Raw genomic sequence first — 50,579 nt, 5'->3', positions numbered from 1 at the left:
ATGCAAGGGCAAGAGAGGATTCGGCGAGGGGGGCGATGGTGGCTTGGGACATGGTTCGAGCATAGCGAAGGCAGCCGTTGCCGGCAGCAGCCGGGTCATCCGACTCGTGTGGCAGGCGGCTCCGTCCTGCCACAATCGGCCCCATGCCTTCCCGCTTCGCGCCAGAACCTCCATTCCGCCACGACCAACCCCAGCGCACCGCCGTGCTGCTGTGCAACCTTGGAACGCCCGATGCGCCCACGGCCCCGGCCGTGCGCCGCTACCTGGCGCAGTTCCTGGGCGACGACCGCGTGGTCGAGATCCCCAGGATTGCCTGGCTGCCCATCCTGCACGGCATCATCCTGCGCACGCGGCCGGCCAAGTCGGCGGCCAAGTACGCCACCGTCTGGCATGAGAAGGACGGCTCCCCCCTGCAGCACTGGAGCGCGCGCCAGGCCCTGCTGCTGCGCGGCTGGCTGGGCGAGGCCGGGCACAACGTGCTGGTGCGCCATGCCATGCGCTACGGCAACCCCTCCATCCCCAGCGTGCTCGATGCCCTCAAGGCCGAAGGCGCCACGCGCATCCTCATCCTGCCGCTGTACCCGCAGTACTCCGGCACGACCACGGCCAGCGTGTTCGACGCGGTCTACGACTGGGCCCGCACCCAGCGCCATATTCCCGAGCTGCGCTTCGTCAACCGCTACCACGACGACGCTTCCTACATCGACGCGCTGGCCCAGCGCATCGAGGCCCACTGGCGCAGCAACGGCCGTGGCGAGAAACTGGTCATGAGCTTTCATGGCGTGCCCGAGCGCACGCTGCACCTGGGCGACCCCTACCACTGCGAATCGCGCAAGACCGCGCGCCTGCTGGCCGAGCGCCTGGGCCTGTCGCCCTCGCAATACCTGGTGACCTTCCAGTCGCGCTTTGGCAAGGCCAAGTGGCTGGAACCCTACACCGAGCCCTCGCTGATCGAGCTGGCACGCAGCGGCACCAAACGGGTGGACGTGGTCTGCCCCGGCTTCACCAGCGACTGCCTGGAAACGCTGGAGGAAATCAGCCAGGAAGCGCGCGAGGCCTTCATGCATGCCGGTGGCGAGCAGTTCGAGTTCATTGCCTGCCTCAACGACAGCGCGCCCTGGATCACGGCGCTGAGCCGCATCGCCCAGCAGCATATGCAGGGCTGGCCCACGCAGAAGGCGCCGCAAGCCGAACTCGACGCCAGCCTGGAGCGCGCCAAGGCCGTGGGTGCACAGCGCTGAGGCCGTTCTGCATCTTCTGCGCCGCGCCATATAACCCTGCCTCATGAGCAGAATGCATAAGCGTCTTTGTATATAGATGCTGCAAGCGGGACAATTGCACTCCAGTTGCTTGTTCCGCCGGTCTTCCATGACCGGCCCCAGCCATCATGACCAAGACCTTTTCCCCCGCTCTGCGCCTGGCGGCCCCGCTGCTGGCGCTGGGCCTCGCCTGCACCGCCTTCGGCACGGCCCAGGCCGCCGAACCCCTGCTCACCCCTGCCGGCGTGCAGGCCGCCGCCGGCCAGGACGCCGTGCGCATCATCGACATCCGCGACCCCAAGGCCTATGGCGAGCGCCATATCCCAGGCGCGCTCAACGCCCCCTACGGCAAATGGCGCGGCCCCGCCACCAACCCCGGTGAACTGCCCGAGCTGCCCAAGCTCACCGAACTCGTGCAGTCCCTGGGGCTGACGCCCGCCACCCACGCCATCGTGGTCTCGTCGGGCGCGGACGCCACCGACTTCGGCGCGGCAGCGCGCGTGTACTGGACGCTCAAGCTCCTGGGCCTCAAGGAGCTGTCCGTGCTCAACGGCGGCATGAAGGCCTGGAACGAGCAAAAGCTCCCGCAGGACAACGAGGCCGTCAAAGTCGCCCGCAGCAGCTACCAGCCCCAGCTCGACACCAGCCTGATCGCCACGCGCGAAGACGTGGGCCAGCACGTCAAGCTCAGCAACGCGGCCCTGGTGGACTCGCGCCCTGATGCCTTCTACCAGGGCAAGATGCGCGCGCCTGCCGCCAAGCTCTCGGGCACCCTGCCCGGCGCGCAGCAGCTGGACTTCAACCAGTGGTTCGTGCCCGGCACCTCCACCTTTGTCGATACCGCCACGGCCAAGCAGATCGCGGCCAAGGTCAAGCGCGAGCAGGGCCAGGACATGGTGGCCTTCTGCAACACCGGCCACTGGGCGGCCACCGACTGGTTCGGCCTGTCCGAAGTCGCGGGCCTGCCGGGCGTCAAGCTGTATGCGGGCTCCATGGTGGACTGGACGCAGCAGGCCGATGCACCGCCCATGGCCAACCAGCCCGGCCGCGCCGAATCCCTGGCCTACGACGCCAAGCAGTGGTGGGAAAAAAAGTTCAAGTAAACACCCCCTGAGGCGCTTGCGCGCCTTCCCCCCGTGGCACGGCGCCTCTCTACCCGCTTCGCGGGGGAGGGCGACTGCATGGAGAAAAATCATATGAAACGACTTCCTCTTGCGGCCATCCTGGCCGTTTTCTTTGGCTGGCTGCTGTGGAGCGTCTCGGTGCGCCAGGCCGCGCTGTTCGCCGTGGGCCTGGGCCTGGGCGCGGTGCTGGCCGGCAAGCGCTTCGGCTTCACCACGGGCTGGCGCATGCTGATCGAGGACAAGGACGCCAGCGGCGTCTTCGGCCAGTTGCTGCTGCTGGCGCTGGCCGCCGCGCTGGCCATGCCGCTGCTGGGCCACTATCCCGAACTCACGGCCGCCCTGGGCCCGCCCAGCATCAGCCTTCTGGTGGGCGCCTTCGTCTTCGGCCTGTGCATGCAGATTGCAGACGGCTGCGGCAGCGGCACCCTGTACAAGGCCGGCATGGGCATTCCCATGAATGCGGCCATCCTGCCCGTGTTCGCCATCGGCAGCTTCCTGGGCAGCCTGCACCTGGGCTGGTGGCTGGACCTGGGCAACACCCAGCCCGTGGGCCTGGTCACGGCCTGGGGCTGGGCCCCTGCCCTGCTGGCCACGCTGGCGGCGCTGGCCGTGGTCGCGCTGGGCGTGGCCTGGTATGTGCGTGGCGCCAACGTGGCACTCAAGCGCCCGGCCAAGCCGCTGTTCGTGCGCAAGTGGGTGGTGGGCGCCGTGCTGCTGGCCGTGCTGGCCACGCTCAACCTCATCATTGCGGGCCAGCCCTGGGGCGTGGTCTACGGCTTCGGCCTGTGGGCAGCCAAGATCGCCAACGCCACGGGCGCCGTGGACCTGGCCGCCAACTGGTTCTGGAGCCAGCCCGGCAACGCCGCGCGCCTGCACGAGACCGTGCTGCTGGACGTGACCAGCATCACCAACATCGGCATCCTGGGCGGCGCCCTGTGGGTGGCTGCCGCCAAGCCTGTCAATGCCAAGCCGCTCACGGGCACGCAATGGATGGTGGCCCTGGTGGCCGGCCTGGTGCTGGGCTACAGCTCGCGCCTGGCCTTCGGCTGCAACGTGGGCGCCATGCTCTCGGGCATCTCCACGGGCAGCATCCACGGCTGGATCTGGGTGCCGCTGGCCTTTGCCGGCACCATCTTCGGCCTGCGCATCCGCCGCCACTTCAATTTCTGACAGGACCCGCCATGACACAGCAAAACACCCTGCGCGCGGTCTTCTGGGCCGTGCTCGTCCTCTTCCTGGCCTGGGACCACCTGCACTCGCCGCCCGTGGACCTGCGCTTCGAGGCGCCGATGATCGCGGCCGGCTCGGGCAAGGCCACGCAAGGCGGGCACTGCTCGATGCCGGCGGGCAAATAGGTCAAGGCAAGGTCAAGGCCAAGGTCAGGGCACGCTGGGCGCCGGCCCCTCGTCCGCGCTGGCCGTCACGGGCAGCGGCGCGGTTTCCACGTCGAAGCCAGCCGCCTGCCAGGCCTTGAGGCCGCCCACCAGCGGGCGCACGTTGGCAAAGCCGGCGCGCTGCAGCTGGCGCGCCAGGCGGGCGGCGGATATCTCGTTGGGGCAGTCGCAGTAGATCACCAGCCCGTGGGGATGGTCGTGCTGGGGCAGCAGGTGCGCATGCGACTCGCCGCCATCGCGCGGGCGCAGCTCCCAGGACTGGGCGCCGGGGATATGGCCCTGGCGGTACTGCGGCAGAGCGCGCACATCGATCACCGTGGGCTCCATGCCCTGGGCATGCAGGCCCGCCAGTTCGCGCACCGACATGCGCGGCATGCGCAATGAACGCACCATGCGATGGCGCTGCCACCACTTGCGCACGATGAACAGCCCCAGCGCCACGCCCAGCAGCAGCAGGCCCCACTGGCCCAGCGCCGTAAGCACGCCCAGCAGGTCTTCCACCGTGGAGCTGAACAGCGAGCCCAGGTAAACGGCCGAGCCCACCCAGATCAGCGCGCCCAGCCCGTCATACAGCACGAAGCTGCGCAGCGGCGTGCCCATGACGCCAGCCAGCGCGCTGGCGATGGAGGCGAAACCCGGCACGAACTTGGCCACCAGCAGCGACCTTGCGCCCCAGCGGCCGTAGACGGTCTCGGTCTGGCGGATGCAGGCATCGGGCGACAGCGAGATGCGGCAGATGCGCCCCAGCACCCGGTGGCCGTAGGCCTTGCCGGCCTGGTACCAGAACAGGTCGGCAATCAGCGCCGCGCTCACGGCCACGGCCACCAGCCACAGCAGGCGCACCCAGTCGGCGCCTTCCAGCGCGCCGGTCACGACCAGCACCGGGTAGGCCGGAATCGGCGCACCCAGCTGCTCGACGAACACATTGAGAAAGACGATGCCGAAGCCGTACTCGCGGATCAGCTCCACCAGAAAACCCATGTCAGGCCTCTCTTGCCCAGACGGTGCCCGCGCCCGAAAAGAAGGCGAGGCTGCACCCGTCGCAAATGCTAGCGCGGCAGCAACATCCGCGCCCGGCCCGGGTTGATGCTCAGCCGCGCTGCAGATGCTCCAGCACCCATTGCCAGTGCGCGGGCACGTTCAGCGCCGGCGCATGGCCGCAGCCGGGCACCTCCTGCCAGTGCAGCAGGCCGCGCGCGCCGGGGCCGCGCGTGGTCATTTCCCGGGCCACCTCGGGCAGCACCAGGTCCGAGTCCACGCCGCGCAGCAGCAGCACGGGGATCTCCAGTGCGTCGTAGTGCGGCCAGATGCCGTAGTCGTCGTCATGGGCCGTGAACTGCTCGATCATGGCCGGGTCGTAGTGCGGCGTGACGCGGCCATCGGGCAGGCGGCGCACGCTGGTCTCGGTGAGCTTGCGCCACTCGGAGTCGCTGAGCCAGCCATAGGGCCGGTAGGCCTGGCGAAAGAAGGCCTCCAGCTCGCCCACGGTGTCGAAGGCCGGCGGCTCGCCCGCATAGGCCTTGATGCGCGCCAGCGCCGACTCGGCCAGCTGCGGCGCATTGTCATTGAGCACCAGCGTGGCAATGCGTGCGCGCAGCGACGGCTCGAACAGGCCCGAGGCGCAGACCGTGCCGATCGCCCCGCCCATGGACGTGCCCACCCAGTGCGCGCGCTCCAGCCCCAGCGCATCGAACAGCCCGCGCGCAATGCGGGCGTAGAAGCCCAGCCGGTACTCCTCGCGCGGCGCGCGGCTCCACTGGCTCAGGCCCCGGCCCGGCGTGTCGGGGCAGATCACGCGCCAGCCCTGGTCTGCCAGGAACTGGGCCAGTGCATCCATATCACGCCCCGTACGTGCCAGCCCGTGCCAGGCGACGACGGTGCCCGCTGGCGCCACATCGGGTGCGGGCTGCCAGTCCATGTAGTGGATCTCGTAGCCCGCGCATTGCGTGTAGCAGGAAGCGGGTACGGGCGCGGATGAGGAAGATGCTTTGGAAGCCATGGGAGAAATCTCTGCTGTGCAGGAGCGGCCGGCCGCCGTGGCCGCCGGCCGCTCCAGGGCCTGGCTCACTCAGGAATGCGGATCAGCCCGTCGCTGACCTCGATGGTGTTGGCCGTGCTGGGCCGCGCCACGAAGGGCGGCACCTGGGCCGCCGTGATGGCGGGCGCCGCGCCCGGCTGGCCGCCGCGCGGCGTGGTGCGCACCACCTGGCTGGCGGGCAGCGCGGTGCTGCTGCGCAGGTTGGCCCACACGGCATCCATGGCCTGGTTGAAGTACGGATGCAGCGGCACGAAGCGCGTGTCGAAGCCGGAGAACGGCAGGAAGGCATCGAAGTGCTGGGCATTCACCACCTCGATATAGCGCAGCCGCGTGTTGCTGCCGTCCAGCCCCCGGTTGAGCACCGTGTAGGCGCGCGCATTGTGGTTGACCGGCACCAGCGCATCGCTGCGGCCCGCCACGATGATGGTGGGCTTGCCGCGCAGCTTGGCGGTGTGCAGCACCTCGTTGATGCCGGCGCGCACGGCGTCGCTCTGGGCACGCGTGGGCACGCTGCTTTCGGAGAGATTGAAGCCGGTCACCGGATCGAAGCCCGTCACCAGCGCGTGCTGGCACAGCGCGTTGTCCAGGCCCAGGTCGGCCACGCGCGTGGAGGGCGACACGGCAAACTGCCAGGCCTTGGCCCCGCCCACCGAGTCGTTGTAGACCACCGTGGCGGGCGTGCCGTTGGCCGTGCCATTGGCCGTGGCAAAGCTCTGCGCCAGCGCAGCCCCCGTGGCGGGCACCACGTCGCCCGTGGCATTGGCGGCCGCAAAGCTGGTGCGGCACAGGTTGGCATCCACGCCAAACCGGCCATAGGCCATGGTGTACATGGCCGACAGGATGGGGCCGTTGCCCAGCGCGTAGTGGGCGTTGTGCATGGCGTCATGGTCGCGCGTCCAGCCGTACAGGCGCAGCTTGCTCAGCGCATTGGCGGCGCGGTCGGCCGTGGTGCTGCCAATGACCAGGCCCTTGGCGGCCAGGCTGTTGCAGCGTGCCTCGGCCCGCGCCGTCATGGCCGTGAGGCCTATGTAGTTGAAGATGGATGTCTCGGTCAGCGCCGCATCGGGGGCCAGCGCCGCGCAGGGCTGGTAGATGTTGCCGTAGGTGGTGTACTCGGCCAGCGGGCGGCCCGGGTTGGGCATGGTCGCATTGCCCACGGCAATGGTGTAGCCCTGGCGCGTGGGCATCTCGGTCACGGGTTCGGAGGCCACCACGCCGTCGATCAGGCCGTCCGCATCCAGCTCGGCCGCGCGCAGCACGGCCGCGCCGCCGTTGGAGGCCGAGCCTGCCAGCACCAGCGTGTTGTCCTTGCCGAAGGGCACGGGGTCCTGCGTGGTGCCATAGCGGGCATTGAGCACGTACAGCGCATAGCGGGCCGCGGCCAGCGTGTCGTTGCCCCAGTCCTTTTCAGGGTTCTGCTGGGAGTGCGCGTGCTTGATGGCAATGCGGTTGGGAAACGCAGCGTTGTAGGCGGCGCGCGCCGCATCGGTCAGCCGCGCGGCAAAGAAGGACAGGCTGCCGGCATCCGTGCGCGTGGCGCGCGTGCCGTCCAGCTTGTTGACGGTGTCGTCGCTCAGGTTGTGCAGGCCCACGCCCTTGCCCGCATCGGTCAGCGCCACGGCGCAGCCCTTCTTCAGGCCCCACTCGCCCGCCGTGCCGATGGCGCCATACACGCCGCGCGAGCCAGAGGACGGGCCCAGCACGATGCAGGGCCGGTTGCGGTCAAAGCTGTCCGGCACCTGCACGGCCACCATGGTCTGCTTGCGGCCCGTGCCGTCGTCCAGCACGGCCAGGTACTCGCGCCCGGGGATCAGCCCTTCGCCCGTGGTCACCTGCCCGTCTGCCGTGATGTTGGGGCCGTACAGCGTGCCGTAGCCGCCGCCCGCCGTGGGGTCCAGGATGCCCCGGTAGTTGGAGTACAGCGCATTGCGCCGCAGCTCTGCCGCCGTGGGATTGGCAGGGTCCGCATACAGGGGCGCGGCTGCGGCACCCAGGCCCGTCTTGCCCAGGCCGCCCGTCAGCAAGTCCTGCGTGGCTGCCGTGGCACCCGTGCCGGTGGCCGTGGCCGGATACACCGTGGCGCCCAGTTCGGTAAAGCCCTTGGGCAGATCGTTGCTGGGTTCATGCTCGCCGCTGCCGCAGGCTGCCAGCGCGGCCGCCGCCAGCGCCGTGAAGGCCCAGCGCCAGGGGGTTGCAGGAATCGACGACACCATCTCTTCACGCTTCAACATGCCCATCTCCTTGTGGTAGTTCTCTGATGCACGAATGCGCCAGGGGCCCTGGTCAGGCCCCGGCGCGGGAAGAACGCAGACGCCCCACGACGCCCGTGGGGAAATAGTAGACCGACAACACGAACAGCACGCCCAGCCACAGCAGCCAGCGGTCGGGCGACAGCAGCGCGGCCAGCCAGGGCAGGCTGTGCGCGGCCTCGCTGGCCACGCGCAGCAGGTCCTGCAGATAGCTCTGGGCGATGAGGAACAGCACCGAGCCGATCGCCGCGCCATAGATGGTGCCCATGCCGCCGATCACCACGATCAGCAGGCAGTCCATCATGATCTCGAACGACAGCGAGGTATCGGGACCGTTATAGCGCAGCCACAGCGCCAGCATGGCACCGGCCACACAGGCGAACAGGGCCGACAGCACGCTGGACAGGGTGCGGTACACCACCACACGGTAGCCGATGGCCTCGGCGCGGAACTCGTTCTCGCGGATGGCCTGCAGCACGCGGCCGAACGGGGAATTGACGATGCGCAGCAGCGCCAGCACCAGCACCACGGCCAGCACGAACAGCAGGTAGTAGGTGATGATGCGCCCGTCGATCAGCACGCCCAGCACCTCGTTCTCGAAGGGCTCGAAGCTGGGCGACAGCCACTCGGGCAGCTTGAAGCTCAAGCCGTCCTCCCCGCCCGTCCATTCCGACAGTTGGGAGGCCAGCGTCTGGAACGCCGCCGCCACGGCCAGCGTGATCATGGCAAAGAAGATGGCCCGCACCCGCAGCGAGAACAGGCCGATGGCCAGCGACAGCAGCAGCGACACCAGCAGCGCCGCGCCCAGGCCCAGCGCCAGAGCGCCCCAGCCCGCACCCATGCGCGAGGACGCTATCGCCACCCCATAGGCGCCAATGCCGAAGAACATGGTGTGCGCAAAGCTCACGATGCCGGTGTAGCCCAGCAGCAGATCGAAGCTGGCCACCAGCACCACGAAGATCAGCACCTTGGCCGCCACGTTCAGCGCCTTCACGCCAGGGAACACGAAGGGCGCCGCCGCCAGGCCCAGGAAGATCAACAGCAGCAGCACCGCCAGCACGCGGCTGCGCGGCATGTCGCCGGAAAGCAATCGGTTGAGCATGTCGATCACTCCTTCAGCGGTTCGCCACGGGATAGACGCCCTGAGGCCGCCACAAGAGGATGGCCACCATCAACGCAATGTTGGAAAACAGCGCCACCTTGGGTACCAGGAACCCCGTGTAGTTGGCCATCAGCCCCACCAGCAGCGCGCCGATCAGCGCCCCGCCCGTGCTGCCCAGCCCGCCGATGATGATCACGATGAAGATCAGCACATTGACCTGCGCCCCCATCTGAGGCACCACGCTCTGCTGGTACATGCCCCACATCACCCCGCCCAGCCCGGCCAGGGCCGAGCCCGCCACGAACACGCCCACGAACAGGCGGCGCACGCGGTAGCCCAGGGCCTCCACCATCTCGCGGTCCTGCACGCCCGCGCGGATCAGCAGGCCGATCTTGGTGCGCGACAGCGTCCAGGCCAGCAGGGCAAACACCGCCAGCCCCACCAGCACGGCCACCACGCGGTACTTTTCCACGGCGGCATCGCCCAGCAGCCAGGCGCCCTTCATGCCTTGGGGCAGCGGCAGCGGAATCTGCTGCGGGCCCCAGATGAGCTTGATCAGCTCCTCGCCGATGATCATGCCGCCCATGGTGATCAGGATCTGCTTGAGATGCTGGCCGTACACGGGCCGCACGATGAAGCGCTCGAACGCCAGCCCGATGGCGCCCGCCACCAGCATGGCCACCACCATGGCCGGCAGCACGGCCAGCAGGTTGCGCCACAGCTGCTCCGACCCCGTCCAGTCGCCCATGGCACCCAGCACGCTGGTAGCCACGAAGGCACCCAGCGCGATGAACACGCCGTGGCCGAAGTTCAGCACGTCCATCAGCCCGAACACCAGCGTCAGCCCCGAGGCGATGATGAACACGATCATCCCCATGGCCAGCCCCGCCACCGTCAGCGTCAGCCAGGTCGAGCCCGAGCCCACCAGCGGCAGCGCCACCAGGGCCAGCACGGGCACCAGCAGCAGCGGCTTGAAATCCACATCCAGCTTGTTCAGCCTGTTCAGCTTGTTCATAGCGAAAGCCCCAGCAGCGACTGCTGCAACGCCGCGTCTGCCGAGAACTCGGCCATGCCGCCCGCGTGCACCACGCGGCCGTTGTCCATCACCGCCACGCGGTCGCCCAGGCGGCGCGCAAAGCCCAGGTTCTGCTCCACCAGCACAATCGTCGTGCCGCCCGCCTTGAGCTGGGCGAAGGCCGCGATCATGTTCTCGATGATGGCCGGCGCCAGGCCCTTGCTGGGCTCGTCCACGATCAGCAGGTCGCGCGGCTCCACGATGGCGCGTGCCACCGCCACCATCTGCTTTTGCCCGCCCGACAGCTTGCCGGCCGGGTGGTTCCAGAACTTCTCCACGGCCGGAAACATGCCGAAGATCCACTGCAGCCGCTGCGCGTCCATGCGGTCGGCGCGCGAGGCGCCGCGCGCGGCCAGCAGCAGGTTTTCCTGCACCGTCAGGTCCGCGAAGATGCCCATGTTCTCGGGCACATAGGCAATGTTCAGCCGCGCGATCGCGGGCGTGGGCAGGGCCGTGATGTCGGCCCCGCCAAAGGCGATGCGCCCCTGGCTGGCCCGCCACAGGCCCATGATGGTGCGCAGCGTGGTCGTCTTGCCCGCGCCGTTGCGCCCCAGCAGCATGGTCAGCTGCCCGCGCGGCACGGCCAGGTCCACGCCATGCAGGATGTGATAGGCCCCGATATGCGTGTGCACGCCCGACAGTTCGAGCAGGTTGGAGTGGGAACTGTGGTCGAGCGTCATGCGGCCTCCTTCACGGCGCCCTGCTCCGGCACCACACCCAGGTAGGCCTGCTGCACCACAGGCGAGGCAATGACCTCGGCCGGCGGCCCATCGGCCACCAGCGTGCCATTGGTCAGCACGATGATGCGGTCGGCCAGCTCACGCACCACATCCATCTTGTGCTCCACCAGCAGGATGATCTTGCTGCGGTCCTGCTTGAGCGTGCGTATCAGGTCCAGGATCACCGGCGCCTCGTCATGGCTCATGCCCGCCGTGGGCTCATCGAACATATAGACCTGGGGTTCCAGCGCCATCAGCAAGGCCACCTCCAGCTTGCGCTGGTCGCCATGCGGCAGCGCGGCCACGGCCTCGTCGCGCCGGGCGGACAGGGCCACCTGGTCGAGGATGTGCAGCGCCCGCTGCGTCAATGCCCGGTGGTCGCTCCAGATGCTCCACAGGTTCAGGCCGCGCCGGTGCGGCCCCTCGTCACGCGCCTGCACGGCCAGGCGCACGTTCTCCAGCACGCTCAGGTGCGGGAACAGATTGGTGAGCTGGAACGCCCGCCCCAGCCCGGCCCGCGTGCGCGCCGAGGGGGCCAGCCCCGTCAGCTCGCGCCCGCCCAGCAGCACGCGCCCGGCCGTGGCCTTGAGCTGCCCCGAGATCAGGTTGAAATACGTGGTCTTGCCCGCCCCGTTGGGCCCCACGATGGCCGTCAGCGTGCCCGGCTCAAAAGCGCAGCTCACGCCGTTGACGGCCACATGGCCCCCGAAGCGGATGGTCAGATCCTCTGTGCGCAACATTGCTCAGCGGCCGTTGCGGATGGGAACCTGCATCTCCTCGGGCTTGATCTCGCGCACCAGCTCGGGCACGCCCCAGGCCAGCGCCGGGTCCACGCGGATCTTGAAGTGGTACATGCTCTGCAGGGCCTGGTGGTCTTCCTTGCGGAAGGTCATCTGGCCCTTGGGTGTGTCGAAGCTCATGCCCTCCATGGCCTTGATCAGCGTGTTGGTCTTGGTGTCTCCACCTGTCTTCTTGAGCGCCGTCACGATGGCCATGGCCGCAGAGAAGCCGCCCGCCGTGAAGAAATCCGGCGGCGTCTTGTACTGCTTGTAGTGCATGGACACCAGCGCCTCGTTCACCGGGTTCTTGGGAATGCCGTAGTAGTAGTACGTGGCGCCCTCCATGCCCGGCAGATTCTTGTAGGCCGCCATGGCGGGCAGGATGTTGCCGCCCGTGGCGATCTCGATGCCGTAGCGCTTGAGATCCATGTCCGCGATCTTGAACGGATTGCCCGCCCCGGCCCACACGATCCAGATGATCTTCCTGCCCGGCTGGTCCTTGAGCTTGTCGATCAGCCGCTGCGCCCCGGCCGTGAAATCCGTGGTGGCGGCGGGCAGGTACTCCTCATGCGCCAGCTTGCCCTTCTTGATGGAGTCCTTGAAGGCCTTCACCCCGTCGCGGCCAAAGGCGTTGTCCTGGGCCAGCGTGGCAATCGTCACGCCCGCCTTGTCGATGGCCACCGCATTGCTGATGGCGTCCTGGCTGGAGTTGCGGCCCGTGCGGAAGATGTACTTGTTCCACTTGTCGCCCGTGATCGAATCGGCCACGGCCGGCTCCACCAGCAAAATCTTCTTGTACTCCTCGGCCACCGGCAGCATGGCCAGCGCCACGCCGGACGACGTGGGCCCCACGGCCAGATCGGCCTTGTCATCGGAATACGCCGTGGCCAGCAGGCTCTTGCCCAGGTCGGGCTTGCCCTGGTCGTCCTTCTCGATCACCACCAGCTTTTTGCCATTCACCGCCATGCTGCCGCCCGTGGCGTACTCCAGCCCCATCAGCAGGCCGGCCTGGGTCTGCTTGCCATAGGCCTCCAGCGCGCCGGTCTTGCTGTAGACGTGGGCAATGCGGATCTCGCCCTGCTGGGCCATGGCGGCAGGAGCCGCAGCGGCCATGGTGGCCATGGCGGAGAGTGCGAGGGCGGAATGCAGGAAGGGGCGGCGTTGCATGGTTTGTCTCCTTGGGTTGGCGGCTGGGCTGGCGCCCGCTGCTTTTGTGGGGAGGGACCATGCATGCTTTGTGCCAGGCAGGCCCAGGCGGGCCAAGGAGGCGCAATGACGGGCGCAATGGCGGGCACGGGCAGAGCACCGGCAGCGAATGCCCAACCATTGAACAGATTCAGTGTCTTGACTTCAGACAGTTGCCTGAATCCGATACAGGGCAAACCATGAACCCCTGGCACCCCTGGCACCCCTGGCATCTTCCCCTGTGCGTGGCCACGCAGGGCGTCAGGCCTTGGCGAGCCGCTCCTTTGCCAGCTTCGTGCCTTCTGCCAGCGCCTTCAGCTTGCGCCACGCCACGTCCCGGCCCATGGGCGCCAGGCCGCAATTCGTGCAGGGGAACAGCCGCTCCTTCGGCACGAACTCCAGCGCCCGGCCGATGGTGTCCGCCACTTCCTCGGGTGTCTCCACCACGTCGCTGGCCACATCGATCACGCCGACCATCACGTCCTTGCCGGCCAGCAGCCTCATCAGGTCGGGCGGCACGTGGGAGTGGATGCATTCCAGGCTCACCTGGTCGATGCGGCTCCTGGCCAGCGCGGGAAACACCGTCTCGTACTGGCGCCATTCCTCGCCCAGCGTGCTCTTCCAGTCCGTGTTGGCCTTGATCCCGTAGCCGTAGCAGATATGCACGGCCGTCGTGCAGGTAAGGCCCTGCGCAGCGCGCTCCAGCGCCTGCACGCCCCAGTCGGCGGCATCCTTCATGTAGACATTGAAGGCAGGCTCGTCGAACTGGATGATGTCCACGCCGTCGGCCTGCAGCGCCAGGGCCTCCTGGTTGAGCAGCTCGGCAAAGGCGAAGGCCATCTTGACCTTGTCGCCATAGAAGCGGTCCGCCACGGTATCGACGATGGTCATCGGGCCGGGCAGCGTGAACTTCAGCTTCTTCCTGGTGTGCGCACGCGCCAGCTGCGCCTCGAAGGCATGCACGCGGCCCTTCAGGCGCAGGGCGGCAACCACCTGCGGCACCATCGCGTCGTAGCGGTTGTCGCGGATGCCCATCTTCACCTTGTTGTCGAAGTCGATGCCCTCCACCTGCTCCAGAAAGCCATGCACGAAATGCTGGCGCGACTGCTCGCCGTCGCACACGATGTCCAGGCCTGCATCTTCCTGGGCCTTGATCCACAGCAGGGTTGCATCGGCCTTGGCCTGGCGAAGCGCATCGCCCTCGGCCCGCCACTGGGGCCAGAGCTTGTTGGTTTCGGCCAGCCAGGCTGGCTTGGGCAGGCTGCCGGCGATAGAGGTTTCAAACATCGGAGAATTCCTTCAAGGCAAAAATGGGTGGTGCCAGCGTGCTTCAGGACCGTTGTCCCAAGCCGCTGCGCAATCAATGAAAAATGGTCTGTCTGTCTGTCTGTCTGTCTGGCCGGTCAGAGCGCGCAATCGGCAGCCCATTGCTCAAGAACATTCCTGTACGGCTTGATGAAATGCTCCTGCGCAAACCTGCCCTGCTTGACGGCCAACTGGCTGCGCTCTTCGCGGTCATAGACAATCTGCGTCAACGAGTAATCATGGTTCTTCAGGCTCGGCTGATAGATTTTTCCTGCCGCGCAATTGGCGTTGTAAATCTCGGGGCGATAAATCTTCTGGAAGGTTTCCATGGTGCTGATGGTGCCGATCAACTCGAGATTCGTATAGTCGGCCAGCAGGTCGCCCTGAAAATAGAAAGCCAGGGGTGCAACGCTATTGGGCGGCATAAAAAATCGAACCTGCATCCCCATCTTCCCGAAATACTGGTCCGTAGATGACAGCTCATTTTGCTGATACTCGGCACCCAGTACGGGATGCTGGTTTCCGGTGCGCTGATAGGTCTTGCTGGTAGAGGCGCTGATGCAGATGACGGGGGGCTTGTTGAAGTGCTCCCTGTACGTGCTCGAACGGGCGAATTGCTTGAACAGCTTGCCATGCAGGTCGCCAAAATCGTCCGGCGTGCCGAACTCCTGGCGGTTGATGTTGTATTCCGGCAGCAGAACACTGAAGTCATAGTCACGCACGTAGGATGAAAAATTATTCCCTGCAATGCCGGCTATGCGCTTGTTCGATTTCCTGTCCAGAATGCTGGTCTTCAATATCTCGATCAACGGAAATACGCCACTTCCCATCTCCGCACCCATGCCCATCTCCACGGAGATGATGTCCAGCTCGACTGAATAGCGGTCTCCCGTCGGATTGTCCCAATGCGCCAGTTCATTGAAGCGGTTGTCAATCATCCTCAGCGTATGGCGCAGGTTCTGTTGCCGGCTCGCTCCCCGGGCCAGATTGGCAAAGTTGGTGGTAATGCGCGTGCTGTCCGATGGGTGATAGTTCTCATCGAAACGGATGCTCTTGAGGCTGAAGTGCAGTTCTGCGTTCATGGTGATCCAATGACCTGATCTGGAAATAAAAATGTGGGTTGACTCAGGCCGCAGCCATTTCCTCGGCCAGGCAGGGCCTGGCGCGGTGCATCAGCTCGACCAGCGGCAATGCCCGTTGCACCGCCAGTGCGGCCCGCTGTATCAGGGCCTCGTCGTGCAGGCGGTAGTCCACGAAATCCTTGTCGGTCGCGTAGACGCCCAGCGGCAGCGCGCGCGCCTGGAAGAAGCTGAACAGCGGCCGCAGCTGGTGGTCGATCACCAGGGCATGGCGCTCGCTGCCACCGGTGGCAGCCAGCAGCACGGGCTTGTCGATCAAGGCGTTCTGGTGGACGAAGTCGAAGAAGTGCTTGAACAACCCGGTGTAGGCGCCACGAAAGACCGGTGTGGCCACCACCAGCACATCCGCCTGCTCCACCGCCGCAAGCTCACGCTCCACCATCTCGGGCAACTGCGAGCGCCACACCGCGCCGGCAAGCTGCGGCGCAAGCTGGCCCAGCTCCACCAGGCGTTGTTCGCACGGAACTTCGTCGGCGATCAGATCAGACAGATGCTCTGCCAGGGCGGCGGATTTGGAGGGGCGCTGCAGTCCACCGGAAACGGCGACCAGACGGAGCGGACGTGACATGGCTGCTTTCACGCGAGATGGCCAAGTTCAGCGCGGGAGCCGGCTATGGCATCCATGCGATCCGAGGGTGTGGTGATGACCATGACTGCTTCCCAAAATGCAAACGAACAATGGGAGCGAATGGTATGGATGCGAATCGATGAAGTAAAATGGTTTTATTTCACGGATTCATGAGATACGTTCATGTGAAAGCGTGATCCCATCCTTCTGCGCACTGCGATATGCGGCAGCCATGCCAGGGCCTGCGCGCAACGGGGTTGCTGCGCAGTGAATCCAAGGCCAGTTCAGCCGCCCGCGCCCTGCACCTGCACCAGGCACTCCCGCAACGCCTGCGCCACCGGCCCCAGCACGCGGTCACGCCTTTGCAGCAGGCCCAGGGTGCGCCAGACATCGGGCGCGGTCAGGGGTACGCCGCAGACCTGGGCGTGGTCCTGGCGCAGGGCCAGCTGGGGGACGGCGGCCAGGCCCAGGCCGGCTTCCACCAGGGCCAGGGCGCCTGTGACGTGGTTGCACTCATGCCAGGCCACGGGCTGCTCGGGCAGGCCGGCCATCACCTGGTCCAGCAGCAGGCGGTTGCCGCTCTTGTGGGAGACGGAGACCAGGCGCTTGCCCGCCAGCTCGGCCCATTCCACCTGGCTGCGCCCGGCCCAGGCGTGGCTGCGCGGCATGGCCAGCACATAGCGCTCGCGCGTGAGCGCCTCAAAGCGCAGCGACGGCTCCTGGCTGCCCGTGAAGCTCAGGCCAAAGTCCGCATCCCCGCGCAGCACGGCCTCCACCACCTGCTGCGCGCTCTCGTCGATGACGTGCACCTGCACATCGGGCTGCTCCACGGCAAAGGTCTTCAGCACGGGCGGCAGCAGATTGGTGGCCACCGAAGGCACGCAGGCAACCGTCACCCGGCCACGGCGCAGCTTCAGCTGGTCATCCACGCGCTGCACGGCCTCGTCCAGGCCGGCCAGGGCCCTGCGCGCCTCCTGCAGGAATTCATGGCCCACCTCGGTCAGCTCCACACGCCGCGTGGTGCGCTCCAGCAGCCGCGCGCCCAGCACGGACTCCAGCCGCTCCACCCGCCGGCTCAAGGCAGGCGGCGACAGGAAAAGCGCTTCTGCGGCCAGGCGAAAGCTGGCTTTCTCGGCCGTGGTCACGAAGGCGATCAGTTCCCCCATGTCGAATTTGATGCGCTGCACGCAACAGTCCTTCCAAAAGTTGCAATTCACAGAATAACACCCGCTGCATAGGATGGCGCCCTTGATAACGCTGCCCCCTGCGGGCAGGCAAGACCAACAAACGGAGACGACATGCACCAACGCAGACTGATCGCAGGCGGCGCCCTGGCCGCCCTTCTTTCCCTGGCCGTGGGCACCGCCCAGGCCCAGGACTTCCCCCCCAAGAAACCCGTGGTCATGGTGGTCGGCTTCGCCGCAGGCGGCTCGGCCGACATTGCCGCGCGCATCATCGCCAAGAAGCTGGGCGAGAACATCGGCCAGAGCGTGGTCGTGGAAAACAAGCCCGGCGCGGGCGGCAACCTGGCCCACACGCAGGTGGCCAATGGCCCGTCCGACGGCTCGGTGCTGCTCTTCGGCTCCATCGGCCCGCTGGCCATTGCGCCGCACTTCATGAAGATCGGCTACGACCCGCTCAAGGACCTGGCCCCCATCACCATGGGCGTGAACTTTCCCAACGTGCTCGTCGTGCCTGCCGCCACCGGCATCAAGACCCTGGGCGAATACGTGGCCAAGGCCAAGCGCGAACCCGGCAAGCTGGACTTCGCCTCCACCGGCCCCGGCTCCGCATCGCACCTGGCCGGTGAACTGCTCAACGATGTCGCCAAGATCGACACCCTGCACGTGCCCTACAAGGGCGGCGCGCCCGCCCTGCAGGACGTGCTGGGCAACCGCGTGACCTCCTTCTACGCAGCCCCGCCCACGGCCCTGCCCCACATCGAATCGGGCAAGCTCATTCCGCTGGCCACCACGGGCCTCACGCGCCCGGCCTACCTGCCCAACGTGCCCACCGTGGCCGAGAGCTTCCCCGGCTTCAACGCCACCAACTGGTACGCCTTCGTGGCATCCGCCAAGACGCCCAAGCCCTTGCTGGACCGCTGGAACACCGAGCTGGTCAAGGTGCTGAACACCCCAGAAGTGCGCGACAACCTGCTCAAGCACGGCCAGACCGCCGCCCCGGGCACCCGCGAGGAACTGGGCCAGTTCATTGCCGCCGAGCACGCCAAGTGGGGCCGCATCATCCGCGAGCGAAAAATCACCGCCGATTGATTCCCTCGGCAGCCGTTAGCCGTTCCCCAACCATAAAAAACCAGGAGACAAACCATGACCGCCATCCGTTCCACCCCCCTGCCACCCTCTGTGCAGTCCTCCGTGCCATCCACCCTGCGCCGCCGCACCCTGGGCGCGCTGCTGGGCGGCGCCCTCAGCCTGGGCCTGGCCCTGGGCGCTGCCACGCCTTCCACCGCCGCCGCAGATGAAATCCGCGTGGTCACCTCGGGCGGCTTCTCTGCTGCCTACGACCAGCTGATACCCCTGTACGAGCAGGCCACGGGCCACAAGGTCGTTACCTCGCGCGGTGCCTCCATGGGCAATGCGCAGGACTCCATTCCCAGCCGCCTGGCGCGGGGCGAGCAGTTCGATATCGTCATCCTTGCGGATGGAGCCCTGGACAATCTGGCCGCCCAAGGCAAGGTGGAAGCGGGCAGCCGCGTGGACCTGGCGCGCTCCATGATCGGCATGAGCGTGCGCAAGGGCACGCCCAAGCCCGACATCAGCACCGTGGACGCGCTCAAGCAGACCCTGCTGGATGCCAAGACCATTGCCTACTCGGCCAGCGCCAGCGGCACCTACCTGGCCAACGAACTGTTCCCGCGCCTGGGCGTGGCCGAGCAGATGAAGGGCAAGGCCACCCGCATCCTCAGCGAGCGCGTGGGCGCCGTGGTGCTGCGTGGCGATGCGGACATCGGCTTCCAGCAGGTCAGCGAACTGCTGCCGTTCAAGGAACTGGAATTCGTCGGCCCCCTGCCCGATGAAGTGCAGCAGCGCGTCTTCTTCTCCGCAGGCGTGGCCACCGGCGCCAAGAGCCCTGACACGGCGCGCCATCTGATCCGCTTCCTGGCAGCCCCCGCCGCCGCACCCATCGTGCGCAGCACGGGCATGGAGCCGGCGGCCAAGCCCTGACGGCAGGCCCCTGAGCCCTCAAGGCTCTCTAGGCACTCAAGGCCCTCAAGGCCCTCGACACACAGGGGGCCTTCACCCCTCCCCGGTTCGACCTCCATTCAGCGGCGCTGCAACGGCACTGCTGCGGCATGCCGCTGCCCAGCCCTATCACCCTCGCCACACCCATGAACACCAAAACCCTGGTGCTGATCACCCTCGCCGCCGCACCGCTGTCGACCCTTGCGCAATCCAGCATCACGCTCTACGGCATTGCCGATACCGGCGTGCGCTACACCAGCGGCCTCACCGCTGCCAACGCGGCCAGCAACACCTCGGGCGCCGCGCTGTCCAGCGGCGTCAACACCACCAGCCGCTTCGGGTTTCGGGGCCGCGAAGACCTGGGCGGCGGCATGTACGCCCTGTTCAACCTGGAAACCGGCCTGAACCTGGACACCGGCACCACCGCCAACTCCAGCAAGTTCTTCGACCGCGCGGCCATCGTGGGCCTGGGCGGCGGCTGGGGCCAGGTCACGGCCGGCCGCCAGACCAACCTGCTGGCAGATGCCATCAGCCCCGTGGACCCCGTGGGCATGCGCTTCGCCGCCTTCAACCCCAACATCGCCACCGCCGCGCTCAGCAGCCACGGCCTGGGCGTGGAATACGGCAGCGCGGGCGCCACCACCGGCTCGTACCGGCTGGACAACTCGGTCAAGTACACGGGCCGCTTCGGCGGCCTCACCGCCCGCGCCATGTACAGCTTTGGCGAGACGGCGCAAGGCGGCTCCGCCCGCTCATCGGCCGGCGCAGGCCTGGCCTATGGCACGCAGACATGGACCGTCTCCGGCGCCTACCAGCGCTTCAAGACCGCAGACCAATGGGAGCTGAAAGCCGCCACCCTGGGCGCCTCCTACAAATGGGACAACCTGCGCCTTGCGCTGAACACCGCGCGCAGCGACGGCCAGACCAACGCCACCACCGCCCGCACCGTGCAGCGCGTGCACTCGCTGGGCGCCACCTGGTCCGCCCGCAGCACGCTGGACCTGACCGCCGCCCTGTACCGCGTGGAACGCGAACGCAGCGGCCGCGCCGCAGACGGCTACACCCGCGCCCTGCTGTTTGCGGAATACAAGCTCTCGCGCCGCAGCAAGCTGTATGCAGAGCTGGACCGAACCCACTGGAGTGGAGGGTTTCAGGGCGGGCAGAACAAGGATGTGGCTACGGGGGTGACTGCGGGGTTGATGCATAGCTTCTGAGGGGCGCTGCGAGCACTCGCCCCACTGCCACCTCAGCCGCTTAGCTTTTTGAACGGACTGTCGGAAGTGATCCAGCCCTTGCCTTGGGGGCAGATCACTTCCTTGTAACGCAGCTCCTTTTCAAAGCTCCACTGCTGGCCGAGTGCGCAAACGTCCCCTGCGTTGAGGACAAAGGCCACCGTCTGTGGATCGCCTTTTTTCAGCAGAACATCGACGCTTTGCGTCGCTTCCCACCGCCCACTCGGCGACTGGCCGCATCCCAGAATTGTCAGCAACGCCATGATCGCGCCCCTTCGCAATACGGTTCTCATCAACTGCCCTTCTTGTAGTTGTCGCGCTTCAGAACTCTGTCGGATCGAGAGATGGCGATCAGAAGCTCTTTGGGTGAGACCATACGCGATGAAGACGGAACCATCTGGAACCGTGGGTCATGGGCAAGAATCCCAGCGATCTCAAGCACTTCAGCCACATTGGTAGAGCAGCTGTTGTCTGTAAGACTGTATGGCTTCTGGGCGGCGACACGGCTGTCAAGTTCAGACTTGATTTTTGCCTTTTCCGTCAATGAAACTCGCAAAGTCAGCCCCACAACATCCCGGTACTCCAAGTTGGAACTCAAATAGCCAGATCTTTCAAGAACGGCGTAGCGGCTGTGCGACTGGCTATAGACCTTGCCATCCAAATCAATCGCCGCGTGCCCCCACTGCGATCCTGTGCTGATCAAACGTCCATCAAAGATCAGCACCTCAATCGTTGGTGCTTGCTGTACAGGCTCTACGCGCATGCGTTGCGCCATTCTTCTCTCGTAGCCAAAAATCGCAGGCGGCTGCTTCAGGAGCTCGAACATACGCGTCGCTGGTGCTATACGCCCCTTGATCATCACCTGATCACCGGTCAATAGCTGAAACGCCTCGATAGCACGCTCCAGTTCCTGGGACCATCTTCCATCTACCCGCAACTGTCTGCGGCAAGGATCACGTTCAAAGTGCCCATTGAGCAATTTCTGAACAACCACCACGTCCTTGGGATGGTTCATTGCCGAACGGCCCACTGGGCCCGAAATTTTCTCAGTCTGTGACATTCCCGCTCCCTCCGTAGCTATGCATCATGAAAACAATAGTTATAAGCTATCAACAAAGAATGCAAAGTTTTATCTGATAGAGGTACACAGGTTTCACGCATGCTCAGGTCAAGAGAGCCCCTGCAAACTGCTATCGCTTACCCTCGAGAGGGCCGAAAACTCCGTTTCCAACGACACTGGACCACCGCAGGAAGGAAGCCGCTGTGGTCATACGCTGACGGGCTACACGAAACGTGCAGTCTGCCCACTTTGCGACGGGGTCACGTCTTTAACGTGAGGCGCACTTCGGCCAGCACCGGACTTTCGATGCCAACACCCATCTTTGCTCAGGAGACCCTGTGAATCACGTAATCGAGGACTTAACGGCAAAGCCGCCACTGCTGGAAGACCCGACATATCCAGGGCGCACCGGCGGGTACGTGGCGCGCATCACCGGGAAGCTTTTGCAGGAAGCGGCGATTGCTGGGCATCGTCAATTGTTTTTGCCCTCGCCGACTTCGGCGACGAGCTCGTGCGTGTATTTGGGCCCGGACGCCAGAGGAACGCCATTGTTCGAGGTGCCTGGCGAGTTTTACGCCGCCGTCTTTTCGCGAATCAAGACTCTGTTCGATCCTGATGCGGTAGACGACGCAGGGGTGCGCATCGTAGCGTACGGCGGTTGTTCATTTGCAATCTCCATCACCGCTCCCTTAGCGGAGCATTGCGGCGCATCGCTCAGCATCCGTCCAGCAGGAGTGGACAAGGTAGACGCCAAGGATGGGGGATAGTGGGCATGGCCTGCAAGAATCGGCCATGAACAGTCAGCCACAGCAGACTTCCGAGCGGCGGCTTAAGGCTGGAAGCGGACCTCAGTTGCTCAACAGGAGTTCGACGCGGCCTGCTTCAACTGCTAGTCCGTGCTCCTTCAAGATTGACGAGAGCACACCCAGGTAGACGCTCTCCTCTACGAGGACTTCCCAGCCCGGTGGCAGCGCAATTGCGAAGCCATAGACAAGCAAGGTCCTCGGTGGGATGTTGATCCGTTCAACCTGAATTTCGTACTCATCCAGGTCTTCTGGATAGATGACGCCGAATCCCCCGTTGCTGTTTCCGTAGCCATGCCGTAGCTCTGCGAACTCAGCCAGCTGAGATAGCTGCCTCCAGTACAGGATTACTTCCCTGCATGCGGCGAGCGGTTCAGGCGCATCCAACATCCGGCACCTCCATTGCGTTAACGATTTCTATTCTGCCCACGGACGATGCTCGCTTATGCTGCAAAGCAAACAACAACTACTGCCTAGAAGTTAGCGCCAGCAATGGGTCGATTGCTGGCTGACGCGCACGACCGCTGGCGGGGAGTTCAACACTATCCCGCTGATCCGCAGAGCCTGCCGCCAGGCGACAGACCGCTCACGCTGCAGAAGACCTCCAGCGTGGCGGGTTCAGGCTGCTAGCGACCGGTCGCCCATTCAACTCCGAGAGACTGCTGTTTAAAACTGCGGTCAGTCAGTCAACTCGAAATCACCGTCAGGGGGTGATTGGTAACGGTGCGTAGGAAGAGGCTAGTGGCACCAAGGATGGCAAGGTGTTCATTCTCGATGCCCGCTTTGGAAAGTCCTGGTTGAACGATGCCGACGCGAAAGACGACGTATTTACGTCGCGAGGCCTTTCTCAGTACGACGAGCTTGTCCAGACTTCCGCGAACAAAGCGCGTCGGACGACCTGCACGATGCTTGGTCTCACGCTCTGTGAGATGAGCGACCAAGTTGGGGAAATTCCACGTCCACTTAGTTGATTTTTGCGCTTGGCCGCATACCTCGTAGAGGTCTTTCACGCGGTTTCCAGGAGCGACTCCCGAAGAGTATTTGCAGTGCCACAAAGTCACGGTGACGGTTTGCTCTCCATCTTCAATGGCTACGATATCCGCACTTTCCCCGGCATCATCGTCATCAACGATGAACGCCGATGGCCCTTGCTCAAGATGCTCGATGAATTTCTGCTGAATGGAGCGAGGACGCAGCGCTCCATCTTTCCACCGACTTTCCTGATTTTGGAGTGTGTTGCCCCACGCTAACGGATTTATCAGCTCTGGGTCATAAACCTCCGCCAGTTCCTCACGCGGCTTCAGCAAAATTTCGCCGGATAGTTGCGACCCATCCGCTAGTCGCACGAGAGGAGGGTTGGTCGTGAAGAAGTCGACTGCGAGCTCTGTCTTGTTGAAAGCCTCGATGCTGACTTCGGGCCCTTCGACCCGCGCAATTGAATAGAACAGTCCCTGTGCTTGTCCTTCAGGGATTAGCGTCATCTTGAACACGTTCTCGACTTCAATGCCAGCCTTCAGCTTGAACGTGAATTCTTTACCCGCTGGAGCCCATTCGACAATATCTAGCTGGCATTCATGAAAACTATATCTGCTCTCCCCGTGCACGACGGTGATCTTGAAACTCGCAGACTCGAAGAGCTGGTCGGGCCAATCGATCATCATTGCGTGCTGGTCCGGGAGCACGCCGCCTTTGCGGAGCTCTGGTACTAGCGTGTGCTTGAGGAAGTCGTTGGGTTCGATGTTCGCATTCGATAGCTTCACCCCCAGGTCTTGGCACCAATTCCTCCAACCGGCCAGAGAGTCCGTCTGGAGGGACCAGATTTTTCCCTTCCGTGAGCACCCAATGCTCACTCTCTTACCATCTTCGTAGCCAACGCCCATGACGTTCGACTTCATCTTGTCCTGCTGCAGCACAGGATCGATGGCGTCACGTACATCGAGGCCAGCAAACATCTGGTATCTGACGTTCCGGCTCAGGCCCTTCAAGCCCACGCTATGCAGCGTCATTCGGCGCAAATTGCCGAAAGCCCTGAACACGTCCTCATCGCGAACCGGTTGTGGGTCAGTCGAGAGACTCTTCGCCAGCTTCCACGCGAAATACTTGCGGGAGCTGTTGATGAAAAGTAAACCTTTGTCCTCGTCATAAAAGGCGATGAACAGGTCCCAGGTATCGATGACGATGTCACGGGAGTCCGTCCAGTCGACCTTGTCTTCCTGATTGACAATGAAGACCAGCATCTTGTCTTGCTGACTGAAGATCGGCTGATGAATTACTTGGCTCGGCCGAAAGGCATTGGCATAGCCAGTGTGGTCGAAGTCCGGCACGCGAAACACTTCCGTACTCAGCTTCGGATTCATCGTGAGCGTGGATATTTCCAGCTCCGTAGCCGCTTCCTCCAAGGGTTGAAGATTTTCCACCAGCTCTGAAAGCTTCGCCTGTGGATCGATTGCGTCGTAGCTTAGGTCCGAGAGTAGATTGTTCCAATCAGCATCTTCTTGATAAAGACCCTCCAGAGCTTCTGGCACGCCGTCTTCAGCAGTATTTGCAACGAAACTTGCGTCTCCAACTTTGTCGGCTGCACGGGCGAAGCGGCCAATGAACTGAAGCGTGATGCCCAGGCTTTTGTGGACAGAGTGCAGCGCGGCGATCTTGAGCTGCGGCAGGTCAAATCCTTCACCGAACATGTCCACGCAGATGACGATCCTGTGCTGGCCACCACGAATATTCCGTAGCACCTGTTCGCGACCCTTCGTATAGCTATGGACAAGCACAGGATTGAGGTCCGGAAACTCTGCACTGTAGATGTTGTCGAACAGATCCTGCGCCTGACCAATGGTATTGGCTCTCGCCAGCAGCATGTGATCCAAGCCGTTTGCCAAGTCGGTCCTCAGTTTCTCAACGGCTTTCTCGGCGATCCGCAGGTCTGCCAAGGAGCTGTCCGGCTCAAAGACCTGCAGGAACTGGATTGGCTTGAAAAACTCGCCCTCCTGGGCGAGCTGAAGCGGGTAGTTGTAGATGATTTTCCCATTCAATGCCTTGCCGTCTTCGCGGAACGGCGTTGCAGTGAACAGCAGCATCCGAGCGTGCACGCAATAGCTAGAAAATCTGTTCCAAGTTTTCGCCTGCGCATGGTGCGCCTCATCGAAGAAAACTTCACTGAAGAGCGCCGCAAAAGCCTTCTGCTCGTTCTCATCGCCTCGACTGATCGAAGCCATGGTCGTCACCACGATATTGCAACTGCAGAGCGCGTCGAACTGGGCCGCAGTCGGCTTTCCTGTCAGAACCCCCACGACTGGATTGAGTACGTCCGTGACGATGCCCAACTTCCTCAGGAGCCCGTACTCCCTGAACTTATCTGCCGTCTGTTGACGCAGCGCATCTGTTGGCACTATGACCAAGATGCGATTACCGCGCGACTCAACGGTGACGGCCAGCATGACCTCCGTCTTACCGGTCCCTGTGGGCATCACAATGATGGCCGGGTCTTTGCTCAAGCTCCAGTGCGCCGCTATCGCGTGGAGCGCGCCGATCTGAGGTGCGCGCAAGCCAGGTCTAGCAGCGTGCCCCTCAACTGCAACAAGCTCGGAAACGTAGTTGATCCCGCCTCGCCATGAGGCATGTGCTTCAGCCTTCAGTCGATTACCTTCGGCCAAATTGTTTTCGACTTCCCGAAAGCGCGCATCAGCGACTTCAAGTATGCCGTCTACAACCTCACCATCAGTCCCACGCAGCACCCCGGCAGGAGCTAGATCTGTGAAGTCAAAGCTGTTCACCATCAAATCGATTGCGTAGACAGCGCCGTCTTCAGTAGTCGCCCTTAAACGTTTGAAATTTGGGCCTCGGGACCGATGGGCAACGATAGTGGCCGCACAAACAGCGCTCGCACGCCCGACGCATGAAGCGTCGATGACGCCGTCCCGGTTCTGGAAGGCATATTTCGTCGGCAGGCGTATGCGCGTTGCCGCAACCAAATCCGCTTCTGTGACCATTGCCCTGCTCCGTTAGGTTTTCGCGCGTCGTCCCCATAGCGAGCACAACTCATCAATCTTACGCAAGCGCCATTATTTACTGTATAGGCGTAAGGCTTGAAGACGCCTTTGATGAAGGCTCGCGGTCCCAGAGGCGTCGTTCTGCAAGTGATTGCTGAACGACAGCAATCGCTGCAAAGCCGACACCTGCAGGCAACAGATGAGCGTCACCAAATGGGTAGATATCAGACCAGAAGCTGGACCTCCAGCCAAGCCGGTTGACCAGTCCTGAGCAGATGCTCCGTGTCGCATTGCTTTCCAAGGCGGCGTTCACGGAGCTGCGCATACTGGCAGATCCTAGGCTCAAGGTCGCGGAAACTTCCGCCGCAACTCCAGCATGGTTCCGATCACAGAAAGCCCATGTTCGTCACTGCGCATGACGGGATGGTCTTGATTGAGCGGGATCAGCTCAAACACCTCATTACCCAGCCTATCGTTTCCGTGTAGCCGGTATTTCCGAAACAGGGCTTCGGTCTTTCCCGCCTGGGCGGCCACGTAGTCTCCAGGCTGAGGCTTGACACCTGGATCAATCAGCACGCGGTCTCCTTCACGGAACTCCGGAGTCATGGAGTTGCCAGCCAACTGGAGGAAGAAAGCATGAACTGATGCCTCGTTGGCAGAGACTTCCGTGCCCAGACTCTCCAAGCCCTCGACGGCTTCACTTCGGGCAACGGCTTGGCTGGAAGTAAGCACCGGGTATCGCCGAATTCCGCAGGGAAGCTGAGCAAGCATCGCCGCCTCGTCAGGCGTCATCACCCCCTCGCCGCTTTCCAGCCAAAGAGCGCTCACTCCGCACGCTGCTGCCATCGTGGCAGTCCGCTTGGAACCATGTCCCTTCGACTCAAGATCCCCAATGGATGACTGCTTCAACCCTGCCTTTGCGGCGAGCTCCTCTTGAGTAAGACCTGCATGAGCACGAGCTGCTTTAAGACGCTTGGCGAAATCTGTGGACATAGCGCCGAAGCTTACGGAAAACCGATAACGATATATCGTTTGTCTTTTAACGATTAAACGTTAGACTACGTGCATGCAATGGAAAGACTACCTCGCCAAGCTTGCAGCGAAGGGTGTCAGTCAAAGCCAGATCGCCCGCGAAGTGGGCTGCGGTCAAGCAACGATTTCTGACCTCGCACTGGGCAAGACCAAGGAACCACGAACATCTTTGGGTATGGCGCTCATGCGCATCGGTGCCCGCTGCGGTATCGAGACACCCTTCGGATCGGTTCCCCCAGGCCAAAGTCGCAAAACCGATGAGTGAAGCGATGCACATCACCCACCACTTCACTCCCGGCCTGCACTTCGCCGCACGCTGGAAGTACGCCGCCCGCGCGCCATCGGGCCGGGCCTGTTGGTCGCGGCTGCCGCTGGGGCAGCCGGATACGGGCAGGGCCGATCCGCATGGCGCCTGGTGGTGCGTGCGGCGCTGCGCTGCCGTGCTGCGGCGGGAGATGTGGCAGTCGGTGCATCTGCCGCCAGGCATGCCCTTGCGGCCGGGGCCGGAAGATGTGGCGCTGGCTCTGCACGCGCTGATGCCGCGTTGGCAGGTGCAGCTCAGCGCAGGGGCCGGGCACAGTCCGCTGCAGTCCTGCACCCGGGCGCTGCTGGCGGGCGGCGGGGCCGTGCTGCAACTGCAGTCAGAGGCGCTGAACCGGCGCCCGCAGAGCACGTTCTGGGCCTGGGTGATTGGTGTGGAGATGCATCAGAGAATGCTGCCCGCGCCGGTGAAGCCATGGCCCTCATGCCGTGCGCCCCGCCCTGCCGCGCTGCTGACCATTCCCTTTGGCTGGAGCATGCCCTGGGCCTGCGGCTATGCGGCGCGGGTGCAGGTGAACCGCGACGGGCACTGCGATGTGGATGGCATTGACGGGCAGTGGCGCGAGTGCCGCTGCCTGACCGCGATCACGCTGTCGCCCGCGCAACGCGGCAATGCAGGGCCATTGACGGGGCACGCACCGTGTTGAAGTCCACCACGACAAGGTCCCACATGGATGAGACCACGCACCTCACCCACCGCTTCACCCGAGGGCTTCGCTTTGACGGACTGTGGACCTACTCGGCGCTCACGCCTTCAGGCCGAGCCTATTGGGCACGACTGCCGGCAACCCGGGCAGGCGGCATGGCTGCAGCAGATCCACAGCGGGCCTGGTGGTGCGTGCGCCAGTGCGTTGCAGTGCTCAATCGCAGGCCCTGGCGTTCCGCGCATCTGCCCTCGGGCCTGCCTGCGCATCCGGAATGTGGCGATGTGGCGCTGTCCCTGGGCGCAATGCTTGCGGACTGGAACGTGAAGGTGCTGGATGACCCCTCGACACAGGCGCCGCTGCTGCGCAGCACCGATGCGCTGCTTGCCGGTGGCTGCTCTTTGCTGCAACTGCAGGCCGAGGATTCAAGCGATGGCGTGCAAGCCGTTTTCTGGGCCTGGGTGATCGGCGTGGAAATGCACGAGAGGTTCCAGCGTGCCAAGCGCATTTCAGCCTTTGACATGCCCGGGCGCCCTGGCGCGCTGCTGATCTGGCCCTTCGGCTCGCCCCTGGCATGGAATCACGCCTTGAGGGTGACGGTGGATGGCGAGGGGCTGTGTGATGTGGATGGCCTGGATGCGCGCGCAAGCCGGTACCGCTGCACGGCGGCCATCACGCTGGAGCCACTGAGCAACGACATTGCCATCAACGGCAGCTTCTCCTGACCGGCTTTTCCTGACCCGAAGAAATGCAGAACTCCAATCTCACCCCAGAGCAGTACGAGCGGGAAATTCCGCTGGAGCCAGGTAGTCCCGGTCAACGCCTCATCAGCGGCCTGCTCTTTGATGGTCACTGGCAATACAGAAGGCGTGCGGAAGCCGGCAAGACCAGCTGGACACAGCTGCCGATGGCCTCCGACCTTGCTGGCCCGGCCGACCCTTATGGCACCTGGTGGTGCGTTCGCCGGTGCGCCGTGGTTCTGGAGCAGCACCACTGGTTGTTCCTGCGGCTGCCCGTTCACCTGCCCCCGCTTCCCGGCGTGGAGGAGCTGGCGCAGATCCTTGATGTGCTGCTGCCCGATTGGGACGTACAGGCACCTGATGAATGCGCCCGGACGCCCTTGCTGTGCGCCCAGGCAGTCGAGCAGGGAGGCAGTGCCTTGCTGATGCTGGAGTCACCGGAATGCGAAGGGCCCAAGCCAGGCATTTTCTGGGCCTGGGTGGTGGGGTACGAGCCGGAGCTGCCGTTGTCGTGCACCGACGATTGCGTTGCGTCCGACACATTGCCGTCAGCGGGTGCGCAGGCCATGGCGCCTCCCAAGGCTTTGCTTGCCCTGCCCTTTGGCTCGACCCTGCCCTGGTCCAGCGGGTACGCCACCCGGATCCAGGTGCAAGCCGACGGGACCTGCCTCCTGCATGATGCGGGCGGCCCCTGGCACCCATGCCAGTGGCTTGGCACAGTCACGCTTGCAGCCAGGCCCGCACCGGACTGCCGGTAGTGGATCTGCAGCCGCAATGCACATGCCCAGGTCTCCAATTCGCACCTTCATGCCGGGCCTGCGCTTCGATACGCAATGGCGCTACGAGGTGGGTACACAGACGCGCAAGACGCGCTGGGCCACACTGCCCACGGTTCCCGATGCCCAGTGCCTGCCCGATCCGCTGGGCGCCTGGTGGTGTGCACGGCGATGCGCTGCCGTGCTGCGGCAACGGGCATGGCTGCAGGTGCAATTGCCGCTGCAGTTGACGCCACAGCCCGGCCCGCAAGAGCTGGCGCAGGTTCTGGCTTTGCTGCTGCCCGGCTGGAAAGCGCAGCTTGAGAATTTCCCCGCCCTCGCTCCGCTGCGTTGTGCCCAAGCCATGCAGCGGGGCGGCAGCGCCATGCTGCTGCTGGAAATGCCAGGTCACAGGTTTCGCCACCCGGCGCTCTTCTGGACCTGGGTGATCGGCATGGAGCGATCACCGCTGCGCCTGCGCTCTGCAAACAATCTCACGCGCCTCGAACCCTATCCACCAGCGCAGCCGCTGCCCGAAGCCTTGCTGGCCATGCCCGCCCGCCGCTCAAGGCCCGGCGCCAACCGCCACGTCACCCGCATCCAGATGGACGCCGCCGGGCGCTGCATCTCGGATGACGCCGCCTGGCCATCGGATGGATGCAGGTGGCTGGCGTGCATCACGCTGGAGCAGTTGGGCGTGGGTTGAGCCTGAGTTGGGCCGTGGTGGCAATGCGCGCACGGCCCGTGCCCTCAGTCCCCGCGCACGCCTGCCTCTCAGATGCGCGGCGTGTACTTGAGCGTGAACATGACGTTGCGAGGGTCGCCGAAGTCGTTGTTGCCGTTTTGCTCGGCAAAGCCGGGGATCCAGTAGCGCTTGTCGAAGACGTTGTTGAGGTTCATGACTAGAGCTGACTGGATGTGGTGACGGCGGCGCAGCGGGATGTGTTGTGGGCGGTAGTCCGTATCTACTGGCAACGATGACCTAATTTGTCATTTGCTCAAGAGTCAATCTTGGGCAATCTTGGCACTCCCTTGGAATATTTTCAAATATCACATCATTTCCCACCATGATGCTATTCATTGGCGGTTCAAGATACCAATATATTGAGCCATTCAGCCAAAGATCCACCACAGCGCTTTCAGAAATAAGTCTACCTGTTTTTACTTCATAAAGACGCACAGTCATGGGCATTTTCATCTGGCGATAAATCAGTTTCTGGGCTAATGGCACGTAATAGTACTCAACCCTGTAAACGCCGCGGGGGCTGATGCTCTCACCTTGTTTCTTTGGTATCATGAACAGCAAAAGCAATACCGTAACCACTACCATCCCCAGGATGATAAATATCCATTTTTTACTATATTTAATCTTCACAAAATTATCTCCTGAGGGTGATTTATTTTTACCCGATGAACATTAGATAAAATCATAAAATCACCACCTCTATTATTTTTTCTTCTCCATTCTCGAAAATCATCATTTTGTACTGCATATTTATATTTTTTTACATCTTCGGGTTTCTCATGCACCGTCTTCCTCTCTGTCTCAACATCCCAACGTATTTGATAGGTTCTTTCAACCCCTTCAAATCCCCAAAACCCTAATGGCTGGGACAAAAGATCAAAAGAATCATTGAAATCATAGGCATCCCTTAGATAAAAACCCAGTTCTTCAGGAATGAATTTCAGTTCACTGCCACTAGAAACAACAGTGCCCTCCACTGCAACGTTCATTTGCGCCTCGCCCATTGCCCCATAGAAATCATCCATCGGATCGCTGAGATGCCCAAATTTGATGTAATTTATTTGGCAGGTTTCTTCCAATATTTTTGAAGAACGAGATAGATCACCGAATTTCCAGGATTTATCGGACTTTCCCAGGCTTTGAGCTAAGATTCGAGATTTCAAAACCATCCTACCCGGCTTTGAATCCCACCGTCTAGTCAATTCGGACATTGCATTTTGCACTCGAGCGAATCCAAGCGCCCATTGCATGGTAACCAAGCCTTCTTCCAAATATGCTGCCCCAAGTGCATTTGGACGATAGTGTCCTTTTCCCAGCTTCATATCATCGGGCATAGCAAAAGCAGCGCCATTGAACCAACGTTCCATCAATGCGGCAGCCACATGCCAACCAAGCCTTGTACGCATTACCAACGGAATATCTCGCAACTGAAAAACCTCAGTTGTGTATTTATGCCTGGGCAACTCTTTTAATTGAGATCTGAAAACTTCCTGATCCATTTTAATCAACTCAGACATTAGCACCTCCCATATCACCAAAAGATGTTTATTGTATCTTTCAAGAATTCATTAAAACAACCCAATCAATCAGCATGTTGGAAAACCACCAATGAGCATGGCATGCTAACCACTCCGGAAGCTCCAATCGGTAACCAGCTGTCTACTACTTCGCCTTCAACGCAAGGAACGCAACCTATCAGAGGGTTGCCGCTGGTGCCGTCTGCATCACAATTTTTGGTGCAACGAATTTAATTGGAGAAACAACGCAGACACGGTTTGATTCAGCTCGCAAATACTCCGGGGTCCACGCCATCCCTCCCAATCCAGAGGCAGCCCGACGGCCTGTGCGACCTGTCCAGCACAGACGGCCCCTGGCGCGTCTGCCGCTGGCTTGCCACCATCAAATGCAACGCGACGGTATGCCCGAAGCCTGCGTGCGTTGCCGGCATATGGAGGAGCAATTGGCTGGAGAGTTCAAGCCACCAGCCGCTCACTACGCGTTGTGCAGCGACAGCCAAGGGTTCTACGCCGAGTCTCTGAAGCCCTTTCCGGCAGCGGGCGCAAGTGGGATGGCACACCAGAAGCCACGATGCAGATGGCAATAGTGCTCGCCCCGATCCGCATGGGTTCTTGATGCACCCTGCGCAGCACGCCTCAGGTGGGCGTATCCACGTCATCCCAGTCATTGCCTTCGAAGCGCACCAGCCAGTTCAGCGCATGGTGGCGTTCCATGAGCACGTCGGCGCTCAGCCCGGCGGGCGCGGGCTGCTGCTGCACCTGGGCCTGGCGCACGATCCAGTGCAGGCGGTAGTGCTGGTCCAGGGCGTCGAGGATTTCGCTGTCGGGCCGCATGCGTGCGGCATGCAGGGCGCCTTGCAGGCTGCCCGCCTGCAGCAGGGTGCGCGAGGTAAGCGGCACGTCGCAGATGGCGTCGGGTGCGGTGCGGGCACTCGCCCAGCACCCCAATACGAGGGTCGTGCACCATCGCACCTTGCATGCTAGATTCACCGCAGAAGCCCAACTGCCAAAGTAAAAACCCAGAGCCATTCCCATGACATGACGCCCCACTATTTCGTAGGCGATGCCCTTGGATTCATCAGCATTGCACCTTTTCAAACCCTGCAGATCAGCAATGGTGGAATTCTTCGTCTGCTCAAGACGATCCACCACGGGGGCAGCGCCTACCGCAAGTTCCTGTCCTTGTACCCCGAAGTACGCTGCGAGCCGCTGGACTCGCTGTATTTTCTTCGCACCAGCCTCAATGCCTTTGACAGATCGCTGCTACACGATCTGCTTTTCTGCTACGGCTGGCGAGAGTCCAACTGGGGTGCACTCCTGGCGGCGCTGGCCCCAGCCCCTGAATACCGCGCCATGCTGGAGGACCGCCGCCCCAGCCTTCCATACGCAAGCCGGATCGTCGACTTGGCACTGGCAGCATGCGGCCACCCAGTGCCTGAACAATTGGTGGAGCACCAACATCTCCTGACCTCGATCAGGTCCATGCTAGACGAGCTACCTGCTGCAAGAATTCCCTTGCGCCCATCCCTCAATGCCGCCATCGAAAGCCAATACATCCGCGAGGTCGAGCACATCAGAAACATCTACCGGGTGCACGGCACGGATGCCGCAAAAAAGCAGATGACGCAAGGAGCCATTGGCTACTATGGAATGAGCCATAAATTGTGGGTGGCAAACGGGGGCCGTGCCTATCTGCCAAAGTAGTGCTCCCATCACCATGCCGCAAGAAGCATCTATTGCAACTTCCCTAGGACTCTCACCACCGCAATTGCGCCGTGGGACCTACAGGCCCCGGTTGCCCAGAAGCACACCAAGAAAGCTCTGAACGCCGAATATTCATCGGGCGGCAAGCGGTATGGGCATGCCAGCAAAGCATCGCCCCGATACCTGGCGACGGTACGGCCTGCAGACAGCGGGTGACTCAGCCCTGCAGCTCCAGCACCGCCATCCGGTCATACAGCGTGGCCCGCGAGATGCCCAACTGGCGCGCCGTGGCCAGTTTGTTGCCGCTGTTGGCGGCCAGGGTGGCAGTGATGGCCTTGCGCTCCAGCTCGGCCACCTGCTGGGCCAGGGGGCGAAGCAGGTCGGTGTCGGCGGGGCTGTTGTGGGCAGGGGACGGGGCGGGCGCAGTCTCGGGGCCCGGCGCGGGGGCGGCGGGTTCCACGCCGGATGAGCGCAGCACTTCGCGCAGTTGCTCTGCGTTGATGGCGGTGTCTTCGCTGCGCATGGCGGCCTGCTCCAGCACGTTGCGCAACTCGCGGATGTTGCCGCGCCAGGTCTGGCCGGCCAGCAGGGCCAGGGCGTCGGGCAGGAGTTCTGGCGGGGGCATGTCGTTGCGCAGGGCCAGTTCTTCGGAGAGGACTTCGACCAGGGCCGGGATGTCGCGCCTGCGTTCGCGCAGCGGCGGCACGCGGATGGGCAGCACGTGCAGGCGGTAGAAAAGGTCTTCCCTGAAGCGGCCATCGCGCACCATCTGCGGCAGGTCGCGCGAGGTGGCGGCCACCACGCGCACGTCAAAGCGCACGAGCTGGTTGGAGCCCAGCGGTTCGATCTCGCCCTCCTGCAGCGCGCGCAGCAGCTTGGCCTGCAGGTTCAGGGGCATGTCGCCGATTTCGTCGAGGAACAGCGTGCCGCCGTCGGCCAGCCTGAACTTGCCGTCGCGCGGCTTGCGGTCTGCGCCGGTGTAGGCGCCGGGGGCAACGCCGAAGAATTCGGCCTCCAGCAAGGCGTCCGGCACGGCGGCGATGTTGACGGTGACGAAGGGGCCGCCGGTGCGGGCCGATGCCGCGTGGATGGCATGGGCCAGCAGTTCCTTGCCGGTGCCGGTTTCGCCCAGCAGCAGCACGGGGCTGAGCGACTGGGCCGCGCGGCGTGCCTGGCGCTTGACCTCCACGGCCGCCGGGCTGCTGCCGACAAAGCTGGCAAAGCTGTACTTGGCGCGGCGCTCGCCCTGCACGGCCACGCGCAGGCTGCGGTTGCGCTGGGCGGCCAGCTCGCGCCGGGCCTCGTCCAGGTCGCGCTGCAGAACGGCGAACTTGCTGATCAGGGGCTGCAGCGTGGTCTCCGGCTGGTCGAAGAGCACGATGCCGATGGCACCGATGACCGCGCCCGCATCGTCCTTGAGCGGGATGCGGCTGACCACGAAGGTGCCGGCGCGGTTGGTGAGCAGGTCGATGAGTACGGGCTCGCCGGTTTCCAGCACGCGGCGCATGCGGGTGTTGGGGATGACGTCCTCGACCATGTGGCCCAGGAAGTCGTCCACCGAGGCCACGCCCAGGTCGGGCAGAAAGCGCTGGTAGCCCTCGTTGACCCAGACGATGCGCCCTGCCCTGTCGGCCAGGAACATGCCCTGGCTCATGGTGGAGAACAGCTGGAACATGGAGCGCGCTGCCAGCGCGAGGATGCCGTCGGCATCGAGCGGCAGGGGCTGGACCAGGGTGGGTGTGGGCGGCATGGATGGCATCCTAGCCGAGTCGCCTTGGGTCCCCTTGAGATCCCTTGAGATCCCTTTTTGCAGCCTGCGGGTCTGCCGCGCTCAGCCCTGCGCGATGGCGACCTGGGCGCAGATGGCGCGGCACATCTGCGCCGCCTGCGCGTTGGCGATGAAGTAGTAGATGCTGACGCCTTCGCGACGCCGGCCCAGCACGCCGGCCTGGTACAGCGTGTTCAGGTGCTGGGACATGTTGGGCTGCGTGGTGGTGATGTCGGCGAGCAGTTCGGTCACGTTCTTCTCGCCATGGCACAACACGCTGATGATCTTCAGGCGCACGGGCGCCGCCATGGCACGGAACAGCTCCGCAGCGCTCTCGAACACGCTGTCGTCGCTCAGGTCCATGCTGTCATTGCGGCTGTCCATAGGCGTCTGTCATCCTGGTAATGGCGGGTGGGCGGGTGGGCGGGCCGGCATGCTCGCCGCCCCATCGGGCTAGTTTATAGCCCGCAGGGCGGCAGCGCAGGCTCGGGCTCGGCTTGATCTACGGCAAGGCGCCGTGTCGTCGCTCAGAAATCAACCGTGGCCGACAGCAGGACCTGTCCAAGGCAGGCCGCACAGCGGCATCGGAGCCATCGCTCCGATGTCCAGGCTCAAATCTGAAAACAAGCTCTTGCCGGTTCACAGCTAGCGCGGCAGCAGGCCAGGCAGTATGGCGTTCAGATCCACCGCATCGGCCATGGCGCGATTGCCTTCGTCGCCAGGATGCAGGCGGTCGCCCGAGTCGAAGCGCGCCGCCATGCGGGAAGGATGGGCGCCATCGCGCAGCACGGCATCGAAGTCGATCACCGCATCGAAGGCGCCGCCCAGGCGTATCCAGGCGTTCACCTGCCGGCGCAGATCGTCCTTTTCGGCCTGGTAGTAGTCGTCCAGCGGCGTGCCTGGCAAGGCGCCCTCGAAAGGCGGCAAGGTGGCGCCGATCACGCGCAGGCCGTGGCTGCGCGCCCTGGCAACCAGCTGGCGATAGCCCTCTGCCATGTCCTGCAGCGTGGGACGCGGTGCCTGCCGCGCAAAGGCCGTGCCGGGCCAGGAAATATCGTTGATGCCCAGCAGCACGATGAGGCTGCGCACACCGGGCTGGGCCAAGACATCACGCTCGAGCCGCGCCAGCGCATGCTCGCCCATGCCATCGGACAGCAGGCGCGCGCCCGAAATGCCGGCATTGACCACCGCCGCGCCGCGCGGCGCAAGGCGCGCGGCCAGGAAGTCCGGCCAGCGGCTGTCCCGGTCCAGGCTGGCCGTGGCACCGTCGGTGATGGAGTCGCCCATCACCGCTACCACGGGCACCGCGGGCGCCGCAGGGTCGGCCTCGACCTGAATACCCGCCAACAGCGGGCGGGCCGTGCTGCTGAGTGCGCCAGGGTCCGAAGTCCGCAGCGCCGCAGCAGCGGACTGATCGCCCGCCACGATCCAGCCTGTCTGGCGCCCATCCCAGTGAAAACTCTGCACAGGCGTGACGCCGGGCAGGTACAGGCTCACGGCCACCTGCGACAGCGAGGCCAGCGGCAATGCCACAGGGTCGCTGACCAGGGATGCGCCTGCGGCAATGGTGGCTTGCGCGCTGCCGCCGAAGGTCACGGCCTGCAGGCTGCCAGCGTCAATGGCGCCTGCAGGCAACGGCTTTGCCACGGTCGCCCTGCCCACGGTCACAGGCTGGCCGCCATAGGCGTTGGACAGCACGATGCGCAGGCGCGGTCCGCCCAGGCTGATGCGCGCCACCTGGCGCACGGTCTGGTCCTGAAGCACGGCGGGCAGATTGGTGGGAAAGAGGAAGTCCGCCCCCCAGACCGGCTGCGGGCTGGCCTGCCACGTGGCAGCCCAGTTGGAGGCTTCAGCCGAACCCGCCGGCACCGTCGAATCCGCCATGGCTGGCGTGGAAATCACAAGCGCCAGAAGGGCCGCGACCGAGGCCGTGGAAAGCGATGGAAAAAGTTGCCGCATGCAAGGAACCCGATGTCTGTCGATGGCGGGATCATGGATTCAAGGGCTGCGCGGGACTAGACGGTCTGCGGGAACACCATCTGTGAATGGAAGGCATCAACCAGCGGACGAAAAAAAGCCCCTGCCTCGGAAGGCAGGGGCTGTCAGGGGCCCGGGGCGCCATGCGTGACACCGCCGGGCCGGCTAGCAACGGGTTGGCATCAGCCGGCAGCCGCCTCCGGTGAGGGCTTGGGCTGCAGGCGCTTGAGCACGCGCGGCACGATGAGCACGCAGGCCACGATGATGATCAGCGTCAGCGACATGGGGCGCTGCAGGAAGATCCACCAGCTGCCTTCGCCGATGGACACGGCATTGCGCATCTGTGCCTCGGCCAGAGGGCCCAGGATCATGCCGACCACGACGGGCGCGGTGGGAAAGTCGAAGCGGCGCATGATCACGCCCAGCACGCCGATGCCGTACAGCAGGAACAGGTCGAAGGCGCTCTGGCGCATGCCGTAGGCACCCACGGTGGCGAAGATCAGGATGCCTGCGTACAGCTGGGGACGCGGGATCTTGAGCAGCTTGACCCACAGGCCCACCATGGGCAGGTTGAGCACCAGCAGCATCAGGTTGCCGATGTACAGCGAGGCGATCAGCGCCCAGACCAGGGCGGCGGACGAGCTGAACAGCTGCGGGCCGGGGTTGATGCCGTAGTTCTGGAACGCACCCAGCAGCACGGCCGTGGTGTTGCTGGTGGGAATGCCCAGGGTCAGCAGCGGGATCAGCGCGGCGGTCACGGTGGCGTTGTTGGCGGCCTCGGGGCCGGCCACGCCTTCGATGGCGCCCTTGGTGCCGAACTCGGCGCGGTTCTCACCCTTGGCCAGCTTCTTTTCGGTGGCGTAGCTCAGGAAGGTGGGGATCTCGGTGCCGCCGGCAGGGATGCAGCCGAAGGGTGTGCCGATGACGGTGCCGCGCAGCCAGGCGGGCCACGAACGCTTCCAGTCGCGGCCGGTCATGTGCACGCGGCCCATCCTGTTTTGCGTATCGACGACCTTGCCTTCGTACATGGCGGCATACAGCACCTCGGCCACGGCGAACAGGCCCACGGCCACGAGCACGATGTCCACGCCGTCCAGCAGTTCCATCTTGCCCATGGTGTAGCGCGCAGCGCCCGAGATCTGGTCCATGCCGATGCAGCCCAGCGCCAGCCCCAGGAACAGGGCCGTCATGCCGCGCAGCGCGCTTTGGCCGAGCACGGCACTGACGGTGGTGAAGGCCAGCACCATCAGCATGAAGTACTCGGGCGGGCCCAGCTTGACGGCAAAGTCCGCCACCGACGGCGCGAACAGCGTGACGACCACGGTGGCCACGGTACCGGCGACGAAGGAGCCGATGGCGGAGGTGGCCAGCGCGGCGCCCGCGCGGCCGCTCTTGGCCATCTTGTTGCCCTCCATGGCCGTGACCATGCTCGCGGTCTCCCCGGGCGTGTTCAGCAGGATGGAGGTGGTGGAGCCGCCATACATGGCGCCGTAGTAGATGCCCGCGAAGAAGATCATCGAGGCGGTGACCTCGACCTTGGCGGTAATGGGCAGCAGCATGGCCACGGCCACGGCCGGGCCGATGCCGGGCAGCACGCCCACGGCCGTGCCCAGGGCGCAGCCGACCAGAGCCCACAGCAGGTTGGCGGGTGTAATGGCGGTGGCGAAGCCCGCCATCAGTGCGTCAAAGATTTCCATTACAGCCACCCCGTCTCAGTCAGGCCCGGCAGGTTGATTGCCAGGAATTGCGTGAAGGCCCAGAACACGGGCGCCGAGATGAGCAGCCCGGTGACCACGTCCTTGACCCAGGTGATGGGTGCGCCCGCCTGGGCCTGGCCGCCAGCACGGCGCAGGCCCTGCACGGCCAGCACGTAGCAGACGGTGCAGCTGACGATGAAGCCCACGGTGCCGATCAGTGCGGCGTTGACCATCAGGCCGGCCGACACCCAGACGAAGGCGCCGATATCGGCGCGTGGGTGGCCGCCAGGTGCGGAGGCTTCGCGGTAGCCGCCCGTGCGCGCCTCCCAGACCAGCCAGGCGCCGCAGACCGCGAGCACCACGGCGCACAGCCAGGGCAGGAAATTGGGGCCGACGCCGCCGTAGCCGGAGTCGGAAGGGATCTGCAGCGCGCCGAAGGCCAGGCCTGCAGCGACGAGCAGCACGCCAGAGCCGACGATGGTCTGCGCGCGAACCGAGGGAAAGCCGCTGGGCTCATCGGCCTGGGCGGCATCCGTGGCAAGTGGATTGGGTTGTGAGGACTCGGACATGGTCAGTTCCTGGCCGCAGCGGAACCGGCGACCGGGCCGGCCACCGCTGCAGACGTGGGGAAAAAATTAAGCCGCCGGAGCCTGCGGGCCGCTGGCGCGGCGCGCGGGCATCTTCCGCTTCTTGAAGCAGGCGCTGCGACTGGCGCCTGCCGTGGCCCGCAGGAGTGCGGGCCTGTGGCCGCACCGGCCCCGCAAGAGGCCGGTGCAGCCGTTCGATCACACCATGCCGGACTTGACCATGGTGGCGCGCAGGCTCGCGAACTCCTGGTCCACGAACTCGCCGAAGGCATCGCCGGCCAGCCACGCGGGCGTCCAGTCGTTCTTCTGCAGAGCCTCGGCCCAGGCCTTGCTCTTGGTGGCCTTCTCCAGCATGGCAACCAGCGCGTCGCGCTGGGGCTTGGTGATGCCGGGCGCGCCGTACACGCCGCGCCAGTTGCCGATCTCGACGTTGATGCCCTGCTCCTTGAGCGTGGGCACGTCCACGCCCTTCAGGCGCTGGCCCGAGGTCACGCCGATGGGCTTCATCTTGCCGGTGCTGATGTACTCGGCGAACTCGCTGAAGCCGCTGCCGCCCACGGTGACGTTGCCGCCCAGGATGGCGGAGATGGCCTCGCCGCCTCCACGGAAGGCCACGTAGTTGATCTTGGAGGGATCGACGCCGACTTCACGCGCGATCATGGCCGCCGCAATATGCTCGGTGGAGCCGCGCGAGCCGCCGCCCCACTTGACGGAGCCCGGGTCCTTCTTGAGCTGGGCGATCACCTCGGCCATGTTCTTGAAGGGCGAGTTGGCGGGCAGCACGAACACGTTGTATTCGCTGGTCAGGCGCGCCAGCGGCGTGGCCTGCGTAAGGTTCACGGGCGGCTTGCCCGTGATGATGCCGCCCAGCATGACGGCGCCCATGACCATCATGGCGTTGGGATCGCCCTTGCTGCCGTTGACGAACTGCGCAAGACCGATGGCGCCAGCGGCGCCGCCCTTGTTGTCATAGGTGACGGAAGCAGCCTGACCAGCGTCCTGCAAAGCCTTGCCCAGGGCACGGCCCGTGGTGTCCCAGCCGCCGCCGGGGTTGGCCGGCAGCATCATCTTGACGGCGACCGCAGCCTGAGCAGACAGCGGCAGGCTGCCTGCGGCGGCCAGTGCGGCCAGCGACTTCAGAAAAGTATCACGACGCATGGTTTGACTCCTTGTGTTGTAAGGCTGTCGATGATCGGTTCGCTACCTGTCAAATGGCTGTCCAAACCCCTAGGGGAATCCCTAGATCGCTCTTGGCGCGATGGCCTGCATCGCGCCCGGTGCTAACGTGCGGGCCATGCAATTGCTGCTCGTAGAAGATGACAACGCCATGCGCACCACGCTGCAGCGCACGCTGATCCGGCGCGGCATCCAGGTGGAGACGGCGGCCGACGGCCCCTCGGCCCTGGCGCAGTGGCTGGTGCGCGAGCCCGACGCCGTGGTGCTGGATTTGAGCCTGCCCGGCCTGGACGGCCTGCAGGTGCTGGAGCGTGCGCGCGGCCAGGGCCTGCGCACGCCCGTGCTCATCCTGACTGCGCGCGGCACCGTGGGCGACCGCGTGCTGGGCCTGAACGCCGGCGCGGACGACTACCTGGCCAAGCCCTTCGACCTCGACGAGCTGGAGGCCCGGCTGCGCGCCCTGCTGCGCCGCAGCAGCGACAGCTTCGCGCCCAAGCCGCCGCCCGAGACCATTGCCATGGGCGCGCTGCGCTACGACAAGACCAGCGGCGCCATCCACCGCGATGGCGAGATCATGGAGCTGACGCCCCGCGAGCTGGCCCTGATGCACGCCCTGCTGGCACGCCCCGGCCATGCCGTGGCCAAGGAACGGCTGTTCGCGCTGGTGTTTCCCGGCGAGTCCGACGTGCAGTACGAGGCCGTGGAAGTCGTCGCCTACCGGCTGCGCAAGAAGCTGTCGGGCACGGGCGTGCAACTGGTCACGCTGCGCGGCCTGGGCTATCTGCTCAAGGCCGAGTCGGCCTGACGCATTGCCGCATTCCTGCACCGCAAGCCCATGCGCGACCCCGGTCTTCCCCTTCCCGCCCCCGCCCGCGCGCGCCAGCCCTGGTCGCTGCGCCGCCAGCTGCTGACGGGCATTCTCGTACCCGTCATTCTGTTCATTGGCTTCAATACCTGGAGCCTCTACCACCAGACGCTGGCTGCGCTGAACACGGCCTATGACCGCACGCTGCTGGCATCGGCCAAGAGCATCAGCGAGCAGCTGGATGTGACGGGCTATGACGAGTCCGCCCAGTTGCATGCCATCGTTCCCTACTCGGCGCTGGAGATCTTCGAGGCCGACAACCAGAGCCGCATGTTCTACCGCGTCTCCACGCTGGACGGGGAAATGGTGTCGGGCTTTGGCGAGCTGCCCATGTGGCACGGCGTCATCCCCCAGCGCCCGCCCTACGCGGCCCTGGTCGATTTCTATGACGCACAGTTCCGCGGCCGGCCCGTGCGCATGGCCGTGCTGCTGCAGCCCGTGGCCAGCGCCAAGGGGCGCGGCATGGCCGTGATCCAGGTGGCCGAGACGCTGGAGCTGCGCGAGACCCTGGCCCTGCAGATCCTGCGCACCACGCTGGCACGCCAGGCACTGCTGGTGGCTGCCGTGGCGCTGATCGTGATCTTTGTGGTGCAGCGGGCCACCCAGCCCGTGCGCCAGCTCAGCAGTGACCTGCGCTCGCGCCCGCGCGGCGACCTGAGCCCGCTGTCGGCCCCCGCTGCGCCGCGCGAATTGCAGCCCCTGCTGGAGGCCATCAACCAGCTCATGCTGCGGCTGCGCCAGCTGCTGTCGGACCAGAAGCGCTTTGTGCGCGATGCATCGCACCAGTTGCGCACGCCGCTGGCCGTGCTCAAGGCCCAGCTGCAGTCGGCCCAGCGCGGCGATGTGCCGGCCGAGCAGGCCTTCGAGGAAATCGGCGCCACCGTGGACCGCGCCACGCGGCTGGCCAACCAGATGCTGGCGCTGGCCAAGGTCGAGCAGCTACGGCAGGAAGACAGCGCCGAGCCGGCGTCGCCCGCCCCCAGCCTGCTGGACGAAGTGGTGCGCGACGTGGCCATCGAACTGTCGCCGCTGATTGCCGAGCAGGACATCGACTTCTCCATAGACACCGAACCCTGCCCCGTGCCGGCCCATGAATGGATGCTGCGCGAGCTCACGCGCAACCTGCTGCACAACGCCATACGCCACATGCCTGCGGCCGGCAGCCTGCACATCAGCGTGCACCAGGCCGGCAGCCAGGCCGTGCTCAGCCTGCGCGACAGCGGGCCGGGCATAGACAGCGATCTGGCCCAGCGGCTGTTCCAGCCGTTCTCGGCCGGCAATGCGCGCAGCGGCTCGGGCCTGGGGCTGGCCATCTGCCACGAGATCGTGCAGACGCTGGGCGGTGCCATCGAACTGCGCAACATCTACCGGCAAGGCTTGGTCTGCGGGTTGCATGCGCACGTGGCGATTCCGCTGCAACCGGCCGCTGGCAAGCACCCCGCGCCGCGCGCACAATAACGCCATGACCGATATCGAATCCATGCGTCTGGACAAATGGCTGTGGTGCGCGCGTTTCTACAAGACGCGCAGCCTGGCGGTAGAAGAGATCGGCAAGGGTCGCATCACCGTCAACGGAGCCCTGGTCAAGCCCGCGCGCGAGGTGCGCTGCGGCGACACCGTGGCGCTGCGCCAGGGCCAGATTCCGCGCACCGTGGTCATTCGTGGCCTGTCCGGCATGCGCGGCCCCGCGCCTGTGGCCCAGGCCCTGTACGAAGAAACCGCCGCCAGCCTGGCCGAGCGGGAGCGCCTGGCCGAGCAGCGCCGGCTGGCGCCCGAGCCCGCCAGCAGCATTGCCGACCAGCACGACGGCCGCCCCACCAAGCGCGACCGCCGCCAGATCGACCAGGTGCGCGAGCGCGGCAGCTGGGACAGCCGCTGGAGCGCATCCATCGACGACCTGGACCGGCGCTGAATCCCGCGGCCCTGCCCGCCTCACGCCTCTTCCAGCAAAAAGGCCATGCGCAACCGCTGCGCATGGCCTTTTCTCATGGGTTTGCGGGCGCAGACCCCTGCGGCGTTCAGACCACCTGGTCCTTGGCCGGTGCGTCGTCCCCCTGCGCACGCGGCAGGATGAGGTTCATCACCATGGCGGCCATGGCCCCCACGGTCACGGCCGAGCCCAGCAGGTACTGCAGCATGTCGGGCAGGGTCTGGACCCAGTCCTTGGGGGCCAGCGTCGCGAAGAAGGAGCAGATGATGGGCACGCCCACCACCAGCATGGCGCGCTCGTCCAGGCGCACATGGCGCAGGATGCGGATGCCCGCCATGGCAATGGTCACGCAGACCACGGCGAACATGCCGCCGATCACGGGCGAGGGAATGGCCGCAATCAGCGCCGAGAACTTGCCCAGGAAGCCCAGGCAGGCCAGCACCAGGCCGGCTGCAATGAAAACCATGCGGCTGGCCACGCCGGTGATGGAGATCACGCCCGCATTGGTGGAGTAGCCGGTGACGGGCGTGGCGCCTATCAGGGCGGCCACGCTGCAGCTCAGGCCCTCTCCCACGGCGCCACGGTCGAGCTGGCGGCTGGTGATGGGCTGGTTGATCACGGCCGAGACCGCAAACCAAGTGCCCGTGGTTTCCGCCATGACCACCAGATAGATCACGACAAAGGTCAGCACGGCAGGCAGGCTGAACTGCAGCGGGTAGTCGATGCCGGCCAGCTTGGGCAGCGTCAGCCAGGGCGCATCCGCAACCGGCTGCCAGGCGAACAGGTCCATGGCCCAGGCCACGGCCGTGCCGCCGGCCAGTGCGATGATCACCGACGACAGGCGCATCCAGCGGCCCAGCCGGTTGTCAAAGCGCAGGCCCAGCATCATGGCCGCGATCAGTAGCGCCGCCGACACCGAAGCCAGGGCAATGGACTGGTTGACCGTCATGCCGCCGTGGACAGAGAACACGTTGGCGCTGAGCGCAATCGGCAGCAGCGACAGCCCCACCACGAGGATGATGGTGCCGCCGACGATGGGCGGCACCAGCCAGCGGATCACGCGGTGGAACCAGCCCAGCGCACCCAGTGCGATGACGATCAGCGCTCCCGGAATCAGCGCGCCATAGACCGCTCCCATGCCGCCGAAGCCACCGCCCGCGCCAAAGGCCACGGCCAGGATGGCACCCAGCGGAATGTAGGAAGGCCCTTGCGCAACAGGCATGCGCATGCACCAGGCGGTCTGGATCAGCGTGCCCACGCCTGCGGCAAGAAAGGTGGACTGGATCATGGACGCCGCATCGGCTTGCGACAGCGCCAGGGCCGAGGCAATGATGAAGGGCACGACATACACGTCCATGGCCATCACATGCTGCAGGCCCAGCAACAGGGCCTGTGACAGCGAGACGCGGTCGTCGGGGCGGGCGATCAGGCGCCCTTCGTAGGAGGAGGTCGGTTCGGTCATGGGACGGAAAAATGCGGAAAACGGCCGCAGCCTAAAGACTGCGGCGCTCAGACAGCAGTGACAGCGCTGACCGCGCTGGCGGCCTGGCGCCGGTGCACGCACTCGCCCTGCACCCAGGTGCTGGCCACATTGGCGCGCGTGGCGTGGTGGATGATCTTTTGCAGAATGTCAGCCGGGCCATCCGCGCCGGGCCAGATCTGGACATTGGAGTCAGGCCCCTGGCAGTCGATGGCCAGGACGTCCATGGCGTGGCCGGGCTCGATGCGGCCAATGGGCAGGTCCAGCGCATCGCCCCCCGCCGCCGTGGCCAGCCACAGCGCAAAGACGTGGTCGATGCGGGCCTGAACGCCCTGCCCCGCCCTGCCGCGCTGCGAAGCGCCCAGGGCCGGGTCCACCCCCTCATGCAAGGCCAGCGAGGCCGTCATGGCGTGGCGGCAGGCATCGAACATGCTGGGGCTGTAGCCGCCCGAGATGTCCGTGGCCAGCCCCATGCCCAACCCCTGCGAGCGGCCGCTGCGGGCCGGGAACACGCTGTTGGCGAAATAGAAGTTGGACAGAGGGCAATGCGCTACCGAGGCGCCCGTGCGCGCCATCAGTGCCACGTCATCGGCCGTGAGGAAGTTGGCATGGGCCACGACCGTGCGGCGCGTGAGCAGGCCGAAATCATGCAGCGCATGCGCATCGGTGCGGCCCTGGCGTTCCAGCACATGGGCATGCGCCCAGTCGCTCTCGGAGCAATGGGTTTGCACATGGGCGCCGGTGCGTCCAGCCAGGTCGCCCAGGCCGCGCAGCAGCTCGTCGGTGCACGAAGGAATGAAGCGCGGCGTGATCACCGGCAGCACGCGCTGCTGCGCGTTGTCCGGATGCTGGCGCAGCCAGTCGATGAAGCGCGCCGTCTCGGCAATGCCTTCGGCGGCGCTGGCGTCCTTGTAGTACGGGGGGCATTGCGACGGCTCGTCCATCGCCACCTTGCCCACCAGGGCGCGCTGGCCCAGGGCCAGGCAGCGTTCGGCCAGCACCTGGTTGCCCACGGCGTGGATGGTGCCGAAGTACATGGCCGTCGTCGTGCCATTGGCCAGCAGCGTGTGCACCACGCTGTCGTAGACCGAAGTGGCAAAGCCGGCATCGCCGTAGCGCGCTTCCAGGGGAAAGGTGTACTCCTGCAGCCAGGTTTCCAGCGGCACATCCAGGGCCTTGCCGCTTTGCGGCCATTGCGGTGCATGCACATGCAGGTCCACCATGCCGGGCAAAAGGTACTGGCCTTCGGGCAGGCGCTGCAGCGTGCCTGCGGCCGCATGCGCGGCCTCCAGAGCGGCGCGGCGGGGATCACCGCGCTCCAGCACGGCATCGATCATGCCGCGGCCATCCACCACGATCAGCACGTCCTGCTGGATGCGCAGCGCATCCGGCACGGGCGCATCGAAAGCAGTGCACAACAGGGCCCAGCCCCTGCCAGGGTCAGCACAATTCATCATGGACACGCGGCCCCCTGCCTCACTTGGCCTTGAGCTTGGCCAGGTCCTCGGCCGTCAACCACCGCCACTGGCCCGGCTGCAGGTCCTCGGTGAGCTCCAGCTCGCCGATCTTCCAGCGATGCAGGCCCTCGACGCGGTTGCCAACGGCCGCGATCATGCGCTTGACCTGGTGGTACTTGCCTTCGGTCAGCGTGAGGTCCAGCACATGCTCGCTCACCTGCTCGCAGGCAGCGGCCTTGACGGGCTTGGGGTCATCGTCGAGCACCACGCCGTCGAGCAGGCGCTGCACCTGGCCGGCATCGACCGGATGCTTGGTGGTCACGCGATAGATCTTGGGCACATGCTTCTTGGGCGAGCTCATGCGGTGGATGAACTGGCCGTCATCGCTGAGCAGCAGCAGGCCCGTCGTGTCCTGGTCCAGCCGTCCCACGGCCTGCACGCCCTGCACGGCACCCTTGTTCGGGCGCAGCCGCAGCGGCAAGGGCAAAAGCGAGTAAATGCTCGGATAGGTCGACGGTTTTTGCGAGCACTCCGTGCCCGCAGGCTTGTGCAACAGCACATAGCCCAGCGCGTGATAGGCCCACTCCACACCCTGCACGCGATAGCGCAGGCCTTCAGGATCGATGTCCTGCGTGGAGTCGAGGCAACGCACCCAGTCATTGGCCTCGGTGTCCCACAGTTCCACCCAGCCCTGCTGGACCAGTCCGGAACACACGCGGCGGATGCCGAACCCTTGGGAATACAGAATGTCTTGCAGTTGCATGTTCATCTTTCAAGCCGTCTGCGCCCACCATGGCGCACGCACATCGCGCAGGCGACGATACAAGTACTTCTGCGCAAACAAGCAAAAAACCCCGTAGCTTTGGGCTACGGGGTTTCTTGGGCTGTAAGAGCCTGACGATGACCTACTTTCACACGGGAACCCGCACTATCATCGGCGCAAAGTCGTTTCACTGTCCTGTTCGGGATGGGAAGGAGTGGTACCAACTTGCTATGGTCATCAGGCATAACTTGTTGTCATGCTGCTCACGGAGCAACACAACGAATTCATAGAGTCTGTAAATCAGCTTTGTATTTTGACTGCGCCTTACTTGGCATAACCACCTTGATGATCACGTCATCAAAGTTATAGGGTCAAGCCTCACGAGCAATTAGTACTGGTTAGCTTAACGCATTACTGCGCTTCCACACCCAGCCTATCAACGTCCTGGTCTTGAACGACTCTTCAGGGGGCTCAAGGCCCCGGCAGATCTCATCTTGAAACGAGTTTCCCGCTTAGATGCTTTCAGCGGTTATCTCTTCCACACTTAGCTACTCGGCAATGCCACTGGCGTGACAACCGATACACCAGAGGTGTGTCCACTCCGGTCCTCTCGTACTAGGAGCAGGCTTCCTCAAATCTGCAGCGCCCACGGAAGATAGGGACCAAACTGTCTCACGACGTTTTAAACCCAGCTCACGTACCTCTTTAAATGGCGAACAGCCATACCCTTGGGACCGACTACAGCCCCAGGATGAGATGAGCCGACATCGAGGTGCCAAACACCGCCGTCGATATGAACTCTTGGGCGGTATCAGCCTGTTATCCCCAGAGTACCTTTTATCCGTTGAGCGATGGCCCTTCCATACAGAACCACCGGATCACTATGTCCTGCTTTCGCATCTGCTCGACTTGTCAGTCTCGCAGTTAAGCACGCTTATGCCATTGCACTATCGTCACGATGTCCGACCGTAACTAGCGTACCTTCGAACTCCTCCGTTACGCTTTGGGAGGAGACCGCCCCAGTCAAACTGCCTACCATGCACTGTCCCCGATCCCGATAAGGGACCTGGGTTAGAACCTCAAACGCACCAGGGTGGTATTTCAACGTCGGCTCCATGAGAACTAGCGTCCTCACTTCAAAGCCTCCCACCTATCCTACACAGATCCGTTCAAAATCCAATACAAAGCTACAGTAAAGGTTCATGGGGTCTTTCCGTCTTTCCGCGGGGAGATTGCATCATCACAAACATTTCAACTTCGCTGAGTCTCTGGAGGAGACAGTGTGGCCATCGTTACGCCATTCGTGCAGGTCGGAACTTACCCGACAAGGAATTTCGCTACCTTAGGACCGTTATAGTTACGGCCGCCGTTTACTGGGACTTCAATCAAGAGCTTGCACCCCATCATTTAATCTTCCAGCACCGGGCAGGCGTCACACCCTATACGTCCACTTTCGTGTTTGCAGAGTGCTGTGTTTTTATTAAACAGTCGCAGCCACCGATTTTTTGCAACCGCTTTGGGCTCCCTTTGTTCAAGTTCACCTACTTGCGGCATACCTTCTCCCGAAGTTACGGTATCAATTTGCCGAGTTCCTTCTCCAGAGTTCTCTCAAGCGCCTTAGAATACTCATCTCGCGCACCAGTGTCGGTTTGCGGTACGGTCGTGTGTAGCTGAAGCTTAGTGGCTTTTCCTGGAAGCAGGGTATCACTCACTTCGTCTGCAAGCAGACTCGTTATCACCCCTCATCTAAGCCCGGCGGATTTGCCTACCAGGCACGACTACAGGCTTGAACCAACATATCCAACAGTTGGCTGAGCTAACCTTCTCCGTCCCCACATCGCACTACACATCGGTACAGGAATATTGACCTGTTTCCCATCAGCTACGCATCTCTGCCTCGCCTTAGGGGCCGACTCACCCTACGCCGATGAACGTTGCGTAGGAAACCTTGCGCTTACGGCGAGGGGGCTTTTCACCCCCTTTAACGCTACTCATGTCAGCATTCGCACTTCTGATACCTCCAGCACCCGTTACCAGGCACCTTCACAGGCTTACAGAACGCTCTCCTACCACTTGCAATAAATTGCAAATCCGCAGCTTCGGTAACTGGCTTAGCCCCGTTACATCTTCCGCGCAGGACGACTCGATCAGTGAGCTATTACGCTTTCTTTAAATGATGGCTGCTTCTAAGCCAACATCCTGACTGTTTTAGCCTTCCCACTTCGTTTCCCACTTAGCCAATTTTAGGGACCTTAGCTGGCGGTCTGGGTTGTTTCCCTCTTGAGTCCGGACGTTAGCACCCGGTGCTCTGTCTCCCAAGCTGTACTCTGCGGTATTCGGAGTTTGCATAGGTTTGGTAAGTCGCCATGACCCCCTAGCCTAAACAGTGCTCTACCCCCGCAGGTAATACTTGAGGCACTACCTAAATAGTTTTCGGAGAGAACCAGCTATTTCCAAGTTTGTTTAGCCTTTCACCCCTATCCACAGCTCATCCGCTAGTTTTGCAACACTAGTCGGTTCGGACCTCCAGTACCTGTTACGGCACCTTCATCCTGGCCATGGATAGATCACTTGGTTTCGGGTCTACACCCAGCGACTGGACGCCCTATTCGGACTCGATTTCTCTACGGCTCCCCTATTCGGTTAACCTTGCCACTGAATGTAAGTCGCTGACCCATTATACAAAAGGTACGCAGTCACCCTTGCGGGCTCCTACTTTTTGTAAGCATGCGGTTTCAGGATCTATTTCACTCCCCTCCCGGGGTTCTTTTCGCCTTTCCCTCACGGTACTGGTTCACTATCGGTCGATGATGAGTATTTAGCCTTGGAGGATGGTCCCCCCATATTCAGACAGGGTTTCTCGTGCCCCGCCCTACTTTTCTCTAGCTCAGTACCACCAGTCGGTTTTCACATACAGGGCTATCACCTACTATGGCCGGACTTTCCATTCCGTTTTGTTAACCGTCTGACTATCACTAGAAGGCTCTTCCGATTTCGCTCGCCACTACTTTCGGAATCTCGGTTGATGTCTTTTCCTCTGGGTACTTAGATGTTTCAGTTCTCCAGGTTCGCCTCGCATACCTATGTATTCAGTATGCGATACCCTTGCGGGTGGGTTTCCCCATTCAGAAATCTCCGGATCAAAGCTAATTTGCCAGCTCCCCGAAGCTTATCGCAGGCTATCACGTCTTTCGTCGC

Annotated in this window: 47 protein-coding genes and 2 rRNA genes (1 of these 49 cut by a window edge); 17 read left to right on the top strand and 32 right to left on the bottom strand. The window is 63.9% G+C overall.

Going from position 1 to position 50,579, the window contains the following annotated elements; translation table 11 throughout:
• The first annotated feature begins 143 nt into the window (after nt 1-143).
• From hemH to JHD82_RS15585, 4 genes are all read left to right on the top strand, one after another.
• The gene (gene hemH / locus JHD82_RS15600) at nt 144-1,241 is read left to right on the top strand and encodes a ferrochelatase (RefSeq protein ID WP_071954862.1); all 1,098 of its coding nucleotides are present in this window, start codon (nt 144-146) and stop codon (nt 1,239-1,241) included.
• A 146-nt stretch (nt 1,242-1,387) separates the two neighbouring features.
• Nucleotides 1,388-2,362: a sulfurtransferase gene (locus JHD82_RS15595; RefSeq protein WP_199137319.1), complete on the top strand. Its 975-nt coding sequence runs from the start codon at nt 1,388-1,390 to the stop codon at nt 2,360-2,362.
• A gap of 93 nt (nt 2,363-2,455) precedes the next feature.
• A complete protein-coding gene (locus JHD82_RS15590) occupies nt 2,456-3,553 on the top strand; it encodes a YeeE/YedE thiosulfate transporter family protein (protein WP_199137317.1) in 1,098 nt (365 codons plus the stop codon).
• 11 nt (nt 3,554-3,564) lie between these two features.
• On the top strand, nt 3,565-3,738 hold the full coding sequence (locus JHD82_RS15585) for a hypothetical protein (RefSeq protein ID WP_199137315.1): 174 nt from the start codon (nt 3,565-3,567) through the stop codon (nt 3,736-3,738).
• Nucleotides 3,739-3,762: 24 nt separating this feature from the next.
• Here JHD82_RS15585 and JHD82_RS15580 read toward each other — a convergent pair whose 3' ends face one another.
• The 12 genes from JHD82_RS15580 to JHD82_RS15525 form a co-directional block, all read right to left on the bottom strand.
• Complete coding sequence (locus JHD82_RS15580) at nt 3,763-4,758, bottom strand: rhodanese-like domain-containing protein (RefSeq protein ID WP_012204475.1); 996 nt, start codon at nt 4,756-4,758, stop codon at nt 3,763-3,765.
• Nucleotides 4,759-4,867: 109 nt separating this feature from the next.
• Nucleotides 4,868-5,776: an alpha/beta fold hydrolase gene (locus JHD82_RS15575; RefSeq protein ID WP_199137313.1), complete on the bottom strand. Its 909-nt coding sequence runs from the start codon at nt 5,774-5,776 to the stop codon at nt 4,868-4,870.
• Nucleotides 5,777-5,841: 65 nt separating this feature from the next.
• Nucleotides 5,842-8,046 carry a 3-hydroxybutyrate oligomer hydrolase family protein gene (locus tag JHD82_RS15570; protein ID WP_012204473.1) on the bottom strand — a complete coding sequence of 735 codons (2,205 nt, stop codon included), beginning with the start codon at nt 8,044-8,046 and terminating at the stop codon, nt 5,842-5,844.
• A gap of 52 nt (nt 8,047-8,098) precedes the next feature.
• Nucleotides 8,099-9,166, bottom strand: coding sequence for a branched-chain amino acid ABC transporter permease (locus JHD82_RS15565; protein WP_012204472.1), 1,068 nt, complete (start codon nt 9,164-9,166; stop codon nt 8,099-8,101).
• Nucleotides 9,167-9,179: 13 nt separating this feature from the next.
• Nucleotides 9,180-10,181 (bottom strand): branched-chain amino acid ABC transporter permease, encoded by a 1,002-nt coding sequence (locus JHD82_RS15560; protein WP_199137311.1) that lies wholly within the window; start codon nt 10,179-10,181, stop codon nt 9,180-9,182.
• Nucleotides 10,178-10,921 (bottom strand): ABC transporter ATP-binding protein, encoded by a 744-nt coding sequence (locus JHD82_RS15555; protein ID WP_043823826.1) that lies wholly within the window; start codon nt 10,919-10,921, stop codon nt 10,178-10,180. The genes JHD82_RS15560 and JHD82_RS15555 overlap by 4 nt, the downstream gene beginning before the upstream one ends.
• Nucleotides 10,918-11,700, bottom strand: a complete 783-nt coding sequence (locus JHD82_RS15550; RefSeq protein WP_016449612.1) for an ABC transporter ATP-binding protein — start codon at nt 11,698-11,700, stop codon at nt 10,918-10,920. Before JHD82_RS15550 ends, JHD82_RS15555 begins: the two co-directional genes overlap by 4 nt.
• A 3-nt stretch (nt 11,701-11,703) precedes the next feature.
• On the bottom strand, nt 11,704-12,906 hold the full coding sequence (locus tag JHD82_RS15545) for a substrate-binding domain-containing protein (protein WP_123692037.1): 1,203 nt from the start codon (nt 12,904-12,906) through the stop codon (nt 11,704-11,706).
• Between the two features lie 279 nt (nt 12,907-13,185).
• Nucleotides 13,186-14,211 (bottom strand): methionine synthase, encoded by a 1,026-nt coding sequence (locus JHD82_RS15540; protein WP_013803331.1) that lies wholly within the window; start codon nt 14,209-14,211, stop codon nt 13,186-13,188.
• 116 nt (nt 14,212-14,327) lie between these two features.
• Nucleotides 14,328-15,311, bottom strand: coding sequence for a DUF1852 domain-containing protein (locus JHD82_RS15535; protein WP_199137309.1), 984 nt, complete (start codon nt 15,309-15,311; stop codon nt 14,328-14,330).
• Between the two features lie 43 nt (nt 15,312-15,354).
• A complete protein-coding gene (gene msuE, locus JHD82_RS15530) occupies nt 15,355-15,936 on the bottom strand; it encodes an FMN reductase (RefSeq protein WP_199137307.1) in 582 nt (193 codons plus the stop codon).
• Nucleotides 15,937-16,220: 284 nt separating this feature from the next.
• On the bottom strand, nt 16,221-17,123 hold the full coding sequence (locus JHD82_RS15525; RefSeq protein ID WP_034391636.1) for a LysR family transcriptional regulator: 903 nt from the start codon (nt 17,121-17,123) through the stop codon (nt 16,221-16,223).
• A 111-nt stretch (nt 17,124-17,234) separates the two neighbouring features.
• Between JHD82_RS15525 and JHD82_RS15520 the strand changes: the two genes are divergently transcribed.
• The 3 genes from JHD82_RS15520 (at nt 17,235) to JHD82_RS15510 (ending at nt 20,353) form a co-directional block, all read left to right on the top strand.
• On the top strand, nt 17,235-18,209 hold the full coding sequence (locus JHD82_RS15520) for a tripartite tricarboxylate transporter substrate binding protein (RefSeq protein WP_034391632.1): 975 nt from the start codon (nt 17,235-17,237) through the stop codon (nt 18,207-18,209).
• Nucleotides 18,210-18,263: 54 nt separating this feature from the next.
• Nucleotides 18,264-19,121, top strand: coding sequence for a substrate-binding domain-containing protein (locus JHD82_RS15515; protein WP_199137305.1), 858 nt, complete (start codon nt 18,264-18,266; stop codon nt 19,119-19,121).
• A gap of 128 nt (nt 19,122-19,249) precedes the next feature.
• The gene (locus tag JHD82_RS15510; RefSeq protein ID WP_199137304.1) at nt 19,250-20,353 is read left to right on the top strand and encodes a porin; all 1,104 of its coding nucleotides are present in this window, start codon (nt 19,250-19,252) and stop codon (nt 20,351-20,353) included.
• Between the two features lie 32 nt (nt 20,354-20,385).
• Here JHD82_RS15510 and JHD82_RS15505 read toward each other — a convergent pair whose 3' ends face one another.
• The gene (locus JHD82_RS15505; protein ID WP_199137303.1) at nt 20,386-20,634 is read right to left on the bottom strand and encodes a hypothetical protein; all 249 of its coding nucleotides are present in this window, start codon (nt 20,632-20,634) and stop codon (nt 20,386-20,388) included.
• Between the two features lie 29 nt (nt 20,635-20,663).
• Nucleotides 20,664-21,386, bottom strand: coding sequence for a hypothetical protein (locus JHD82_RS15500; RefSeq protein WP_199137302.1), 723 nt, complete (start codon nt 21,384-21,386; stop codon nt 20,664-20,666).
• Between the two features lie 383 nt (nt 21,387-21,769).
• Here JHD82_RS15500 and JHD82_RS15495 point away from each other — a divergent pair, with 383 nt between their 5' ends.
• Entirely contained in the window at nt 21,770-22,198 is a 429-nt protein-coding gene (locus tag JHD82_RS15495; protein ID WP_199137301.1) for a hypothetical protein, read from the top strand.
• Nucleotides 22,199-22,279: 81 nt separating this feature from the next.
• Here the strand turns inward: JHD82_RS15495 and JHD82_RS15490 are convergent, their stop codons facing one another.
• The 3 genes from JHD82_RS15490 to JHD82_RS15480 all read right to left on the bottom strand — a co-directional run bounded on the left by JHD82_RS15490 (nt 22,280) and on the right by JHD82_RS15480 (nt 27,216).
• Nucleotides 22,280-22,624, bottom strand: coding sequence for a hypothetical protein (locus tag JHD82_RS15490; RefSeq protein ID WP_063326466.1), 345 nt, complete (start codon nt 22,622-22,624; stop codon nt 22,280-22,282).
• 296 nt (nt 22,625-22,920) lie between these two features.
• Complete coding sequence (locus JHD82_RS15485; RefSeq protein ID WP_199137300.1) at nt 22,921-26,223, bottom strand: DEAD/DEAH box helicase; 3,303 nt, start codon at nt 26,221-26,223, stop codon at nt 22,921-22,923.
• A 342-nt stretch (nt 26,224-26,565) separates the two neighbouring features.
• Nucleotides 26,566-27,216: a LexA family transcriptional regulator gene (locus JHD82_RS15480; RefSeq protein WP_199137299.1), complete on the bottom strand. Its 651-nt coding sequence runs from the start codon at nt 27,214-27,216 to the stop codon at nt 26,566-26,568.
• A gap of 73 nt (nt 27,217-27,289) precedes the next feature.
• Here JHD82_RS15480 and JHD82_RS15475 point away from each other — a divergent pair, with 73 nt between their 5' ends.
• Genes JHD82_RS15475 through JHD82_RS15455 form a run of 5 tightly spaced genes read left to right on the top strand, consistent with a single transcriptional unit; the run spans nt 27,290 to nt 30,421 of the window.
• Entirely contained in the window at nt 27,290-27,520 is a 231-nt protein-coding gene (locus tag JHD82_RS15475; protein WP_180317618.1) for a hypothetical protein, read from the top strand.
• A 4-nt stretch (nt 27,521-27,524) separates the two neighbouring features.
• Nucleotides 27,525-28,223 carry a hypothetical protein gene (locus JHD82_RS15470; RefSeq protein WP_199137298.1) on the top strand — a complete coding sequence of 233 codons (699 nt, stop codon included), beginning with the start codon at nt 27,525-27,527 and terminating at the stop codon, nt 28,221-28,223.
• Nucleotides 28,224-28,246: 23 nt separating this feature from the next.
• Nucleotides 28,247-28,945: a hypothetical protein gene (locus JHD82_RS15465; RefSeq protein WP_199137296.1), complete on the top strand. Its 699-nt coding sequence runs from the start codon at nt 28,247-28,249 to the stop codon at nt 28,943-28,945.
• A 23-nt stretch (nt 28,946-28,968) separates the two neighbouring features.
• Entirely contained in the window at nt 28,969-29,718 is a 750-nt protein-coding gene (locus JHD82_RS15460) for a hypothetical protein (protein ID WP_199137294.1), read from the top strand.
• 22 nt (nt 29,719-29,740) lie between these two features.
• Complete coding sequence (locus JHD82_RS15455) at nt 29,741-30,421, top strand: hypothetical protein (protein ID WP_233174756.1); 681 nt, start codon at nt 29,741-29,743, stop codon at nt 30,419-30,421.
• 68 nt (nt 30,422-30,489) lie between these two features.
• On the opposite strand, the gene JHD82_RS15450 is transcribed toward JHD82_RS15455, so the two are convergent.
• The 4 genes from JHD82_RS15450 to JHD82_RS15435 form a co-directional block, all read right to left on the bottom strand.
• Complete coding sequence (locus JHD82_RS15450; protein ID WP_016449625.1) at nt 30,490-30,615, bottom strand: hypothetical protein; 126 nt, start codon at nt 30,613-30,615, stop codon at nt 30,490-30,492.
• Between the two features lie 82 nt (nt 30,616-30,697).
• Nucleotides 30,698-31,090, bottom strand: coding sequence for a hypothetical protein (locus JHD82_RS15445; protein ID WP_307838102.1), 393 nt, complete (start codon nt 31,088-31,090; stop codon nt 30,698-30,700).
• On the bottom strand, nt 31,087-31,977 hold the full coding sequence (locus tag JHD82_RS15440; protein ID WP_199137290.1) for a DUF6402 family protein: 891 nt from the start codon (nt 31,975-31,977) through the stop codon (nt 31,087-31,089). Before JHD82_RS15440 ends, JHD82_RS15445 begins: the two co-directional genes overlap by 4 nt.
• A gap of 636 nt (nt 31,978-32,613) precedes the next feature.
• Entirely contained in the window at nt 32,614-33,006 is a 393-nt protein-coding gene (locus JHD82_RS15435) for a DUF4272 domain-containing protein (protein WP_233174755.1), read from the bottom strand.
• Nucleotides 33,007-33,015: 9 nt separating this feature from the next.
• Between JHD82_RS15435 and JHD82_RS15430 the strand changes: the two genes are divergently transcribed.
• A complete protein-coding gene (locus tag JHD82_RS15430; RefSeq protein ID WP_199137288.1) occupies nt 33,016-33,681 on the top strand; it encodes a hypothetical protein in 666 nt (221 codons plus the stop codon).
• A gap of 217 nt (nt 33,682-33,898) precedes the next feature.
• Here JHD82_RS15430 and JHD82_RS15425 read toward each other — a convergent pair whose 3' ends face one another.
• The 6 genes from JHD82_RS15425 to JHD82_RS15400 form a co-directional block, all read right to left on the bottom strand.
• Nucleotides 33,899-35,431, bottom strand: a complete 1,533-nt coding sequence (locus JHD82_RS15425; protein ID WP_071954838.1) for a sigma-54-dependent Fis family transcriptional regulator — start codon at nt 35,429-35,431, stop codon at nt 33,899-33,901.
• Between the two features lie 81 nt (nt 35,432-35,512).
• On the bottom strand, nt 35,513-35,833 hold the full coding sequence (locus JHD82_RS15420; protein WP_013803351.1) for a helix-turn-helix transcriptional regulator: 321 nt from the start codon (nt 35,831-35,833) through the stop codon (nt 35,513-35,515).
• A 261-nt stretch (nt 35,834-36,094) separates the two neighbouring features.
• Nucleotides 36,095-37,408, bottom strand: a complete 1,314-nt coding sequence (locus JHD82_RS15415; RefSeq protein WP_199137286.1) for an SGNH/GDSL hydrolase family protein — start codon at nt 37,406-37,408, stop codon at nt 36,095-36,097.
• Between the two features lie 200 nt (nt 37,409-37,608).
• Nucleotides 37,609-39,123, bottom strand: coding sequence for a tripartite tricarboxylate transporter permease (locus JHD82_RS15410; RefSeq protein WP_012204439.1), 1,515 nt, complete (start codon nt 39,121-39,123; stop codon nt 37,609-37,611).
• Nucleotides 39,123-39,692 carry a tripartite tricarboxylate transporter TctB family protein gene (locus JHD82_RS15405; protein WP_043819577.1) on the bottom strand — a complete coding sequence of 190 codons (570 nt, stop codon included), beginning with the start codon at nt 39,690-39,692 and terminating at the stop codon, nt 39,123-39,125. Before JHD82_RS15405 ends, JHD82_RS15410 begins: the two co-directional genes overlap by 1 nt.
• 216 nt (nt 39,693-39,908) lie before the next feature.
• The gene (locus JHD82_RS15400) at nt 39,909-40,868 is read right to left on the bottom strand and encodes a tripartite tricarboxylate transporter substrate binding protein (protein WP_013803365.1); all 960 of its coding nucleotides are present in this window, start codon (nt 40,866-40,868) and stop codon (nt 39,909-39,911) included.
• A 100-nt stretch (nt 40,869-40,968) separates the two neighbouring features.
• Between JHD82_RS15400 and JHD82_RS15395 the strand changes: the two genes are divergently transcribed.
• From JHD82_RS15395 to JHD82_RS15385, 3 genes are read left to right on the top strand one after another with little or no spacing between them, the layout of a single operon-like run.
• The gene (locus JHD82_RS15395) at nt 40,969-41,691 is read left to right on the top strand and encodes a response regulator transcription factor (protein ID WP_012204436.1); all 723 of its coding nucleotides are present in this window, start codon (nt 40,969-40,971) and stop codon (nt 41,689-41,691) included.
• Between the two features lie 30 nt (nt 41,692-41,721).
• The gene (locus tag JHD82_RS15390; protein ID WP_012204435.1) at nt 41,722-43,209 is read left to right on the top strand and encodes a sensor histidine kinase; all 1,488 of its coding nucleotides are present in this window, start codon (nt 41,722-41,724) and stop codon (nt 43,207-43,209) included.
• A 4-nt stretch (nt 43,210-43,213) separates the two neighbouring features.
• On the top strand, nt 43,214-43,663 hold the full coding sequence (locus tag JHD82_RS15385; RefSeq protein WP_012204434.1) for an RNA-binding S4 domain-containing protein: 450 nt from the start codon (nt 43,214-43,216) through the stop codon (nt 43,661-43,663).
• Nucleotides 43,664-43,769: 106 nt separating this feature from the next.
• Here JHD82_RS15385 and JHD82_RS15380 read toward each other — a convergent pair whose 3' ends face one another.
• The 5 genes from JHD82_RS15380 to JHD82_RS15360 form a co-directional block, all read right to left on the bottom strand.
• Nucleotides 43,770-45,143, bottom strand: coding sequence for a uracil-xanthine permease family protein (locus JHD82_RS15380; RefSeq protein WP_199137284.1), 1,374 nt, complete (start codon nt 45,141-45,143; stop codon nt 43,770-43,772).
• 47 nt (nt 45,144-45,190) lie between these two features.
• On the bottom strand, nt 45,191-46,579 hold the full coding sequence (gene guaD / locus JHD82_RS15375) for a guanine deaminase (RefSeq protein WP_233174754.1): 1,389 nt from the start codon (nt 46,577-46,579) through the stop codon (nt 45,191-45,193).
• Nucleotides 46,580-46,637: 58 nt separating this feature from the next.
• On the bottom strand, nt 46,638-47,381 hold the full coding sequence (locus tag JHD82_RS15370; protein ID WP_013803370.1) for a 16S rRNA pseudouridine(516) synthase: 744 nt from the start codon (nt 47,379-47,381) through the stop codon (nt 46,638-46,640).
• A 129-nt stretch (nt 47,382-47,510) separates the two neighbouring features.
• Nucleotides 47,511-47,623 (bottom strand): 5S ribosomal RNA (rrf, locus tag JHD82_RS15365).
• A gap of 125 nt (nt 47,624-47,748) precedes the next feature.
• Nucleotides 47,749-50,579, bottom strand: a 23S ribosomal RNA gene (locus JHD82_RS15360); it runs 45 nt beyond the window's last position.

This window comes from Delftia sp. ASV31, from assembly GCF_016428765.1.
Classification (GTDB): Bacteria; Pseudomonadota; Gammaproteobacteria; order Burkholderiales; family Burkholderiaceae_C; genus Comamonas; species Comamonas acidovorans.
The sequence above is the reverse complement of the archived record's forward strand: the minus strand, read 5'-3'. Positions and strand labels throughout refer to the sequence as shown.

What these genes read in the sequence shown, in the direction of transcription:
- JHD82_RS15370 (WP_013803370.1), bottom strand. Translation starts at nt 47,381, where the DNA reads ATGCAACTGCAAGACATTCTGTATTCCCAAGGGTTCGGCATCCGCCGC.
- JHD82_RS15420 (WP_013803351.1), bottom strand. Translation starts at nt 35,833, where the DNA reads ATGGACAGCCGCAATGACAGCATGGACCTGAGCGACGACAGCGTGTTC.
- JHD82_RS15425 (WP_071954838.1), bottom strand. Translation starts at nt 35,431, where the DNA reads ATGCCGCCCACACCCACCCTGGTCCAGCCCCTGCCGCTCGATGCCGAC.
- JHD82_RS15585 (WP_199137315.1), top strand. Translation starts at nt 3,565, where the DNA reads ATGACACAGCAAAACACCCTGCGCGCGGTCTTCTGGGCCGTGCTCGTC.
- JHD82_RS15540 (WP_013803331.1), bottom strand. Translation starts at nt 14,211, where the DNA reads ATGTTTGAAACCTCTATCGCCGGCAGCCTGCCCAAGCCAGCCTGGCTG.
- JHD82_RS15385 (WP_012204434.1), top strand. Translation starts at nt 43,214, where the DNA reads ATGACCGATATCGAATCCATGCGTCTGGACAAATGGCTGTGGTGCGCG.
- JHD82_RS15560 (WP_199137311.1), bottom strand. Translation starts at nt 10,181, where the DNA reads ATGAACAAGCTGAACAGGCTGAACAAGCTGGATGTGGATTTCAAGCCG.
- JHD82_RS15485 (WP_199137300.1), bottom strand. Translation starts at nt 26,223, where the DNA reads ATGGTCACAGAAGCGGATTTGGTTGCGGCAACGCGCATACGCCTGCCG.
- JHD82_RS15450 (WP_016449625.1), bottom strand. Translation starts at nt 30,615, where the DNA reads ATGAACCTCAACAACGTCTTCGACAAGCGCTACTGGATCCCCGGCTTT.
- JHD82_RS15480 (WP_199137299.1), bottom strand. Translation starts at nt 27,216, where the DNA reads ATGTCCACAGATTTCGCCAAGCGTCTTAAAGCAGCTCGTGCTCATGCA.
- JHD82_RS15555 (WP_043823826.1), bottom strand. Translation starts at nt 10,921, where the DNA reads ATGACGCTCGACCACAGTTCCCACTCCAACCTGCTCGAACTGTCGGGC.
- JHD82_RS15545 (WP_123692037.1), bottom strand. Translation starts at nt 12,906, where the DNA reads ATGCAACGCCGCCCCTTCCTGCATTCCGCCCTCGCACTCTCCGCCATG.
- JHD82_RS15460 (WP_199137294.1), top strand. Translation starts at nt 28,969, where the DNA reads ATGCAGAACTCCAATCTCACCCCAGAGCAGTACGAGCGGGAAATTCCG.
- JHD82_RS15430 (WP_199137288.1), top strand. Translation starts at nt 33,016, where the DNA reads ATGACGCCCCACTATTTCGTAGGCGATGCCCTTGGATTCATCAGCATT.
- JHD82_RS15565 (WP_012204472.1), bottom strand. Translation starts at nt 9,166, where the DNA reads ATGCTCAACCGATTGCTTTCCGGCGACATGCCGCGCAGCCGCGTGCTG.
- JHD82_RS15500 (WP_199137302.1), bottom strand. Translation starts at nt 21,386, where the DNA reads ATGAACCATCCCAAGGACGTGGTGGTTGTTCAGAAATTGCTCAATGGG.
- JHD82_RS15390 (WP_012204435.1), top strand. Translation starts at nt 41,722, where the DNA reads ATGCGCGACCCCGGTCTTCCCCTTCCCGCCCCCGCCCGCGCGCGCCAG.
- JHD82_RS15550 (WP_016449612.1), bottom strand. Translation starts at nt 11,700, where the DNA reads ATGTTGCGCACAGAGGATCTGACCATCCGCTTCGGGGGCCATGTGGCC.
- JHD82_RS15410 (WP_012204439.1), bottom strand. Translation starts at nt 39,123, where the DNA reads ATGGAAATCTTTGACGCACTGATGGCGGGCTTCGCCACCGCCATTACA.
- JHD82_RS15575 (WP_199137313.1), bottom strand. Translation starts at nt 5,776, where the DNA reads ATGGCTTCCAAAGCATCTTCCTCATCCGCGCCCGTACCCGCTTCCTGC.
- JHD82_RS15595 (WP_199137319.1), top strand. Translation starts at nt 1,388, where the DNA reads ATGACCAAGACCTTTTCCCCCGCTCTGCGCCTGGCGGCCCCGCTGCTG.
- JHD82_RS15515 (WP_199137305.1), top strand. Translation starts at nt 18,264, where the DNA reads ATGACCGCCATCCGTTCCACCCCCCTGCCACCCTCTGTGCAGTCCTCC.
- JHD82_RS15455 (WP_233174756.1), top strand. Translation starts at nt 29,741, where the DNA reads ATGCCCAGGTCTCCAATTCGCACCTTCATGCCGGGCCTGCGCTTCGAT.
- JHD82_RS15580 (WP_012204475.1), bottom strand. Translation starts at nt 4,758, where the DNA reads ATGGGTTTTCTGGTGGAGCTGATCCGCGAGTACGGCTTCGGCATCGTC.
- JHD82_RS15465 (WP_199137296.1), top strand. Translation starts at nt 28,247, where the DNA reads ATGGATGAGACCACGCACCTCACCCACCGCTTCACCCGAGGGCTTCGC.
- JHD82_RS15440 (WP_199137290.1), bottom strand. Translation starts at nt 31,977, where the DNA reads ATGTCTGAGTTGATTAAAATGGATCAGGAAGTTTTCAGATCTCAATTA.
- JHD82_RS15535 (WP_199137309.1), bottom strand. Translation starts at nt 15,311, where the DNA reads ATGAACGCAGAACTGCACTTCAGCCTCAAGAGCATCCGTTTCGATGAG.
- JHD82_RS15400 (WP_013803365.1), bottom strand. Translation starts at nt 40,868, where the DNA reads ATGCGTCGTGATACTTTTCTGAAGTCGCTGGCCGCACTGGCCGCCGCA.
- JHD82_RS15405 (WP_043819577.1), bottom strand. Translation starts at nt 39,692, where the DNA reads ATGTCCGAGTCCTCACAACCCAATCCACTTGCCACGGATGCCGCCCAG.
- JHD82_RS15435 (WP_233174755.1), bottom strand. Translation starts at nt 33,006, where the DNA reads ATGGCTCTGGGTTTTTACTTTGGCAGTTGGGCTTCTGCGGTGAATCTA.
- JHD82_RS15470 (WP_199137298.1), top strand. Translation starts at nt 27,525, where the DNA reads ATGCACATCACCCACCACTTCACTCCCGGCCTGCACTTCGCCGCACGC.
- JHD82_RS15490 (WP_063326466.1), bottom strand. Translation starts at nt 22,624, where the DNA reads ATGTTGGATGCGCCTGAACCGCTCGCCGCATGCAGGGAAGTAATCCTG.
- JHD82_RS15395 (WP_012204436.1), top strand. Translation starts at nt 40,969, where the DNA reads ATGGCCTGCATCGCGCCCGGTGCTAACGTGCGGGCCATGCAATTGCTG.
- JHD82_RS15415 (WP_199137286.1), bottom strand. Translation starts at nt 37,408, where the DNA reads ATGCGGCAACTTTTTCCATCGCTTTCCACGGCCTCGGTCGCGGCCCTT.
- JHD82_RS15510 (WP_199137304.1), top strand. Translation starts at nt 19,250, where the DNA reads ATGCCGCTGCCCAGCCCTATCACCCTCGCCACACCCATGAACACCAAA.
- JHD82_RS15380 (WP_199137284.1), bottom strand. Translation starts at nt 45,143, where the DNA reads ATGACCGAACCGACCTCCTCCTACGAAGGGCGCCTGATCGCCCGCCCC.
- JHD82_RS15475 (WP_180317618.1), top strand. Translation starts at nt 27,290, where the DNA reads ATGCAATGGAAAGACTACCTCGCCAAGCTTGCAGCGAAGGGTGTCAGT.
- hemH (WP_071954862.1), top strand. Translation starts at nt 144, where the DNA reads ATGCCTTCCCGCTTCGCGCCAGAACCTCCATTCCGCCACGACCAACCC.
- JHD82_RS15570 (WP_012204473.1), bottom strand. Translation starts at nt 8,046, where the DNA reads ATGTTGAAGCGTGAAGAGATGGTGTCGTCGATTCCTGCAACCCCCTGG.
- JHD82_RS15520 (WP_034391632.1), top strand. Translation starts at nt 17,235, where the DNA reads ATGCACCAACGCAGACTGATCGCAGGCGGCGCCCTGGCCGCCCTTCTT.
- JHD82_RS15505 (WP_199137303.1), bottom strand. Translation starts at nt 20,634, where the DNA reads ATGGCGTTGCTGACAATTCTGGGATGCGGCCAGTCGCCGAGTGGGCGG.
- JHD82_RS15590 (WP_199137317.1), top strand. Translation starts at nt 2,456, where the DNA reads ATGAAACGACTTCCTCTTGCGGCCATCCTGGCCGTTTTCTTTGGCTGG.
- msuE (WP_199137307.1), bottom strand. Translation starts at nt 15,936, where the DNA reads ATGTCACGTCCGCTCCGTCTGGTCGCCGTTTCCGGTGGACTGCAGCGC.